The following is a 56184-nucleotide window of genomic DNA, read 5'->3' as shown; positions in this document are numbered from 1 at the left end:
GCAGCACCGCCCGCACCGCCCCCACCGCCCCGGAGGAGACCCGATGACCGCCCTGCCCGACGCCGCCCGCCTGGCCGGCGAGACCACCGAGCTGCTGCGGGCGCTGATCCGGAACGCCTGCGTCAACGAGGGCACCGTCGAGTCGGGGCAGGAGATCCGCAACGCCCGGACGATCGCCGACTACCTGGACGGCGCCGGCCTGGACCTCGAGGTCGTCGAGCCGCAGCCCGGTCGCGCGTCGCTCGTGACCCGGATCGAGGGCGGCGTCGCCGGGGCCCCGTCGCTGGGCCTCGTCGGGCACACCGACGTCGTCCCCGTCGAACCGGACGGCTGGACCCGCGACCCGTTCGGCGGCGAGCTGGTCGACGGCTGGGTGTGGGGGCGGGGCGCGATCGACATGCTCGGGCTGACCGCCGCGTACGCCGTGGTGACCCGGGCGGTCGCGGCGTCGGGCGTGCGGCTGTCGGGGGACCTGCTGCTCGCCGCGGTCGCGGACGAGGAGCACGGCAGCGTGTGGGGCGTCGACTGGCTGACCACGCACCGCTGGGACCTGGTGCGGGCCGACCACGTGCTCACCGAGTCGGGCGGCGTCCCCGTCGGCGCGCACCGCACGCTCGCCGTGGGGGAGAAGGGCGGCGCCGGCCGGCGGCTGCGGGTCGTCGGCACGCCGGGCCACGGCTCGGGCCCGTGGGGGAGCCGGAACGCGATCGTCCTCGCCGCGGAGGCGGTGCGCCGGATCGCGGCGCTGCGCGGCCCGGTCGTGATCGGCGACCTGTGGCGGCGGTACGTCGACGCGCTCGACCTGCCGGCGGACGTCCGGGCGGCCGCCCTGGACCCGGACCGCCTCGACGAGGTGCTGCCGCTGCTCGGCGCGATCGCCCCCGTGGCGCACGCGACCACGCACACCACCGTCGCCCCGACGGTGCTGCACGCCGGTGGCAAGCCGAACGTCATCCCCGGGCACGCCGAGATCACGCTCGACATCCGGGTGCTCCCCGGGGCGCGGCCGGCGGACGTGGACGCGCTGCTCGCCGAGGCCGTCGGGGACCTCGCGCCGCACGTGGTCGTGGAGGGCGACCGGTGGGGCGAGCCGTCGCTGTCGCCCACCGACACCGAGCTGTACCGCGTGATCGAGAAGGCGGTCGGCGACCGCGCGGGCGGGGCCCCGGTGCTGCCGACGCTGGGCACCGGCGGCACGGACGGCCGGTTCTACCGCCGGCGCGGGGTGCCGGCGTACGGCTTCGGCCTCCTGTCGCCGCACTGGGACGCGGGGACGTGGCGCGGCCTGTTCCACGGGAACGACGAGCGGGTGGACGTCGCGAGCCTGGAGCTCACCACTGCGGCGCTGCACGACGTGGTCACGGGCTTCCTGAGCTGATCGGCCCGCGGGTGCATCCGCGCGGGGTGCGGCGGCGGTAGAGGGGGTGTCAGCACGACCCCGGACCGAGGAGCACCCCATGCGTCACCGTCCGTCCGTCACCCTCGCCGCCGCCGGCATCGGCTCGGCCCTGCTGGTGGCCGCCGCGCTGCCCGCCTCCGCCGCCACCGGCGGGACGGCGTCGCTCGCCGTCCTGCACGGCGTCCCCGACCTCACCGTCGACGTGTGGGTCGACGGCACCCGCACCCTCGACGACTTCACGCCCGGCACGCTCGCGGGACCGCTGGACGTGCCCGCGGGCGCGCACACCCTGGCGATCACCGCCGCCGACGCCGCCGACGACAGCCAGCCGGCGATCGGCCCGGTCGACGTGACCCTGGAGGCGGGCGGCAGCTACACCGCGGTCGCGCACCTCACCGCCACCGGCGACCCGACCGCGACGCTGTTCACCAACGACACCTCCGCGGTGCCGGCGGGGCAGGGCCGCCTCGTCGTCCGGCACGTGGCGGCCGCGCCGGCGGTCGACGTCCTCGCGGGCGGCAGCCCGGTCGTGACCAACCTGTCCAACCCGGACGAGCAGTCGCTCACCGTGCCGGCCGGGACCGTCTCCGCGGCGGTCGCCGCCACCGGGACCACCACGCCCGTGCTCGGCCCGACCGACCTCACGGTCGCCGAGGGCGCCGACACCATCGTGTACGCCTGGGGCTCGCTCGACGCGGGCAACCTGGCGCTCGCGGTGCAGACGATCAGCGGCCTGCACTCGGCCCCGGGCGGCGTGCCGTCCGGCGAACTCGGCACCGCCGCCGAGGGCGGCTCCGGGCCCGCGGCGCCGTGGGTCGCGGCCGCGACGCTGCTGGCGCTGGTCGCGGTCGTCGGTGCGGTGCGGCCAGTGCGCCGGGCCCGCGCGACCGCCCGCGACCGCCGCTGAGACGACCGGGGCGCGGGTGCGTCGTCCCCGCCGCCCACGCCCCGGTCCAGCCCGCGCGTCCCGACCCGGAGGCACCGTGCCACCCACCGACCCCGACCCCCGGCCGCGCCGCAGCCCCCGCGGCGTGGCCGGGATCCTCCTCGCCGTCGTCGTCCTGGGGCTGGCGGCGGCGGGGGTGGCGGGGGCGTTCGCGGGCTCGGAGCGGCAGCGTGCGGTGCAGGTGGTGACGTCCCCGCCGACGCCGTCGGCGACCGCCGCGCCGTCGTCGACCACTCCGCCCGCGACCGCCCCCGCCGTGCCCGTCGCCCCCGCCACGCCGCCGCCGGCCGCGGTCCCGTCCCCGACCGCGCCGGTGCGGGTCGTGATCCCCGGCCGCGACGTCGACGTCCCCGTCGACCCGGTCGGCGTCGCGGCCGACGGGCAGATGGAGATCCCGCCGCTGGCCGAGCGCGGCGGCTGGTACCGGTTCGGTGCCGACCCCGGCGACCCGGCCGGGACCACGGTGGTCGCCGCGCACGTCGACTCGATCGCGTCCGGCGGGACCGGGCCGTTCGTGCACCTGGTCGACGTCCGGCCCGGCGACGCCGTCGAGGTCGCGCTCGCGGACGGCAGCACCCGCACGTACGCCGTCGACGCCGTGACCCGGTTCCCGAAGGACGAGGCGCGGTGGCCGGACGTGTTCACCCGGGACGGCCCGCCGCGGCTCGCCCTGGTCACGTGCGGCGGCGCCTTCGACCGGGACACGCGGCACTACGTCGACAACGTGCTGGTCACCGCCACCCCGGTCGGCGCATGATGGCCTCCGCGACCCCCGCAGCCCGCGGCGGGACCCGGCCCGCGAGGAGGCGCGCCCTGTCCAGCCCCGTCGCGCACCTGCGCCCGCCGCCCGAGTGGGACGACGACGCCCTGGCCCGCGCGTTCGAGGCGGGGGACGAGCAGGCGCTCGCCGAGGCGTACCGGCGGTGGTCGGCCTTCGTGCACACGGTGGCCCTGCGGGCGCTCGGGTCCGGGGCGGACGCCGAGGACGTCACCCAGCAGGTGTTCGTCGCCGCCTGGCGCGGGCGGTCCGGCTACCGCGCGGACCGGGGACCGCTGCGCGCCTGGCTCACCGGCATCACCCGGAACGCCGTCGCCGACGCGCTCGCCCGCCGCAGCCGGGACGCCCGGGACCTGCGGGCGGTCGCCGCCCGCGCCGGCCGGGAGCCGGAGCCGGAGGCGGCCCGGGTGGCCGACCACGTCGTCGTCGTCGACGAGCTGCACCGGCTCGGCGAGCCGCAGCGCACGATCCTGGCCCTCGCGTTCTACGACGACCTCACGCACGACCAGATCGCCCGGCGGCTCGACCTGCCCCTCGGCACGGTGAAGAGCCACATCCGTCGTAGCCTGCAACGGCTGCGCGACCGGTTGGAGGTGGACGGTGCCGCACCTCGACCCTGACGACGTCGCCCTGGCCGCGCTGGGCGAGCCGCTCGACGCGGCGCCCCGCGCGCACCTCGCGTCGTGCGCCGACTGCGCCCGGGAGGTGGCGTCGCTCGCCGCCGCGGCGGCCGTGGCGCGCGCCGGCGACGCGGGCGAGCTGGTCCCGCCGCCCGCCGCGGTGTGGGGGCGGGTGCGGGACGAGCTGGGGCTCGCGGAGGACGTGGTGCCGGAGGGCATGGACCTCGCTCGCGGCGACGGGTCCGTGGTCGACCGCCCGGCGGACGACGGCTCGGGGGACCCTGCTCCTGAGTCCCCGCGCCGCCACCGGCGTGGCCCCTGGCTCGCCGCCGCGGCCGCCGGGCTCGTCGTCGGCGGCGTCGCGGGCGGCCTCGCCGTCTCCGCCGCGCTGCGCCCGGACTCCGAGACGGTCGTCGCCGAGGTCCGGCTCGAGGCCCTGCCCGGCTGGTCCGCCTCGGGCGACGCCCAGGTCGAGGAGGACGCCCAGGGCCGGCGCACCCTGGTGGTCCGCGTGACCGACGCCGACGCCGACGGCTTCCGCGAGGTGTGGCTGCTCGACGCCGGGGCGACCCGACTCGTGTCGCTCGGCCTGCTCGACGGCGACGAGGGCCGGTTCGCGCTCCCGCCCGGCCTCGACCTCGCCGAGTTCCCCGTCGTCGACGTGTCCGCCGAGCCGTTCGACGGCGATCCGGCCCACTCGGGTGACAGCATCGTGCGGGGCGAGCTCGCCCTCCCCGCCTGACCGGCGGGGCCCACCGAGGACGCGGAGCGCACATGGCCCCCTGGGCACCCGAGCGGTACTGGTCGGCCATCCGGGAGGAGCGGGCGCGGTTCGCCGCGGAGCTGGCCGCCCTGCCCCCCGAGGCGTGGTCGGCGCCGACACTGTGCGGCGACTGGTCCGTCGAGGACGTCGTCGCGCACCTGACCGCCGGGGCGAGCACGGGGCGGTGGGCGTGGCTGCGCAGCATCGCCGCCGCGCGGTTCGACGCCGACCGGCACAACGCGCGCAGGCTCGCCGAGCACCGCGGCCCGGCGCCCGCGGACACGCTGGCCGGCTTCCGGGCCGTCGTCGACTCCCGGGTCGCGCCCACGGGCGACCTGTGGGCGTGGCTCGGCGAGGTCGTCGTGCACGGCACCGACGTCCGCGAGCCGCTCGGGCTGCCCGGCGCCCCGGACCCGGAGGCCGTCGAGGCGGTCGCGGCGGGCTACGCCCGGCGGGACTTCGCCGTGGCGTCCCGCACGGTCGCGAAGGGCGTGCGGCTGGTCGCGGACGACGGCGGGTTCCGCGCCGGCGACGGCCCGGAGGTCACCGGCACGACGCTCGACCTGGTCATGGCGATGGCGGGCCGGCCGTCGGCGGTGGCGAGGCTCGCCGGCGAGGGCGCGCCGGTGCTGGCGGCCGCGGTGGCCCGCCGGCAGCGGGGCTGAGCGCCCGGTCGCGGGTCGGCCCGGGTCGCGGGTCGGCCCGGGTCACGCGTCGGCGCGGGTCATCCGCGTCGGATGAGGCCGTGGCGCGCCGCGCGCCGTCACGGTGGGCGCGGGCCGGGCCGCGCACCGCGGGCGGCAGCCGGACGGAGGCGCGATGGTCGGCAGCGGGGGAGCGTCCTCCACCGTGCTCGTCGTCGGCGCGGGTCCCGTGGGCCTGACCGCCGCCTGCGAGCTCGCGCGCCAGGGCGCCAGGGTCCGGCTCGTCGACGCGCTGCCGGAGCCCACGGAGCAGTCGCGCGCGGTCATCGTGCACGCCCGCACCCAGGAGCACCTCGCCGCGATGGGCGTCCTGGACGAGCTCGCCGGGCGGGCGGTCGAGATCACGGCCGTCGAGGTCCGGTCCGGCGCCGCGGGCACGCTGCGCCTGCGCGCGTCCACCCGCGGCATCGACTCCCGGTACCCGCGCGCGCTCGACACCCCGCAGCCGGTGACCGAGGCGGTGCTCGCGGGCCTCGCCGCGCGGCTGGGCGTCGTCGTCGAGCGCGGGGTGCGGCTCACCGACCTGACCCAGGACGACGGCGGCGTCGACGTGACGCTGGAGTCCGTGGCCGGGCCCGAGCGGGCGCGCGTCGGCTGGGTGGTCGGCGCCGACGGCGGGCACAGCCGGGTCCGCGCCGCGGTGGGCGAGCGGATCGAGGGCGTGTTCCACGGCGAGCACTTCCTGTTCGCCGACGTCGCCGCGGCGACCACGCTCCCGCCGGACACCATCCGGCTGTTCGCCGGGGCGGACGGCGTGTCCGGGGCGTTCCCGATGCCGGACGGGCGGACGCGGTTCCTGATCCAGGTCCCCGCCCCGGGCCCCTCCGGCGACCCCACGCTCGCCGAGGTGCAGCGGCTCGTCGACGAGCGCATGGGCGAGCACTGGCGGCTGGGCGATGCCCGGTGGCTCGTCGGGTTCGAGGTGCACCACGGCCAGGTCGAGCGGTACCGCCACGGCCGGGTGCTGCTCGCCGGCGACGCCGCGCACGTGCACAGCCCCGCCGGCGGCCAGGGCATGAACACGGGGATGCAGGACGCGGTGAACCTGGCGTGGAAGCTCGCGCTGGTCAGCACCGGTCGGGCGGGGGACGCGCTGCTCGACAGCTACCACGCGGAGCGCCACCCCGTCGGCGCCGCGGTCGTCCGGCAGACCACCCGGCTCACGCACGCCGTCGCCACGCAGGGGCCGCGGGGGCACCTCCGCGACGTCGGGCTGCTGCTGCTCGGCCACCTGCCGGCGGTCGGGGAGGCGGTCGCGGCGAGCCTCGCGGAGGTGCGGCTGCGGTACCGGGGGAGCCCGGCCGTCGGCGGCGGGGACGGGGTCCGCGGGGCGTGCCCGGGCGACCACGCGCCGGATCCGGCGGGGCTCTCCGACGCGGACGGCGGCCCCGCCCGCATCGGCGACCTGCTGCGACGGCCCGGGCACCTGCTGCTGACCACGTGCCTGTCGCCGACGTCGCACGACCGGCTGCGGGCGGTGCTCGGCGGGCTCGGGACCGTGGTGCCGGTGGTCCCGGCGCCGCCTGCGTCGACGCGACCGTCGACGCAGTCGGCACCGGACGGGTCGAGCGGCGGCCCCGTGCTCGTCGACCCGGGCGGCGTCGTCGCCGACCGGTACGGGATCGGTCACGACGGCGCCGCGCTGATCCGGCCCGACGGCTACCTCGGCTACCTGTCGGCGCGGACCGACCCCGCGGCGGTCGCCCGGCACCTCGCGGAGCGCGAGCACCTGGTCGGCGTCGGCGGGGCGTGACGCGAGGTCGTCACCAGCAGAGGCAGAACGGGTGCCCCGACGGGTCCGCGTACACCTGGAAGCCTTCGGGAGCGGTCGGGTCGTCCGCGGGCTTCAGGAGCTCGGCGCCCAGCCCGATGACGCGCGCGTGCGCCTCCGCCAGGTCCTCGACGTAGAGGTCGAGGTGGATCTGCTGCTGCTGCTCGCCGTCCGGCCAGTCGGGCCGCACGTGGTCCGGGGCCAGCTGGAACCCCATCCGCGGCTCGCCGTCGACGTAGAGCATGTGCCAGTCGTCGTCGGGCTCAACGGTCCCGCCGAGGACGCCTGCCCAGAACGTGCTCTCCGTCGCGAGGTCGGCCGTGTCGAACACCGTCACCTGATGCCTGATCCGCATACCCCGATGCTGGCACCGGCCACTGACGGGCGCGACGTGGCGAGGACGGGGCCGCGGGGCGCGAGCCGTCGCGGACCGCGGGTCCGGCACGGGGTGGTCGAGACGCATGTCGGCGACGGGCGTGCCCTCGCCTCAGAACGGCGGTGGTGCGTCGTACGGGTCGGTGGTGGCGTCGTGGGTCTGCCCGGTGCCGGGTCGGGTGAGGTACCGGTGCCCGGTGGGGGTGATCCACTCGAACAGCCCGGGGCTGATCTGGCGCAGCCGGAAGCCGCCGTCGGTCTTGAGGCGGTGGTGTCGGTGGCAGACCGGTCCGAGGTTGTCGGCGTCGGTGCGGCCCAGGGGCGTGTCGGGATCACCGCCCGGTTGTGGGTGGAACTCCTGGGTGTGGTCGAGTTCGCAGGCGCAGGCCGGGACCCTGCACCCGGGTGCGGCGCACGTCCTGTCTCGGGTGCGGATCAGGTCCGCCAGCGCGGCGGGTGGTCGGTAGCGTTCGCGGCCGACGTCCAGGACCCGGTCGGTGAGCGGGTCGGTGACGACCCGCTGCCAGACCCCGCCGATCGCGAGGGCGCGGGCCTGGACGGCGTCGATGGGGCCGTGGCCGTCGAGGTGGGCGGGCTGGTCGTCCAGCCCGAGGAGCGTGGAGGCGGGGATGGTGATGCGGACCTCGGCGCCGGGGCGGCCCGAGCAGCGGGTGCAGCCGCGACGCTCGGGTGCGGTCGCGACGGCACTCGGCGCACGTACGGGTGCGGTGCCTGCGACGGCGGGTCCAGCGATCCCGGTCGGTGCGTGGGTCGGCGTGGCCTTGGACGGTGCGCCGGGCGGCGCGGCTTCGGGTGGTGCGCTCGGTGCCGTCGTTTCGGACGGTGCGTCGGACGGCGACGCAGGGCTGTCCTGGTCAGTCGCGGGATGCGTGGCGGTGTCGTCGAGCGGGGTGAGGGTGGCGATCGGGATCGGCTCGACCGGGCGGGTGAGCATCACACCGTCGCGGTCGGTGAAGGTCGCCCCGTTCCACGAGCGCTTCGGCTCCGGCGGCACCGGCAGGCCCGGTGACAGCTGGACCTCGAACGCCGGCCCGTCCGACTCCGGCACGTCCCCGACGACCAGGTCGCGCAGGCCGTCGGCGCGCAGCTGGTCCAGGGTGCGGTCGTCGCCGAGGGCCTTGGCGGTCTTCGCGGCGTGCGTGAGCACTCCGTCGACCCGCAGCGCGTCCGCCGCGTCGAGGACCAACCACATCGAGGCCATCCCGTCCGGCTGCGGGCGGGGGTGGGAGACCTTCCGGGTGCAGCGGGCCCGTTCGCGGCGGGCGGCGGCGCCCTCGGGGTCGACCAACCGGATCTCCCGCGCCACCCGCTGGCGCAGCTCGGCAACCGAGCACTGGTGCGCGTCCGGCAGCACCGCGTCCTCCACCGCGTGCGCGACCTGGAACGGCAGGTCGGCCAGCAGGTCGGTGAGGACCTCGGCCTTGGCCGCGTCGAGATGCCCGACCTCCAGGGCCTCCCGGGTGGCCCCGAGCATCCCGTCGAGCACCAGGGCGCGGTGCACGGTCTTCGTCGCGGTCACCCGGGGCCAGCCCAGCCGCATGGCGAGCTCGTCGCCGGCCACGCAGGTCTGCGTCGGCGGGGCACCGGCCAGCGGGGACCAGTCCGGGCTCATCTCCTCGCGCGAGGCGAGCACGGCGATCGCGTCGAACTTCGCGGCGTGCTGGTAGGACTCCATGCGCGTGCGGGCGGCGATCACCTCGACCAGGACCTTCGAGGACAGCACGTCCAGGTCCAGGCCCCGCAGCCACGCGTCCAGCACCGGCCCCGGCTCGCAGGAACGGATCGCCTCGATCTGCCGCTGTTCACCGGTCCGCGGCGCCCCACCGGCCGCCACGGCCGGGTCCGGACCGAAGTCCGTCAGGCAGGTCCCGTCGGGCCCGTAGACCGGCAGCACCGGGACCGCGACCGGGTCGCCGTCGGGGTGTTCCTGCAGGTCAGATGCCATGGAACGACACTACCGACCACCACCGACACGACCCCGGCGCCCGATCCCCGCCCTGGGGACGGAGCACGCGATGCGCACCTGTGGAGGACTCAGGCGAGCAGCCTGGCCTTGGCGAGGGCGAACGGGTCGTCGTCCAGGACGCGCGCGGCGTGCCGCCGGGCGAGGCGCTGGAGCTGCTCGACCAGCCCCGCGTCGTCGGTCGGGCACGACCGACGACGGACGACGCGGACGCGGAGATCACTATCGACGCGGCGGCGGTGCGTGCGCTGGGCCCCCGCCTCGCGGCCGCCGGCGAGTGGTCGCGCAGGCGGGGCAGGTGCGCGACGAACCCCTGGTGCGGGAGCCGCTCGGGCACATCGACCCGGTGCCCGCGATGCCACCGCGCCGGGTGGTGCGGTGCCGAGCACGGTCCGTCGCTAGGCGGGATCGGGGTCCTGCGCGGCGACGGCGTCCTCCAGCTCCGCCCCGTCAGGCCCGAGCGCGCCGACCAGCTCGACCTCCTCCGTCGCCGGGTCCAGCCAGATCTGCCGTCCCGGCCCGGTCGCGGCGGTCTCGAACCGGACCGCGACCCGGCCGTCGTCGCGCGCCTTCACCACCCAGCCCCGGCCGTGCACCGGGTGCCGCACGTCGAGACCGGGGGCGGCGTCGTCGACCCGGAGCCGACCGCGTCGGCGACGGACGACGGGGCGGAGCGCGTCCGGGTCCTCGTCGCCCGCCGCGGCGCCGCCCTCGGCACCGGCCGGCGCTCCCGGAACCGCCGGGTCGGCCGTGGCGGCCGGGTCGACCGGTCCCGCCAGGTCCAGCATCAGCTGCGCGTGCTCCGACAGCCCGCTGAACGCGACCCCCAGCAGCCGTACCGGCTCGGCCAGCTCCACCAGGTCCAGCGCCCGCGCCGCCGCCTCGTGCAGGGCCGCCCGGTCCGCCGTCGGCGACGGGAGCGACACCGCGCGGGTCACCGTGCTGAACCCGGCGAACCGCACCTTCGCCGTCACCGTCCGGGCCGCGCCGCCGTGCCGCTCCAGGCGGGTGTACGCCTGGTCGACCACGGCGGGCAGCTGCGCCGCGACCTCGGCCCGGCCGTGCAGGTCGCGCTCGAACGTGTGCTCGGCGCCGGCGGACTTCCGCTCCCGGGTCTCGGCCACGGGCCGGTCGTCCCAGCCGCGCGCGACCCGGAACAGGTTCGACCCGGCCGCCTCGCCCAGCACCATCGTCAGGGTGTCGAGCGGCTGCCCGCGCAGGTCCTCGACGGTGCGCACGCCGATCTTCTCGAGCCGCTCCGCGGACACCGGCCCGACGCCCCACAGCGACCGCACCGGCATCGGCAGCAGGAACGCGTCCTCGTCCTCGGGCGCGACCACCACGACCCCCGCGGGCTTGGCCGCAGCGGAGGCGAGCTTCGCGACGAGCTTGGACCGGCCCATCCCGACGGACACCGGCACGCCGGCGAGCTCGACCGCGCGCTCCCGCAGGTCCCGGGCGACCCCGGGCCAGCCGTCCGCCCCCGGGTGCACGGCACCGAGGTCGGCGAACGCCTCGTCGATGCTCAGCGGCTCGACCGCGTCGGTCCGCTCGCGCAGCGCCGCCATGATCCGCGCCGAGTACGCGGTGTACGCGTCGAACCGGGGGACCACGACCGTCGCCTGCGGGCACGCGCGCCGGGCGCTCGCCATCGACATCGCCGAGCGCACGCCCATCGCGCGGGCCTCGTAGGACGCGGCGGCGACTACCCCGCGCGGACCCGTCCCGCCGACCAGCACCGGGCGCCCGCGCAGCGACGGGCGCTGCGCCTGCTCGACCGACGCGAAGAAGGCGTCCGCGTCCAGGTGCGCGATGCTCGGCTCGGTGCGCAGGCGCGGGGCCGTCACCTCGCTGCTCACCGGGCCATGCTGCCGCACGGCACCGACACGCGCCGCCGCGGCCGTCCGCCCGGCTCAGCCGCCCGCCGCCCCCAGCACATCCACCCGCACCCGCCCCGCCTCCCGTGTGACCGCGGCGTCGACCCCGAACACCTCCCGCACCACCGTCGGCGTCAGCACGTCCGCGGTGGCGCCGGCCGCGTGCACCTGCCCGTCCCGGAGCACGACCAGCCGGTCGCAGTACCGAGCGGCCAGCGCCAGGTCGTGCAGCACGACGACCACCGTCAGACCGTCCCCGGCGAGCCGCCCGAGCAGGCCCAGCAGCTCGTGCTGGTGCCGGACATCGAGGTGGTTGGTGGGCTCGTCGAGCAGGAGGGCGGCGGGCTCCTGGGCGAGGACCCGCGCGGCGTGCACCCGCTGGCGCTCGCCGCCCGACAGCGTGCGCCACCGGCGCCGCCCGGTGCCGGCCATGCCGACGAGGTCCAGCGCCCGGGCGCACGCCGCGGCGTCGTCCGGCCCGGCGGGGGCGAGGCGGCTCCGGTGCGGCAGCCGGCCGAGCGCGACCACGTCGTCGACGGTGAGGTCGGTGTCGGCGTCGCTGCTCTGCTCCATGACCGCGAGGACCCGGGCGCGCTCCCGTCGCGGCACGTCCCCGAGCGGCCGGCCGCCGAGCCGCACCTCGCCCGCCTGCGGGACGGTCGCCCCGGCCAACGTGTGCAGCAGCGTGGACTTGCCGGAGCCGTTCGGCCCCAGCAGCCCGGTGACGCGGCCGGGCGGGGCGGCGATCGCCACCCCGTCGAGGATCGGCGCGGCGCGGCCGCTGACGCGGACGGTCAGCCCTGCGCCGGTCAGGGGAACGGCGCGCGGCGGGGCGCCGAGGTCCGGCGGGGCGCTCACGCGCGCTCCCGGCGGTGCAGGATCACGAGGAACACCGGGACGCCCAGCAGCGCGGTGACGACGCCCGCGGGCAGCTGCCGGGGGGCGAGCGCGGTCCGCGCGACGGCGTCCGCCAGCATCAGGACGAGCGCGCCGCCCACCGCGCTGACCGGGAGCAGCCGCCGGTGCAGGGGACCCACGACCGCCCGGACCGCGTGCGGCACGATCAGGCCGACGAACCCGATGGCGCCCACGCTGGAGACGACGACCGCGGTGACCGCCGCGGTCGCGACGAGTGAGACCGTGCGCACCGCCGCCACCGGGACCCCGAGCGAGGCGGCGGTCCGGGTGCCGAACGCGAACGCGTCGAGGTCGGACGCGACGAGCCGCAGCACCACGAGGGCGATCGCGGTCACGGCCGCGCACAGGACGACGGCGGGCCAGCGCGCGGCGGCGAGCGAGCCCGTGAGCCAGTACGTGAGCCCGCGGGCCGCGTCGGCGTCGCCCCACCCGAGCAGCACGAGCGAGGTCACGGCGGCGAACAGCTGGCCGACGACCACCCCGGTCAGCACGAGCCGGCCGGAGCCCGTCGTCCCGCGGCCGAGCAGGAGCAGCACCAGCCCGAACGCCGCGAGCCCGCCGACCAGCGCGCCGCCAGCGAGCGAGACCGTCCCCGCGCCGAGGCCGGTGACCAGCACCAGCACGGCGCCGGTCGACGCGCCCGACGAGATGCCAAGCAGGTACGGCTCGGCGAGGGCGTTCCGGGTCACGGCCTGCAGCACCGCGCCGCACACGGCGAGCCCGGCCCCGGCCACCGCCGCGAGCAGCACCCGCGGCGCGCGCAGCTCCCACACCACCGAGTCGGTCAGCCTGGGGAGCGGCGCGACCGGGAGGCCGAGGTGCCCGGCCAGCGACCGCGCGGTCTCGCCCCAGGTGATCTCCCCGCCGCCGACCCCGACGGCGGCGAACGCGACGGCCGCGAGCAGCAGTGCCGCCCCGGCCGTCGCGGCCGCCGGACCCGCGGACCCCGCGCGCGCCGCCAGGTCAGCGCTGCGCGAGGACGACGTAGTCATCGAGGTGCTGCCACACGGGTCCCGCCTCGCGGAACTGCGCCGCGCGCAGGGCGGCCACGTGGAAGTCGAGCCCGAGGTCCGGGTTCGGCGGCCGCTCCGCGTAGCGTCGCTCGCGCTCGGGGGCGAGCAGCGCGAAGTGCGGGTGCGCGACGAGCTCCGCGAACCAGGCGTCCCAGGTCAGCGCGCCCGCGGCGTGGTCGCGCGCCTGCGTCGCGGCGTCGTCGCGCCTCCCGAGCTCCTCGAACAGCGGCCGCCCGGACGGCTGCCGCAGGTGGTCGGCGTTGAGCAGCACGCCGCCGGGCTGGAGGACGGCCGCCGCGTCGCGGTAGACGCGGGCCAGCACGTCGGCGGGCAGCCAGTGCAGGGCGGTCGACGACAGCACGGCGTGCGGGCGCCGTCCGCCGAGGACGCGCGTCCAGGCCGGGTCCCACAGGTCGGCCTCGTGGAACTCGACGCGGTCGCCGTGGCCGGCCAGCGCCTGCCGCCCGAGCTCGACCAGCAGCGGGTCGAGGTCGACCGCCACGCAGGTCATGCCCGGGAACCGGTCGAGCACCCGCGCGGAGACCGAGCCGGGGCCGCACGCCAGGTCGACCACGAGGGCGCCGGCGGGCGCGGTCTCGGCGAGCACGTCGAGCATCACCCCGAACCGGTCCTCGCGCCGGTTGATGTACGCCGCCTGCTGGCGGTCCCAGGCCGCGAGGTGCGCGCGCGACCAGTCGGCGACGGCGGTCACCGGTCCACCCCCGCGAACCCGACGAGCGCGCCGGACAGCGTCGCGAGCGCGTCGATGCTGCGGACGGACGGGTCCATCTCCGTCGCCGGGATCGCCACGAGCCGGTCGTCCCGCACCGCGGAGAGCTGCGCGGTCACCGCGTCGGCGCGCAGCTGGGCGGTCTTGTCGGCGGCGCTGTCGCCGGCCAGGCCGCGGGACAGGTCCGCGAGCACGAGGACGTCCGGGTCGCGCTGGGCGATCGCGTCCCAGCTCGTCTCGGTCCACTGCGCGTCGAGGTCGGCGAACGCGTTGCTCGCGCCGGCGAGCTGGGTGAGCGTCTGCGGCAGGCCCGCGCTCCCGGCGACGATCGGCGCGCCGTTGATCGTGGAGTAGATCCACGCCACGTCCAGGCCGCCGGCGTCGGGCGCGGCCGCGCCGACCTCGTCGAGCACGGCGCGCTGGTCCGCGACCAGCTCCGCGCCCCGGTCCTCGACGCCGAACAGCGTCGCGAGGTCGGTGACCTCGGCGAAGATCTGCTCGAACCCGACCTCGTCCGCGACGAGCGCGGGGTCCTCGCAGTCGTTCGCCGACAGGTAGGCCGGGACGCCGAGGTCCGTCAGCTCCGCCCGTGCGCCGACCCCGTCCGCCGCGAACGCGGACGCGCGCATCGAGTAGACGAAGTCCGGCGCGGTCTCCCGCAGCTGCTCCGCGGTCGGGTACTGGTCGGCCAGCACGGGAACCGCGGCGTACGCCTCGGCGTACGCGGGGGCGACCGCGTCGGTGAGGTACGCGGTGCCGGCCATCCGGTCGCCGAGGCCCAGCGCGAGCAGCAGCTCGGTGGCGCCCTGCTCGAGCGTGACCGCTCGCTCCGGGGGAGCGGTCACCGTGACGTCGAGGCCGCAGCTGGTCAGGGTCACGCCGTCGGGGGCGTCGGACGGCGCGGCCCCGGCCGGGTCGGCGGGGGCCGCGCACCCGGTGATCGCGACCGTCATCGCGAGACCCGCCGCGATGGGAATGAGAATCGTTCGCATGAGCGCGATCCTACGCGCTCGCGACGGGTGCCCCGACCACCGTCCCGGGTGCAGGATGGGCCCGACCGACGGCACGCGAACCCGGGAGGACCCGTGCAGCTCCTGCTCACGTCCGGCGGCGTCACCAACCTCAGCATCCGCGCCGCGCTCGACCGGCTGCTGCCCCGGCCGGTCGCCGAGTGCCGCGCCCTGGTCGTCCCGACCGCCCAGTGGGGCCACCCGCTCTGCGGTCCGGGGTCGGTGCGGGGCCTCGTCGCGGCCGAGCCGGGGTTCGAGCACCTGACAGGCCTCGGCTGGGCGTCGCTCGGGGTCCTCGAGCTCACCGCGCTGCCGACGATCGGCGCCGAGCGCTGGGCGCCGTGGGTGCGGGACGCCGACGTGCTGCTCGTGGACGGCGGTGACGCGACCTACCTCGCGCACTGGGTGCGCGAGTCCGGGCTGGCGGACCTGCTCCCGGGCCTGCCCGACCTGGTGTGGGTCGGCGTCAGCGCCGGGAGCATGGTCATGGCGCCGCGGATCGGCGAGATGTTCGTCGAGTGGGCCGACGCCCCGGACGACAGCGCCCTCGGGGTCGTGCCGTTCGCGATCTTCCCACACCTGGACGCGTTCCCGACGAACACGAGGGCGGCCGCGGAGCGGTGGGCTGCCGGCCTCGGCGGGGTGCCGGCCTACGCGATCGACGAGCAGACGGCGATCGTCGTCGCCGACGGGACGGTCGAGGTGGTGTCCGAGGGGGAGTGGGCGCGGCTCGGCGGCGCGGGGGAGGAACGGCGATGACGCGCTTCGCGATCGACGCCCCGACGGCCGTGCGCCTGGTCGAGGAGGGGTTCGTCGTGCCGGACGGGCACCAGCTGGTCGCCCCGAACCTGCTCCGCTCGGAGGCGATGGGCCTGCTCTACCGCGCCGTCCGCGCCGGGACCCTCGACGCCGCGCGGGCCGAACGGCTGCTCGACGGGCTGACGACGATGCGCGTGCGGCTGCTCGGCGACCGGGTCTCGCGGGCCGTGGCCTGGCGGATCGCCACCGAGCGCGGTTGGGACGACGTCGCGCCCGCGGAGTACGTCGCGGTCGCCCGGCTGCAGGCGGACGTGCTCGTCGCGTCGGACGCGGACCTGGCGCGGCGGGCGCGGGGCCTCGTCGAGCTCGCCCCGGTCGAGGACCTGCTCGCGGTGCGGGCCCCGTAGTTCCGCGACGCCGCGGCCGACGTCCCGCCGGTCACCGCAGCAGCACCATCTCCCGCCCGCCGGAGCCGTAGCCGTACAGCGCCCCGTCCCACGACCACAGGGAGTCGACCCCGTCCGGGACGGGGGTGGTCCAGGCACGGCGCCCGGACCCGAGGTCGTAGGCCGACAGCACCAGGTCGGCGGTGCCGTCCTCGCGCTCGGCGCGCAGCAGGTGCCGGCCGTCGGTCATCAGCCCCGTGCCGTCGACGGGCGGCGCGGTGGTGCTCCAGCGCTCCGCCCCGGTGAGCGCGTCGACGGCCCAGACGACGGTCAGGTCGGTCCCGTACAGCACGCCGTCGAGCAGGAGGTAGCCGCTGCGGGGACCCGTCTCCCCGGGACGCTCCCACAGCGTGCGCCCGGTCGCGGCCTCGACGCCGCGCACGACGCTCCCCGACCCGTCGGGCGCGGACACGGGCTGGACGCCGGGCGCGGAGCCGTCGTCGGGCGACAGGTACAGCGGGTAGCCGTCGAGCGTCGCGGTCGCGCTGCCGTCCGGCCCGAGCAGGCGCAGCGCGCCCGTCGTCGGCACGGCCACCAGCGCGTCGCCGCGCGCCGCGTACAGCGCGTCGGCGTCCGCCTCGATCCGGCCGTCCGCGGGGTCGACCGCCCAGGTGGCGGCGGTGCCCTGGACGAACAGGTGCCCACCGGCGGAGACGAGCCAGCCGCTCCAGAAGGACGGGTCGACCGGGTCGTCGATCTCGGTGCGCCACCGCTCCGTGCCGCGGACGTCGCTGCCTGTGAGGACGACCCCGTCGTCGCGGCGGACGCCGACGACGAGCACCTCCCCGACGACCGTCGCCTCGGCACCGGGCTCCAGCTCCCGGGCGCCGGCCACCGCCCGGGCGGCGAGGTCGACCTCGACCAGCCGGGTCGTGACCGGGCCCCCGTCGCCCGAGGGGCCGTCGGTGACGGCGCACCACAGCGTCGCCGCGGGGCCGTCGGAGCCCGAGGTGCACGCCACGCTGCGCGTGTACCCGTCCTCGGTCACCAGCACCCCGATCTCGGCGCGCCACCGCTCCTCGCCGGTGCCCGGGTCCAGCGCCACCACGGCGGCGGGCTCGCCGCTGCCCGGCGTCAGCACGCCTGCGATCAGCCCGTCCGCGGTCCGGGTCCCGGACGCCAGCAGCCCCATGGCGTCGGCCGTGCCCCACGGCGCCGCCTCCAGGGGAGCGGTGACGGTCTCGGCGAGGACGCCCGGCGTCGCGCGCAGGCGCTCCGCCGCGGCCTCGTCCCGGCGGTCGGCGACCATCTGGGCCGCGACCAGCGCCAGGACCACCGCGACCGGCACCGGCCACCAGCGGCGCAGCAGCGCGCGGGCGCGCGCGGCGGTGCGCGACGGCGCGACCGGGTCCTGCTGCGGCTCCATGACGTCGTCGAGCTGCACCTCGGCCATGCGGTCCGCCCCCATGACCGGCGACTCTACGGTCGCGCGGGTGGCCGTGGGGCGGGTTCGCGGGCCGGGAACGGCACAGCCCCCTCCCGCGCGGTGCGGGAGGGGGCTGCGCCGTGCACGCGAGCGCTCAGGCCATCGTCGCGACGTCGATGACGAACCGGTACCGCACGTCCGAGCGCAGCACGCGCTCGTACGCCTCGTTGACCTCGTCGGCCGCGATCAGCTCGGTCTCGGGTGCGATGCCGTGCTCGGCGCAGAAGTCGAGCATCTCCTGCGTCTCGGCGATGCTGCCGATGCTCGACCCGGCGAACGAGCGGCGGTTGCCGAACAGCGTGAACACCTGGACGGGCAGCGGCTCGCCGGGGGCGCCGACGTTCACCAGGGTGCCGTCGAGCCGGAGCAGGGACAGGTACGCGCCCAGGTCGACGACCGCGGACACCGTGTTGACGATGAGGTCGAAGGTGTTCGCGAGCTCGGCGAACGTCGCCGGGTCCTCGGTGGCGAAGTAGTGGTCCGCGCCGAGCTCGAGGCCGTCGGCCTTCTTGCTCAGCGTGCGGGACAGCACGGTGACCTCGGCGCCCATGGCGTGCGCGAGCTTGACGGCCATGTGGCCGAGGCCGCCCATGCCGACGACCGCCACCTTCTTGCCCGGGCCGGCGCCCCAGTGCGCGAGGGGGGAGTACGTGGTCACGCCGGCGCACAGCAGCGGCGCGGCCTTGTCGAACGGGATGGCCTCCGGCACGCGGAGCACGAAGTCCTCGTCGACGACAACGTGGGTCGAGTAGCCGCCCTGCGTGATCGTGCCGTCGCGGTCGACGGACGCGTAGGTCTGGGTGTTGCCCTCGAGGCAGTACTGCTCCAGGCCCGCGCGGCAGTTCTCGCACTCGCGGCAGGAGTTGACCATGCAGCCGACCCCGACGCGGTCGCCGACGGCGTGCCGGGTGACCTCGGCGCCGACCTCGGCGACCACGCCGACGATCTCGTGCCCGACGACCTGCGGGTAGGTGATGGGGCCCCAGTCGCCCCGGACGGTGTGGATGTCGGAGTGGCAGACGCCGGCGTAGCGGATCTCGATCAGCACGTCCTTCGGGCCCACGTCGCGACGCTCGATCGTCACGGGGACGAGCGGCTCGGTCGCGGAGGGGGCGGCGTAGGCGTTGACGGTGAGCACAGGACTCCCAGGGGTGAAGAGAGGGGGTGGGGCCGGCGCGGAGGACTCCGGCCGCCGGCTGGGGTCCATTCTCGACCGTCCGGCCCAGGGACGCCACGAGGGGCGCCTCCCTGACGGGAGACGCCCCTCGCATGCGCACTGACCGGGAGCAGCCGATCAGACGTCGTAGTAGAGCTCGAACTCGTGCGGGTGCGGGCGCAGCCGAATCGGGTCGACCTCCGCGGACCGCTTGTAGTCGATCCAGGTCTGGATCAGGTCCGGGGTGAACACGTTGCCGGCGGTCAGCCAGTCGTGGTCGGCCTCGAGGTTGTCCAGCACCTCGGCGAGCGTGCCGGGCACCTGGGCGATCTGCGCGTGCTCCTCGGGGGGCAGCTCGTACAGGTCCTTGTCGACCGGCTCCGGCGGCTCGATGCGGTTCTGGATGCCGTCGAGGCCCGCCATCAGCATGGCGGCGAACGCCAGGTACGGGTTGGACGACGGGTCCGGCACGCGGAACTCGATGCGCTTGGCCTTCGGGTTCGACCCGGTCACGGGGACGCGGATGCACGCCGAGCGGTTGCGGGCCGAGTAGACCAGGTTGACCGGCGCCTCGAAGCCCGGGACCAGGCGGTGGTAGGAGTTCACCGTCGGGTTGGTGAAGGCCAGCAGCGACGGGGCGTGCTTGAGCAGGCCGCCGATGTACCAGCGGGCGAGGTCGGACAGGCCGCCGTAGCCCTTCTCGTCGAAGAACAGCGGCTTGCCGTCCTTCCACAGGGACTGGTGGACGTGCATGCCCGAGCCGTTGTCGCCGAACAGCGGCTTCGGCATGAAGGTCGCGGTGCGACCGTCCTGGTGCGCCACGTTCTTCACGACGTACTTGAACAGCTGCACCTTGTCGGCCGACTTGGCGAGCGTGTCGAAGCGGTAGTTGATCTCCGCCTGGCCGGCGGTGCCGACCTCGTGGTGCGCCCGCTCGACCTCGAGGCCGAGGGCGTCCAGCTGGAGCGAGATCTTGTCGCGCAGGTCGGCGAAGTGGTCGACCGGCGGGACGGGGAAGTAGCCGCCCTTGTAGGGGGTCTTGTGGCCGAGGTTGCCACCCTCCTCGACGCGGCCCGTGTTCCAGGCGGCCTCGATGGAGTCGATCGAGTAGAAGGACGAGTTCTGCTTCGTCTCGAAGCGCACGTCGTCGAAGATGTAGAACTCGGCCTCGGGGGCGAAGAACGCCGTGTCCGCGATGCCGGTCGAGCGCAGGTACGCCTCGGCCTTGGCGGCGACCTGGCGCGGGTCGCGGCTGTAGGGCTCGTCGGTGTACGGGTCGACGATGTGGAAGTTCAGCACGAGCGTCTTCTCCGTGCGGAACGGGTCGACGAAGGCCGTCGTCACGTCCGGGAGGAGCTTCATGTCGGACTCGTTGATCGCCTGGAAGCCGCGGATCGACGACCCGTCGAACATCTGGCCCTCGACGAAGAAGTTCTCGTCCACGGACGCGGCCGGCACGTTGAAGTGCTGCATCACGCCGGGCAGGTCGCAGAACCGGACGTCGACGAACTTGACGTCCTCGTTCTTGATGAAGGCCAGGACTTCCTCTGGCGTGCTGAACATCCGCTGCTCCTCGGGTTGACGTGCCCTCACCGGGCTCCGTCGAGGCTAGGGGCGCCCGATTTCCCTCCGGTGTACCGATTGTTTCGTCCGTGTTACGTGACCCCGGATCGGTGTTGCGGGGAGGTGACGCGGGCCGGTCGGGGCGCGCGCGACGGGCGGTTACCGTTGACGCATGGTCGATCGCGAGGACGTCGGTTCGTGGCTCGAGGGGCCGCCCGTGGGGGGCGGCGGCGCGCCGAGCGGCAGCCGGCTGGGCCTGCCCGCCACGGGGAGCGGGTCGCTCGCGCCGCTCGGCCGTCGGCTGATCGCGCTGCTGATCGACTGGTTCGCCTGCCTCGCGATCGCGAACGTGTTCCTGCCCGCCGACGCGCAGCAGCTCGGCACGCTGGCGGTGTTCGCCGTCGAGAACGTGCTGCTCGTCGGCACCGTCGGCGGCACGCTGGGGCACCGGCTGCTCGGGATCCGCGTGCGCCGGGTCCGCCCGCCGGCTCTGGTGGCCCGGCCGGACGCGCCGCCCGCCGACCCGGGCCCTGACGCGCCGCCGAACCTGCTGCTGGCGCTCGTGCGCACCGTGCTGCTCTGCCTGGTGATCCCCGCGGTCGTGTGGGACGCCGACGGCCGCGGCCTGCACGACCGCTCCGCGGGCACCGCGATCGTCCGCCGCTGACGCTGACGCGCGGGCGCTCGCGCCGGCGCGCCCGCACCTCTCTGCACCTGCGCTCCGCACCGTCCGCGCCCGGCCTCTCTCGCGAGGGGGTAGTCGACGCGTCGAGCGAGTAGTCGCTGGGTACTCGCTCGACGTGTCGGTTGCTCGTTCGACGGTTCGGCGGCGGGCCAGCCGGGCGGGGCGGCCGGGCCGGGCAGCCGGGCGGGGTGCCGAGCGGGCGGGGAGCGCGGCCGGACGCAGGACGCGCCCGCACCCCCCAGGGGTGCGGGCGCGTCGCGCGTGCGGGGGCGGGTCCGCTCAGCGGCCGCGCATGCCCTTGCGGTCCGGGCGGACGCGCATCGGGTCGACGCCCTTCGGGACCGGCATCTTGACGGCGCCGAGCGCCTGCAGGCGCTTGACGACCTCGCCGACCTCGGCCTTGGTGAGCTGCGGCTTCAGGCGCTGCACCTTGCGGGCGAGCTGCGGCAGCGGGACCTGGCCCTCCTCGCGGCCGACCTCGATCAGCGTGATCGGCACGCCCTGCAGGACGCGGGCGGTGCGCTTGCGCTCGGACTCGAGCAGCTTGCCGATGCGGTTGGCGGGGCCCTCGCCGATCAGGACGATGCCCGGGCGGCCGACGCCGCGGTAGACGAGGTCCTGGGTGCGCGGCGCGACGGCGACCGGCTCCTGCGCGAACGTCCAGCCGCGGCGGATGGTGCCGAGCGCGGACAGCGCGGCACCGGGCTGGCCCTCGATGCGGGCGTACGCGGCGCGCTCGGCGCGACGGGTCAGGGTGAACATGGCGCCGAGCAGCGCGAACGGGATGCTGACGAGCAGCCACCACCACCAGCTGAGGAAGAACAGGCCCAGCACCTGACCCAGCACGACGATGCCGAAGAACACCCCGAGGATCAGCCAGGTCACCGCCGGGTCCTGCTGGCGGGTCATCTGGTACGCCTGCCAGACCTGGTGGTACCACCGGGTCTTCTTCACCTTCGCGGGCTTCGCGGCCGCGCCGGCGGTCGGGTTCTTCTCACGGGCCATGACCCGGGAGTCTACCGGCGCGCGGGCCGTCGCCGTCGCCCGGCCGCGGCGCCGTCCGCGAGCCCGTGCGGGACGCCGGGACCGAGGTCCCTGGCGGTCGACGTCGCGGGCGGGTGACGCTGGGACGACGGGCGCGGCGCCGGTGCCGGCCCCGGGACGCGGGGGAGGCGACCATGCGGGTCCTGGTGACGGTGGCGTCGCGGCACGGCAGCACGCGCGAGATCGGCGTCGAGGTGGCGGAGGTGCTGCGGGCGGCGGGCCACGACGTCGTGGAGGCCGACCCGGACGAGGTCGAGGCGGTCGACGGGTACGACGCCGTCGTGCTCGGCTCGGCGGTCTACGTGGGGCGGCTCGCGGCGGCGCTGCGGGAGCTCGTCGACCGGCAGGGCGCGCAGCTCGCCGCCCGGCCGACGTGGTTGTTCTGGTCCGGCCGGGTGGGGGAGCCGCCGCTGCCCGCGGCGGAGCCCGACGACGTGCGGGTCGTGGCCCGGCGGGTGGCGGCGCGGGGCGTCGCGGCGTTCGGCGGCCGGCTGCAGCGCGACGAGCTCGGGCTCGCGGAGCGCGCGCTCGTCGCGATGATCGAGGCCGAGGCGGGCGACTTCCGCGACTTCGACGAGGTGGACGCCTGGGCGGCGCGGGTCGCGGACGAGCTGCGGCGGATCGAGCGCGGGGGCCGGGTGGCGCAGGGCTGACCCGCGGCCGCACGCCGGCCGGGCCGCCGCCGCGCGACGACGTCCCGTCAGCGGCGCGCGACCAGGAGCAGCAGCCCGCGCAGCTGCTCCACCTGGTCCGGCGTCAGCCCCTCGGTGACCATCGCCTCGGCGGCGACCGGGTCCGAGGCCGCGAGCACCGCCGCGCGCCCGGCGTCGGTCGCGGAGATCTGGTGCTTGCGCCGGTCCGTGGCGTGGGCCGTCCGGGTGACGTAGCCCGACCGCTCGAGCCGGGCGAGCACCCGGCTCATCGTCTGCTCGGTGACGTCGCACAGCGCCGCGAGCTCCGCCTGGGTGCGCGGTCCGCGCAGCAGGATGACCAGCACGGGCTGGCTCGCGTGGTTGAGGTCCCAGGACGCGAGGTGCGCGTTCCAGTCCCGCTCGACCCGGCGCGCGGCGGCGGACAGCAGCCGGCCCACCGGCCAGCCGCTCGGCTCCGGCGCGGCCATCGCCTGCCACCGCGGGTGCTCCTGCGGCCCTCCGGCGTCGCGCTCCACTCGTCCCTCTCCTCCTGCTGGGCAGTTGCCCCGGCCTCATGTTGCCGGAACGCGGAGCATCCCGCATAGTGCTCAGCATGCTGAGGAACGGGGCACGGGGGATCGGGCGGGGACTGGCCGTGCTGGCGGTCGCCGCGGGGTGGCTGGCGGTGGGCTCGCTCGGGGGCATGGCCCAGGGCCAGCTCTCGCAGGTGCAGACGAACGACGCGGCGGCGTTCCTGCCGTCGTCGGCCGAGTCGACGCGGGCCGCGGAGGCGTCGGCGGCGTTCACGGAGTCCGAGGCTCTGCCGGTGCTGGTGGTGTTCGAGGCCGAGGGCGGCGGCGCGCTGGACCCGGCCGCGATCGAGGCGGTGCAGCCCGTCGTCGCGGGGCTGCCGGACGTGCCGATGCCCGGCGCCGACCCGGGCGCGGGCGACCCGGCGACCCTCGGTGACGTGCTCACGGCCGACCCGGTCGTCGTGCCCTCGGAGGACGGCGAGGCGCTGCTGGTCCCGCTGTCCCTCGACGCCGCGCAGGCGGACGCCTCGCTCGCCGACGACGAGAGCGTGGTCGGCGCGACGGTCCAGGCGGTCCGCGACACGCTCGCCGACGAGCTGGGCGCGACCGCCGACTCGTCCGGGGAGGCCGGGCTGCGCGCCTGGGTGACCGGGCCGGGCGGGTTCGTCGCGGACCTCACGAACGCGTTCGGCGGGATCGACGGCGTGCTGCTGCTCGTCGCCCTCGGTGCGGTCCTCGTGATCCTCGTGCTGGTCTACCGGTCGCCGTTCCTGCCGCTCGCGGTGATCCTCACCGCGGTGTTCGCGCTGTGCGCCGCCGCGCTCGCCGTGTACCACCTGGCCGACGCCGGGGTGCTGACGCTGAACGGCCAGGCCCAGGGCATCCTGTCGATCCTCGTCGTCGGCGCGTCCGTCGACTACGCGCTGCTGATCGTCGCCCGGTACCGCGAGGAGCTGCGCACCGTCGACTCGCCGTCGGCCGCGATGCGCCGCGCGTTGCGCCGCAGCCTGGAGCCGATCACCGCCAGCGCGGGCACCGTCGTCGCCGGCCTGCTCTGCCTGCTGCTGTCCGACCTCGCGTCGAACCGGTCGCTCGGCCCGGTCGGCGCCCTCGGGATCGCCGCCGCGTACCTGGCGGCGTTCACCCTGCTCCCGCTGCTGCTGCTGATCGCAGGGCGCCGGTCCCGCGTGCTGTTCTGGCCGCGGGTGCCCCGGGTCGCCGAGCCGGGCGCGCACGCGGTGGGCCCGGCGCACGACGAGCCGGCGACCGTCGGGGCGGGCGCGCCCGTCGTCGCGGAGCACGACCACCACGGCGCGCACGCGCCTGCCGGCCACCCCGCGCCCGCCCAGGGCCTGTGGGGCCGGCTGGCCCGCGGCGTCGGCCGCCGCGACCGGCTGGTGTGGGTGCTGACCACCGTCATCCTGCTCGGGTGCGCGGCGTTCCTGCCGACCTTCCAGGCCTCGGGCACCAGCCAGGCCGACGTGTTCCTGACCGACGTCGACGCGGTGGCCGGCGAGGAGGTGCTCGCCGAGCACTTCCCGGCCGGCACCGTCCAGCCCGCCACCGTGATCGTGGCGCAGGACGAGGCCGACGCCGTGGTCGAGGCGGCGCTGGCCGTCGACGGCGTGGTGTCCGCGGCCCCGTACACCGGGGCGACGACGGGCGCGCCGACGGGGAGCGGTGGCCCCGGTGCGGACGAGCCCGCGGAGCCGGTCGTCGTCGACGGGGACGTGCGGGTCGACGTCGCCACCGAGGCCGCCGCGGACACCACGGAGGGCGTCGCGACGGTCGAGCGGCTGCGCGAGGCGGTGCACGAGGTCGCCCCCGACGCGCTGGTGGGCGGGGCCGCCGCCGAGACGCTCGACGCGCAGGACGCCGGCACCCGGGACCTGCGGGTGATCGTGCCGGTCGTGCTGGTCGTGATCCTGCTCATCCTCATGGTGCTGCTGCGGTCCGTCGTGGCCGCGGTGCTGCTGATGCTCGCCAACGTGCTGTCGTTCGCGGCCGCCCTGGGCGTCGCGGCGCTGGTGTTCGAGCACGTGCTCGACTTCCCGGGCGCGGACCCGGCCGTCCCGCTCTACGCCTTCACGTTCCTGGTGGCGCTCGGGGTCGACTACTCGATCTTCCTCATGACCCGCGTCCGCGAGGAGAGCGCGCGCCTCGGCACCCGGGACGGCGTGCTTCGCGGGCTCGCGGTCACCGGCGGGGTGATCACCTCGGCGGGCGTGGTGCTCGCGGTGACGTTCGCGGCGCTGGGCGTGATCCCGCTGCTGTTCCTCGCGCAGCTGGCGTTCATCGTGGCGTTCGGCGTGCTGCTCGACACGCTCGTGGTCCGCAGCCTGCTCGTCCCGGCGCTGGTGCACGACGTCGGCCGGCGCACCTGGTGGCCGAGCCGGCTCGCCCGCCAGGAGGAGGGCGTGCACCGGGCCTAGGGTGGCGGCCATGACGGACGCGCTGCGGGTGGGACTGGTCGGCTACGGCTCGGCGGGGCGGGGCATCCACGCCCGGCTGCTCCGCGAGGTCGGGGCCGAGGTGGCCCGGGTCGTCACCCGGAACCCGGCGCGCGCCACCGCGGCCGGCCGGGACTGGGCGGGCGTCGCGGTCGACGCCGACGTCCCCTCGCTCCTCGCGCACGCGGCCGACCTCGACGTGGTCGTCGTCGCCAGCCCGACCGGCGACCACGTCGAGCACGTCACGCAGGCGCTGGCCGCGGGGGCGTGGGTCGTCGTCGACAAGCCGCTGGCGACCACCGCCGACGAGGCCGCCGCCCTGGCCCGGCTCGGGGCGGAGGCCGGCGGGCGGCTGACGGTGTTCCAGAACCGCCGGTGGGACCCGGAGCAGCTGACGCTCCGCGGGCTGCTCGAGGCCGGGGAGCTGGGCACCGTGCACCGGTTCGAGCGTCGCTGGGAGCGGTGGCGCCCGGTCCCGCAGGACCGGTGGAAGGAGAACGACACCCGTGCCGGCGGCCTGCTGCTCGACCTCGGGGCGCACCTGGTCGACTCCGCGGTCCAGCTGTTCGGGCCGGTCGCGCGGGTGCACGCCGAGCTCCGCAGCCTCACCACCCCCGCCGAGGACGACGTGTTCCTCGCGCTGACCCACGCCCCGCGGCCGGACGGGTCCGCGGTCATCAGCCACCTGCAGGCCGGCGGGCTGGTCGGCGCGCCCGGCCCGCGCACCCGCGTCCTCGGCGACCGGGGTGCGTACCTGGTGACGAGCTTCGAGGGCGAGGCGACGCCGTTCTCCGTCCTCGACGAGGGCGACGACGCGCACGAGGGCTGGCTGGTGCACGGCGACGAGCGGGTGCCGGTGCGGCGCGCGCCCGGCGGGCACCCGGACTTCTACCGGGCGGTCGAGGCGTGGGTGCGGGGCACGGGGCCGGTCCCGGTCGACCCGGCCGACGCGGTCGTCACCGCGCGCGTCCTGGACGCGGCGCGGGTCTCGGCGCGCGAGCACCGCGCGGTCGCGCTGGACGCGTAGCGCCGCCCGGCCGGGTCAGGGGAGGACGTACGCCGCCGCGGACTCCGGGGTGGGGTGGGCGTGCTCGAAGCCGGAGGCCGTGAGCGCCGCCGGGACGACCCGCAGGCTGCCGAGGATCTCCTCCGAGAACTGGCCCAGGGCGATCCGCAGCGCGAAGCCCGGCACCGGCAGGACCGCGGGGCGGTGCGCACGGTGGGCCAGGGCCCGGACGATCGCGAGCTCCGTCGCCGGCTCGGCCGTGAGGTTCACCGGCCCGCTGACCGGCGCGTCGAGCAGGTGCAGGATCGCGCGCACCTCGTCCTCGAGGCTGATCCACGACCAGTACTGCCGGCCCGACCCGAGCGGCCCGCCCAGCCCGAGCCGGATCAGCGGCAGCAACCGCCCGAGCGCCCCGCCCGACGGCGCCAGCACGATCCCGGTGCGGAGGAACGCGACCCGGACCCGCGGGTCCGCGACCGCGGGCGCCGCGGCGGCCTCCCACACGCGGACGACCTCGGCGAGGTAGGACGTGCCGTACGGCTCCTCCTCGGTCACCCGGGTGTCCCCGCGATAGCCGTACGCGCCGGTCGCGGAGCCCTGCAGCAGCACGCGCGGCGGCTCGGCCATCCCGGCGACCGTCCGGGCCAGCAGCCCCGTGGTGCTCGTGCGCGACTCGAGCACCACCCGCTTGCGGGCCGGGGTGAGCCGCTTGTCGCCGACGCCCGCGCCCGCGAGGTTCACCACGGCGTCGGCACCGGCGAGGGCCGCCGGGTCGAGCACCCCGGCCTGCGGGTCCCAGGTGCGCTCGTCGGGCGTCCGCGGGGCGCGGCGGACCAGCCGGCGCACCTCGTGGCCCTCCGCGCGCAGCCGCGCGACCAGCGCCGTCCCGATGAGCCCGCTCGACCCCGCCACCACCACGATCATGCGGCCGACCCTACGTGCGCCGCCGCGGCCCGGCGCGCCGGGGGTCGTCCGCGGACCCCTACGCTGGGGCGCCATGGACGCCGAGCACCCGGGCGCCGGGGCGCCGCCGCCCCTCGCCGTCGTCGCCGCCGAGGCGGGCGTCTCCGTGCCGACCGTGTCGAAGGTGCTCAACTCCCGGCCCGACGTCGCCGGGGCCACCCGGGAGCGGGTCGCGGCGGTGCTGGCCCGGCACGGCTACGAGGTCAGGCCGTCGGGCAGCCGGCGCACGGGGTTCGTCGACCTGCGGGTGGTCGACCTGGACAGCACGTGGGCGGAGGCCGTGGTGCGCGGGGCGGCCCGGGCGGCGGCGCGGCTGGGCGCCGACCTGGTGGTGACGGTCGACTCCGACCCGGGCTCGGGGTCGGGCGGCGCATGGGTCCGGCACGCGCTGCGCCGCGGGACGGACGGGCTGGTGAGCGTCGTCGGCGTCCCGGACGAGGCGGCGCGCGCCGACCTCGCGCGGGCCGGGGTGCCGCTCGTGGTCGTCGACCCGCGCACCCGTCCCGACCCCGAGCTGCTGGCCGTCGCGGCGACGAACTTCCGCGGCGGCCTGGACGCCACGGCGCACCTGGTCGGGCTCGGCCACCGGCGGATCGCCACGATCACCGGGCCGCAGGACCAGGACAACGCCGTCGCCCGGCTCGCGGGGTACCGGACGGCGCTGATCCAGGGCGGCCTCGTGGTCGACGAGGAGCTGGTCCGCGGCGGGGCGTACGGCGTGGACGCCGGCTTCCGCGCGGCCGAGGTGCTGCTCCGCGCCGAGGACCCGCCGACCGCGGTGTTCGCCGCCTCGGACGACACCGCGATCGGCGTGCTGCGCGCGGCCCGCGAGCACGGGGTCCGGGTGCCGGAGGACCTCTCGGTGGTCGGGTTCGACGACCAGCCCGTCGCCGCCTGGCTGGACCCGGCGCTCACGACCGTGCGGCAGCCGCTCGACGAGATGGGCGACGCCGCCGTCGCGCTCGCGCACCGGGCGCGGCAGGGCGGCGGGCGCGGGCACGCGCACCTGGAGCTGGCGACGCGCCTCGTCGTGCGGGCGTCGACGGCCGCTCCGCGGCGAGGCTGACGGCTGCGGCGCACGCCGACGCGGCGCCGGCGCGCTCGCGTGCCCCGCGCACGCCCCACCTCGCGCGCGCCCCGCGCACCCCGCACACCGACGCCGAGTCTCCGAACTCGGACTGCGTCCCGCGGGGGTGCGGGAGTCCAGATTCGGAGACTCGGCGTCGGTGGGCGCGCGTGCGCGGCGTGGCGGGGGCGCGCGGCGGCTGCTCGCGCGCGCGGAACCGCGAGCGTCCCCGCCCCCGCGCGGGTCAGGCGTTCAGGCGCCTCCGGAGGAGCAGACCCGCGCCGGCCGCCAGGGCGCCGAGGGTCGCGAGGACGCCCAGCGCCGCGTGCGCGCCCGTCACGGCGAGCGCGGGCTCCGCGGCGCCGCCCGCCGCGGGCTCGTCGCCCGCCGGCGCCGTTCCGGTGCCCGTGGCCTCGCCCCCGGGTGCGACCACACCGGCGTCGCCCGGCCCGGGTCCCGCGCCGGCCGCGACGGTCAGCGTGACCGCCGCGCCGGGCACGGTGATCCCGGCGTCGTTCGTGGTCGACAGCGCGAGCGCGTGCTCGCCCGCGCCGGGCGGGGTCGCGACGTCGCACGCCCACACCCCGTCCGCGTCGACGTCGGCGGTACACCACGCGGAGGCGTCCGGACCGGTCACCGTGAGGTGGGCGCCGGGCTCGCCGGTGCCCGCCAGCCGGGTCACGGCGTCGACCGTCGACCCCGGCGCGGGGTCGGTCAGCACGGGCGGCACCGGCTCGGCGGCAGACGAGAACACCTCGGCCGCGAGCACCGGCTTCAGGTTCTGCTCCATGTCGGGCCCGACGACGTAGTCGCGCAGCAGCCCGTCGCGCAGGTAGTTGCCGATCGCGGCGACGATCATCGACTGGTCGAGCGACAGGTACCGCTCGGCGACGGTCCCGGACCGCACGGCCACGGCGTCGTAGAACCCGCCCGGCCCGTAGGCGTCGAAGTCGGCGGCGATGTTCCGCAGGTTGTCGACCACTCCCCGCGGGTCGTACTCCAGGCCCAGGAACGCGGCGTGCGGGGTGACGACGCCGTCGCCGAACTCGGGCTCCGGGTTGGTCGCCTCGCGGCAGCCCGCGAAGCCGAGGTCGACGTCGGTGGTGCCGTCCGACAGGTAGCCGTCCGACCGCATCCCCAGGACGTCGACGCCGTACTCCGCGTAGCCGCCGTGCGGGTCGCTGGCGGGGGAGAAGCCCCAGTAGCCGTAGCCGGCCTCGTCCAGGCCGTGCCGCTTCTGCGCCTCGACGACCAGCGGGTGGTTCACGCCCCAGGACCGCGGGGCCCACTCGGACTCGGGCACCAGCATGTCCGGCATCAGCGCCTCGAACATCGAGCCGCCCCAGCCGGGCACGAGCGCCATCTCGTCGTAGTGGTAGACGCCCTCGTAGACGGGGACCCCGTCGTAGGTGCGGGTCACGCCGCTCGGGCGCTGCTCCTGCCAGGACCAGTCGCAGGTCGACGGGAAGGTGCGGTAGGTGCCCCAGTACGCCTCGGGCGGGATCTCGCCGTCGGCGATGCCGAGGTACAGCGCGATCCGGGTCTCGGAGACCGTCGTGTCGTAGTGGTGGCAGGTGTAGTAGACGGTCTCGCCGCCGGTGTAGTTCCCGGGCACCGAGCAGCCGGACGGCTCGGAGTCCCAGAACCCGCCGCGGATCAGCCCGACGCCCAGGTCCGCGCGGCCCTCGGGGTTGTAGTAGACGCCGAAGTGCATCGAGTCGTAGAGCGCGGTGGCCTCGTCCGCGAGGCGGGGCTCGGCGGACGCGACCACGCGCAGCGCGGCGGCGAGCCAGCCGTTGTCGACCGACGACAGGAAGTGCTCGACCGGGTCGCCGCTGTCCGGCCAGGTGTCCACGCGGTCGCCGGTGGCCGGGTCGTACCAGTTGTAGAACATGCCGGACTCGTCGTGCCGGTCCAGGCGCTCCAGGGTCTCGAGCGTCGTCGCCATCCGGTCGCGGGCGTCGCGGTGGCTGAGCAGGCCGAGGTCCCGGGCGACGACGGTCGACCACAGGGAGCCGCCGATGTTCGTCGGCGAGGTGTAGGCGCTGGCGGTGCCGGGCTCGAGCGCGCCGGGCATGTTGTCCGCGACGAGCCCGGTCCCGGGGTCGGTCATCGCGTCGAGGGAGCGGTAGGTGTCGGCGAGCCACGTGCGGAGCTGGCGGACGTCCCGCCCGCCGCCGTGGCCGCCGCCGTGCTCGCCGCCCCGGGCCTGGTCGCCCTGGGCCGGGTCGTCCTCGGACTGGTCGCCGCCGGCCGGGACCGGGGCGGCCGCGGCGGTCGGCGCCAGCGCTGCGGCCGCGCCCGCCAGCAGGGCCGCGAGCCCCGCGGCGAGGGCCCGCCGTCGTCGGGGTCGGCGCCCGGGCGGGGGCTCGGGGGAGTCGGGCCGGCGCCGTCCGGTGGCGCGGGGTGCTGCTCGCATCGGGTCACGTCCTCGTGGTCCGGGGCGCCGAAATTTCGACACCCGTTGTCGAAAGAGCGCCAGCACCGTAGTCGGCCCCCGCGGACCGGTCAACGGCTCGCGCCCCGACCCGGACGCGACGACGCCCCGGCGACCGCGTGGGTCGCCGGGGCGTCGGGTGCTGCGTCAGGCGGTGCTCAGAGGCCGACCTCGGCTTCGAACGCGCCCTCCTCGATCCGCTGCTTCACGGTCATCAGGTACCGCGAGGCGTCCGCGCCGTCCACCAGGCGGTGGTCGTACGACAGGGCCAGGTAGCACATGGACCGGATCGCGATGACCTCGGCGCCGTCGGCGTCCTTGATCACGACCGGGCGCTTGACGATCGCGCCGGTGCCCAGGATGGCGGAGGTGCCGCCCGGGACGATCGGGGTGTCGAACAGCGCGCCGCCCGAGCCGGTGTTGGTCACCGTGAAGGTCGCGCCGGACAGCTCGTCCGGGGTGACCTTGTTGGCGCGGGTGCGGCCGGCGAGGTCGGCGATCTTCCGGCCGATGCCGGCCAGGTTGAGGTCGCCGGCGTCCCGGATCACCGGCACGACGAGGCCGCGCTCGGTGTCGACCGCGATGCCGATGTTCTCCGTGCCGTGGTAGGTGATCTCCTTGCCCTCGAGCACGCCGTTGATCTTCGGGTGCACCTTGAGCGCCTCGACCGCGGCCTGCACGAAGAACGGCAGGAACGTGAGGTTGACGCCCTCGCGGGCCTTGAAGGAGTCCTTCGCCTGGGCGCGGAGGCGGGCGACGCGGGTGACGTCGACCTCGACCACGGAGGTCAGCTGCGCCTGGCTGTGCAGGGCGTCGACCATGCGCTCGGCGATGACCTGGCGCAGGCGGCTGGCCTTCTCGGTCGTGCCGCGCAGCGGGGACGGCTGCACCGACTTCGCCGCGGCAGGGGCCGACGGCGCCGACGGGGAGGCGGCCGGGGCCTGCTGGGCGGCGGCGGCCTTGGCGGCCTCCTCCGCCTTCGCGGCGGCCTCGAGCACGTCCTCCTTGCGGATGCGGCCACCGACGCCGGTGCCGGTCAGGGTCGACGTGTCGACGCCCTTCTCGGCGGCCAGCTTGCGGACCAGCGGCGTGAGGTAGGAGCCCTGCGCCTGGGCCGGGGCGGCCTGCTGCTGCGGCGCCGGAGCGGCGGCCGGGGCAGCGGGGGCGGCCGGGGCCGACTGCGTCGGGGCGGGCACCGGCGCCGGCGTCGGCGCGGGGGCCTCCTCCGGCGCGGCGGCCTGCGGGGCGGCCTCGGTCGCGGCGGGGGCGGCGGCCTGGGCCGCGCCGTCCTGCGACTGACCCGACGCGGCGGGCGCCGAGCCGGAGCCGATCACGGCGAGCGGGGCGCCGACCTCGGCGGTCTCGTCCTCGCCGACCAGGATCTGCTGCAGCGTGCCGGCGAACGGCGACGGGACCTCGGTGTCGACCTTGTCGGTCGAGATCTCGAGCAGGGGCTCGTCGACCTCGACCGAGTCGCCGACCTGCTTCAGCCAGCGGGTGACGGTGCCCTCGGTGACGGACTCGCCGAGCGCCGGCAGGGTGACCTGCTGGCCGTCGCCGGAGCCCTGGGCCTCGGCGGCGGGCGCCGGGGCGGGCTGCTCGGTCGCGGGGGAGGCGGACTCGACCTCGGGGGCCGGGTCGCCGTAGCCCTCGCCCTGCGTGGTGGCGCCGGTCTGCTGGGCCGGGGCCTCCACCTGCGCGGGGGCGGACTCGGCCGGGGCGGCGTCGCCACCGGCGCCCGAGCCGTCGCCGATCACGGCCAGGACGGCGCCGACCTCGGCGGTCTCGTCCTCCTGCACCAGGATCTGCTCGAGCACGCCCGCGAACGGCGAGGGGACCTCGGTGTCGACCTTGTCGGTCGAGATCTCGAGCAGGGGCTCGTCGACCTCGACGCGGTCGCCCACGTTCTTGAGCCAGCGGGTGACGGTGCCCTCGGTGACGGACTCGCCGAGAGCGGGAAGCTGCACGTTGTCGGACATGACCGCTCGTGCCTCCTTCGAAGTTCGTGTGGTCAGTTGTGGGCGTGCAGCGGCTTGCCGGCCAGCGCCAGGTGCGCCTCGCCGAGAGCCTCGTTCTGCGTCGGGTGGGCGTGCACGAGCGCCGCGACGTCCTCGGGGTAGGCCTCCCAGTTCACGATGAGCTGGCCCTCGCCGATGAGCTCGCCGACGCGCGCGCCGATCATGTGGACGCCGACGACCGGGCCGTCCTTCTGGCGGACCAGCTTGATGAAGCCGGTGGTCGCCAGGATCTGGCTCTTGCCGTTGCCGCCGAGGTTGTACTCCAGGGTCTCGATCGCGTCGGCCCCGTGCACCTCCTTGGCCTTCGCCTCGGTCAGGCCGACGGACGCGACCTCAGGGTCGGAGTACGTCACGCGGGGGATGCCCGACTCGACGATCGGCTGCGGGTTCAGGCCCGCGATCTCCTCGGCGACGAAGATGCCCTGGGCGAAGCCGCGGTGCGCGAGCTGCAGGCCCGGGACGATGTCGCCGACGGCGTAGATGTTGCCGACGCCGGTGTGCAGGCGGTCGTTCGTGATGACGAAGCCGCGGTCCAGGGTCAGGCCCTGCTCCTCGTAGCCGAGGCCGTTCGTCGACGGCCCGCGGCCGACGGCGACCAGCAGCAGGTCGGCGTCGAACGTCTTGCCGTCCTCCAGCGAGACGTGCACGCCGCTGTCGTCCTGGGTCACGCCGGAGAACCGGACGCCCAGGTTGAAGTTGATGCCGCGCTTGCGGAACGCGCGCTCGAACGCCTTGGACAGCGCCTCGTCCTCGTTCGGGACCAGGTGGGGGAGCGCCTCGATGATCGTGACGTCCGCGCCGAACGACTTCCACACCGACGCGAACTCCGAGCCGATGACGCCGCCGCCGAGGATGATCGCGGACTTCGGCACCCAGTCGAGCTTGAGGGCCTGGTCGGACGTGATCACACGGCCGCCGATCTCGAGACCGGGGAGCGAGCGGGCGTAGGAGCCGGTGCCCAGGACGACGTGGCGGCCGGTGATGCGCTGGCCGTCGACCTCGACGGTGTCCTGCGCGACGAGCTTGCCGTAGCCCTCGATCACGGTGATCTTGCGGGACTTGATGAGACCCTGCAGGCCCTTGTAGAGCCGGCCGATCACCGAGTCCTTGTACGCGTTGACACCGTTCATGTCGATGCCCGTGAGCTCGGTGTGCACGCCGAAGTGCGCGCCGTCGCGGGCGTTGTCCGCCAGCTCCGCGGCGTGCAGCAGCGCCTTGGTCGGGATGCAGCCCTTGTGCAGGCAGGTGCCGCCGACCTTGTCGGCCTCGATGAGGGCGACGCTCAGGCCGAGCTGGGCACCGCGGAGCGCAGCCGCGTAGCCGCCACTCCCTCCGCCCAGGACCACGATGTCGAAAGCGGATCCGGTCGTGTCGGACACGTGAAGACTCCTCCGGCGCAGACATAGGGGAACGCGGTTGTTCCCGGGCCATCTTGTCATCTCCGCATAGGCCCGACGACCCAGATGACCGGGGGCCGCGTGTGATTCTGGGAACAGTCATCCCATGTCTTGCCGTTCGGCGGGCGCGCGTGGGCGGCCGGAGGCACGGCGCGCGCCCGCGCGGCACCCGGGTGATTCCCAGCCGGGGTCCAGCATGCGCCGTTACGCTCCCGGCATGGGTCTGTTCTCCCGCCGCCGCCGTCCGGCCCCCGCCGCGCCGGACGCGCCGCCGACCGGACGCGCCGCCCGCGAGGAGACCGTGGGGCACCTCCGCGAGTTCGTGCGCACCCGCGTGGGCGTCGAGGCGTACCTCGAGCCGCAGACGAACGTCACGCAGACGACGCTCATGCTCATCGCGACCGACGGCGAGTGGACGCGCCGCCGGGTGCCCGACGGCCGCGCCGGGTGGGACATCGCGAAGGAGCTCGGGGTGCCGTTCTACGACGTGCAGCGCACCGGCTACCCGCAGCGGATGCGGGACTGGAACTCGCGGCAGCGGATCGAGCGGGAGCGGGCCGCTCGGGAGCGCGCGGCCCGCCGCGCGGCCGACCCGCGCTGACCCGTGCGGGTGGCGGGGCGACCGCCCTTCGTCGGCCGGCGTCGTCGCCCGGTTCGGTGCGTCCCGCCGAGTTCGGTGGCTGCAGGCACTGAACTCGGCGCGGAGCACCGAACTCGCCGAGGTAGCACCGCCGCGCCGGGACAGGTCCGGCGAGGGCCCTGTCCCGCCGCGGGGGCGCCGAGCGCCGGACGCGCGAGCGCCCGGCGCCGCCGGTGGCGGGGCGCCGGGCGCTCGGGGTCGTGCGGGGCAGGCGGCGCGACGGCGCCGCGCCGGGTCAGCGGATCGCGCGGGCCTCGATCAGCGCGAGCAGCGTGCGGACGCCCACGCCGGTGCCGCCGGCGGGGGTGTACCCGAACGGCGCCTTCTCGTTGAACGCCGGCCCGGCGATGTCGAGGTGCGCCCACGGCGTGGACCCGACGAACTCCTGCAGGAACAGGCCGGCCGTGAGCATGCCGCCGAACCGGTCGCCGATGTTCGCGATGTCGGCGACCTTCGACTTGAGCCCGGCGCGCAGGTCGGCGGGCAGCGGCATCGGCCAGAACGCCTCGCCCGCGGCGCCGGCCGCGTCGACGACCTCGGTGCGGGTGGAGTCGTCGCCCATGACGGCGGAGACGCGCGGGCCGAGCGCGACGAGCTGCGCGCCGGTCAGCGTGGCGATGTCGAGGACGACGTCGGGCTTCTCCTCGACCGCGGCGACGAGGCCGTCGGCCATGACGAGCCGGCCCTCGGCGTCGGTGTTGAGCACCTCGACGGTCTTGCCGCCGCGGATGGTCAGCACGTCGGAGGGGCGCTGCGCGGTGCCGGACGGCATGTTCTCGGCGAGGCAGAGCCAGCCGGTGACGGCGACGGGCAGCTCGAGGCGCGCGGCGGCGAGCACGGTGTGCAGCACCGCGGCGGCGCCGGCCATGTCGGACTTCATCGCGTCCATGCCCGCGGCCGGCTTGATCGAGATGCCGCCGGAGTCGAACGTGATGCCCTTGCCGACCAGCGCGACCTTGGCGGCCGGGCGGGACGGGGAGTAGGAGACCTTGACCAGGCGCGGCGGGCGGGCCGAGCCCTGGCCGACGCCGAGGATGCCGCCGTAGCCGCCGGCGGCGAGCGCCTTCTCGTCCAGCACGGTGACCTTGACGCCCTTGGCACCGGTGTCCTTGACCGCGGCCTTGGCGGCGTCGGCGAACGCGGCGGGGTACAGGTCGTTGGGGGCGGCGTTCACGAGGTCGCGGACGCCGTGCACGGCGGCGGCCATCACCTCGGCGCGGGCGAGCGCCTTCGTGGCCGACTTGTCGCGGGCGCGCGGGGTCAGCACGGTGATCTCGGCGGCCGGGGCCGGGGCGTCCTCGCCCGAGCGGTACCGGGTGTACGCGTAGGCGCCGAGCAGGGCGCCCTCCGCGACCGCGGCGACCTGCTCCGCGTCCTCGGCGGGCAGCGCGACGGCGACCGACGGGGCGCCGGTGAGCTCGCGCAGGGCCGCGCCGGCCGCGCGGCGCAGCGTCTCGGCGTCCGGGACGACCTCGTCCAGCGGGCCGACGCCGGTGAGCACGACGGTCCTCGCCGCCAGCTTGCCCGCGGCGGGGAGCCGCCGGACCTCGTCGACGGCGCCGGTGATGCCGAGCACGCCGGCGAGGCCGGTCACCTGCTCGACGGTCTCGGCGGGCAGCCAGTCGGCGCCCACGACCCGGGGGCCGGCGGGGCTGCTGGCGACCGCGACGACGAGGGCGTCGGCGGTCTGGCGGGCGGGGTTCGCGGAGGTCAGCGTCACTCGGGGCACCCGCCGATGCTATCGCCGCGTCCGGGTACCGTGGGGCCCCGTGACCCCGCCCCTGCTCTACGCCGTCGCCGCGGCGGCCCTCGCGCTGGCCGTCTGGGCCCTGGTGTTCGCGGTCCGGGACCGTGCCGTGGTGCTCCGGCAGCTGTGGGGCGCGGCCGTCGTCGAGGGGCTGCTGGTGGTCCAGGCGGTCGTCGCCGCCGTCCGCCAGGCCACCGGCACCGTGCCGGACGAGCCCGTCGTGTTCTGGGGCTACGTCGTGACCCAGCTGATCCTGCTGCCCGCGGCCGCCCTGTGGGCGTTCGCCGAGCGCACCCGGTGGTCGTCGGTCGTGCTGCTGATCGCGGCGGTGGCGGTGGCGTTCCTGCAGCTGCGGCTCGACCAGACCTGGGCCGGCGCGTGACCGCGAGCCCGGCGAGCCCCGCGCCCCCGGCGCCTCACGGCAGCACCGCGTCCGGCCCGGGCCGCGTCCTCGTCGCGATCTACGGCGTGTTCGCCCTGGCCGCCACGGCGCGGGCGGGCTACCAGCTCGTCGCGAAGTTCGACGAGGCCCCGCTGGCCTACCTACTGTCCGCGCTCGCCGCGCTCGTCTACGTCGTCGCCACGATCGCGCTCGCCACCGACCGGCGCGGCCTCGCCTGGGCCGCCGTCGGCGTCGAGCTGGTCGGCGTCCTCGCCGTCGGCACGCTGTCGGTCCTCGACGCCGGCGACCTCCCGGACCAGACGGTGTGGTCGGTGTACGGCCAGGGTTACGGCTACGTCCCGCTGGTGCTGCCGTTCCTCGGCGTCGCGTGGCTCTGGCACACCCGCCCGGGGGCCGCCGCGGCCGCGGGGTCCCGGCCGGCCGCCCCCGCGGACCAGTAGGTTGGGGGCCGTGTACGGCCTCCTCTTCCGCCAGGTCTTCTCCCGCCTCGACCCCGAGCAGGCGCACCACCTCGCGTTCCGCGCCATCCGCGTCGCCTCCCGCGTCCCGGTGCTGAACGGCGTGCTGCGCGCCGCGCTCACCCCGCCGCCGTCCGGCGCGGTCCGCGTGCTGGGGCGCACGTTCCCGTCGCCGTTCGGGCTCGCCGCGGGCTTCGACAAGAACGCCGTGGGCGTGCCGGGGCTGACGATGCTCGGCTTCGGGTTCGTGGAGATCGGCACGGTCACCGCGCACGCGCAGCCCGGCAACGAGGCCCCGCGCCTGTGGCGCGTGCTCGACCGGCGCGGCCTGCGCAACCGGATGGGCTTCAACAACGAGGGGGCCGCCGCGGTGGCCGAGCGGCTGCGCCGGCTGCGCTCGTCCGCGTCGGGCCGGGCGCTCGTCGTCGGCGTGAACATCGGCAAGACCAAGGTCACCGCGCCCGAGGACGCCGCCGACGACTACGCGACGAGCGCGGGCCTGCTCGCGCCGTACGCCGACTACCTCGTGGTGAACGTGTCGTCGCCGAACACGCCGGGGCTGCGCGACCTGCAGTCCGTCGACGCGCTGCGCCCGATCCTGCAGGCGGCCCGGGCCGCCGCGGACGAGTCGGCCGGCGCCGCGGGTCGGCCGCGCGTCCCGCTCCTGGTCAAGATCGCCCCGGACCTCGCGGACGCCGACGTCGACGCGGTGGCGGACCTGGTCACCGAGCTCGGCCTCGACGGCGTGGTGGCGGTCAACACGACCATCGCGCACGACCTCGGGCCGGGCGGCCTGTCCGGCCCGCCGCTGCTCGACCGCGGCCTGGTGGTCGTCGCCCGGCTGCGGCACCGGCTCGGCGCGGACCGGGTCGTGATCGGCGTCGGCGGCATCACCACGCCGGCGGACGCGCGCGCCTACCTGGCCGCGGGCGCCGACCTGGTGCAGGGCTACACCGGCTTCATCTACGAGGGTCCGTTCTGGGCGTCGCGCATCGGCCGGGCGCTCGCCCGCGACGCCGCGACCCGCGCGGCCGCCCCGGCGGGTGCCGCGTGACCGCGCTGCACCCGCAGTGGGCGTGGGAGCTCACCGGCGCGTCCGGCGAGGTGCTCGACCGCCCGCTGTCGCCCGTCTTCGGCACCCGGTACGACGCCGAGGAGTGGCTCGGCGCGCACTGGCGCACGCTGCGGGACCAGGGCGCGCGCACCGTGGTCCTGCGGAACGACGGCGCGCTCGTGCCTCCGGCGTACGACCTGGCGGCCGTGCCCGAGCAGATGACGGTCCGCCCGCGGGACTGACCGCCGCGGTGCGCGAGGCCCGCACGAGCGGCGCCTGCCGCTAGACGAGCGCGGCCGTCGTCCCCGCGAGCGGCGGCGTCCCCGCGTCCGCCCGACCCGGGGCCCCGAGCGCCGCCCACGCGAGCGCCAGCCCGTCGACCGCCCGGCGCAGCTCGTCCGGCTCGGAGGTGAACGGCAGCCGCAGCCGGTCCTCCAGGCCGCCGTCGACCCCGAACGCCGGGCCGGGCGCCACCCGCACCCCGTGGGCGAGCGCGAGCGCGCTGAGCGCCGAGGACACGGGCGCGCCGAGGTCGACCCACAGCGCCTGCCCGCCCGGGGGCACCGCGAACCGCCACCCCGGCAGCCGCTCCGCGAGGAGCCGCACCAGCAGGTCCCGCCCCGCGCGGAGCCGGTCCCGGCGCTCGACCAGGGGCGCCTCGCCGAGCCGCAGCAGCTCGACGGCGACCAGCTGGTCCAGCACCGCCGTGCCGAGGTCGGCGCTGCGCCGGGCGAGCGCGAGCCGGGCCACCAGGTCCGCCGGCCCGCGCAGCCAGCCGACCCGCAGGCCGCCCCAGTGGCTCTTGGACATCGACCCGATCGCGACCACCCGCGGCGCGTGGCCGTCGCCGGCGAACGGCTCGGGCGCCGGGCCGTCGAGCGTGAGGTCGGTGAGCACCTCGTCGCCGGCCACGACCGTCCCGGTGCGCCGCGCCAGTGCCCGCACCCGCTCGCGCGCCGCGCCGTCCAGCGTGGCCCCCGTGGGGTTGTGGTGGTCCGGGATCAGGTAGACGAGCCGCGGGGCGACCTGGCGCACCGTCGACTCCAGGAGGTCCAGGTCCGTGCCGGCGCGCCCGGTCGGCACCGGCACCGGCCGCGCGCCGACGGACCGCGCCGCGTCGATCGCGTGCGGGTAGGTGGGCTGCTCGACGACCACCCGGTCGCCCGGTCCGGCGTGCGTCCGCATGAGCAGCGCGATGGCGTGCTGGGCGCCCGTCGTGACGAGCACCTGGTCGGGCGTCGTCGGGGTGCCGCGGGCGGTGTACCGGTCCGCGATCGCGGCGCGGAGCACGTCCAGGCCGAGCGGCGCGTAGCCGTGGCCGGCGTGCCGGGGCAGGGCGTCGACGGCACGCCGGGCGGCCTCGTGCAGCTCGCGCGGCGCCGGGCATGCGGCGATCGTCAGGTCCACGACGCCGTCCGTCGCGAGCGGCCGGTGCAGGGGCAGCGCGGCCCCGCCGCGGGCGCGGTCCTCGGGGAGGGCGGTCACGGTGCCGGACCCCTGGCGGCTCACCAGGTACCCCTCGTCGCGCAGCAGCCCGTACGCTCCCGAGGTCGTCGTGCGGGACACCCCGAGCACGTCGGCCAGCTCCCGCTCCCCGGGCACCCGGGTGGCGAGCGGCAGGTCGCCGGCGAGGACCGCGCGGCGGACGGCGTCGGCGAGCGCGGCGTACGCCGGGCCGGGGCGGCGCCAGCTGCCGAGCACGGTGGCCAGCCCGGTGCCGCCGATCCGGCGGTCGGAGACGAGGAGCGTGGACATGGGGCCACTCTTGCGCAAGTGGCTATCGAAGGGAAGGCCGGTCGGCGCCGATGATGAGTCCGTGACCGCTCAGCCCGATGCCACCGCCGCCGCGGTGGCCACCCCCGCTCCCGCCGCCAGGCGCTCCGCCCACGCCGGCCGCCGCGCCGCCCAGCTCGTCGGCGGCCTCGTCCTGTACGCCGCCTCGATCGCCGTGCTCGTGCACACCGGCCTCGGCAACATGCCCTGGGACGTGCTGAGCCAGGGCGTGTCCCGGCAGGTCGGCTGGTCGCTCGGCACGGTGACGATCGTGCTCAGCGTCCTCATCCTCGGGGCCTGGTGGCCGCTGCGGCAGAGGCCCGGGATCGGCACGGTGGCGAACGTCGTCCTGATCGGCGTCCTCATCGACCCGTTCCTCGCCCTGCTCGACCTGCTGCCCGAGGCGCTCCCGCTGGCCGCGCGGGTCGGCATGGTGCTGGCGGGCATCGTGCTCAACGGGCTCGCGTCCGCGCTGTACATCGGCGCGCGGCTCGGGCCGGGGCCGCGGGACGGCCTGATGACCGGCCTGGTCGCCCGCACCGGCTGGCCCGTGGGCCCCGTGCGGATCGCGATCGAGGTGACCGTGGTCGCCGTCGGCTGGCTGCTCGGCGGCACGCTCGGGTTCGCGACGCTGGCGTACGCACTCGGCATCGGGCCGCTGATCCACTGGCTGCTGCCGCGGCTGACGGTGCCCGTGCCGCCCGCCGTGGCGGCGGCCGAGCCGGCCGAGCCGGGGGAGGGCCGCTAGCGCCGGGCGCGCGGAGACGACAGCAGGGCCGGCACCCCCGAGGGGATGCCGGCCCTGCGACGTCCGCGGCGTCAGCGGGAGGCGGGCGAGTTCTTCGCCGTCTCCGCCGGGTCCGCGATGACCGCGTCGCCGAGGATCTCGTCGATCCGCGTCATCAGCTCGGCCGGGATCTCGACCCCGGACGCCTTGACGTTCTCGGTGACCTGCTCGGGGCGGGACGCCCCGATGATCGCCGCGGCCACGTTCTGGTTCTGCAGCACCCAGGCGACCGCGAGCTGCGCGAGCGACAGCCCGAGCTCGTTCGCGACGGGGGTGAGGTCCTGCACGCGCTGGAGCACGTTCGGCTGGTCCAGGAAGCGCTTGATGGTGTTCGCGCCGCCCTTCTCATCCGTGGCGCGCGAGCCCTCGGGCAGCGGCTGGCCCGGCTTGTACTTGCCGGTGAGCACGCCCTGGGCCACGGGGGACCAGACGATCTGGGACACGCCCAGCTCCTCGGACGCCGGGACGACCTCGGGCTCGATGACCCGCCACAGCGCGGAGTACTGCGGCTGGTTCGAGATCAGCTGGAAGCCGAGCTCCTTCGACAGCGCGTGGCCGGCGCGGATCTGGTCCGCGGTCCACTCGGAGACGCCGATGTACAGCGCCTTGCCGGAGCGCACGACGTCGGCGAACGCCTGCATCGTCTCCTCGAGCGGCGTCGCGTGGTCGTAGCGGTGCGCCTGGTACAGGTCGACGTAGTCGGTCTGGAGGCGCTGCAGGGAGCCGTCGATCGACTCCATGATGTGCTTGCGGGACAGGCCGGTGTCGTTCGGGCCCTTGGGGCCGGTCGGCCAGTAGACCTTCGTGAAGATCTCCAGCGACTGCCGGCGCTCGCCCTTGAGGGCCTCGCCGAGCACCTCCTCGGCGACCGTGTTCGCGTAGACGTCCGCGGTGTCGAAGGAGCTGATGCCGGCGTCGAGCGCGGCGCGGACGCAGGCGGTGGCGGCGTCGTTCTCGACCTGCGAGCCGTGCGTCAGCCAGTTGCCGTAGGTGATCTCGGAGATCTTGAGGCCGGAGCGGCCCAGGTGGCGGTAGTTGACCATGCCACCACCCTAGGACGGTCTAGGAGCGCCGGCTCACTCGGGGTAGTCGCCGTGCTTGACCTGCGGCTTCGGCAGGCGGGCGCGGCGGATCTGGAACACCCGGGTGACGGCGTACATCATCAGCCCGCGCTGCTGGCCCGCGTCGCCGAACTTCGCGGCGAGCCGCTTGCGGAGCTTGCGCCACATGATGATGACGTCGACGACCATGCCGATGATGAACAGGTAGAGGACGACCAGGCCCAGGAACGCGAGCTCCGGGCTGACCGAGGTCAGCAGCATGTTGAGCAGCAGCATGACGATGGCGACCGGCAGGAACAGCTCGCCGAGGCTCCACCGGGCGTCGACGTACTGCCGGATGTACCGGCGCACGGGGCCCTTGTCCTTGGCGGGCATGTACCGCTCGTCGCCCGTCTGCATCGCGGCGTACTGCTTGTCGCGCTCGGCCCGCTGCGCGGCGCGCGCGTCCTTGGCCGCGGCCTTGCGGTCCTGGGGCACGAGCGGCCGGCGGTTGGCGGCCTCGGCCGTCTTCCGCTTGGGGGTGGGGCGGCCCTTCCCGGCCTCGATCAGGCCCGGGGTCTCCTCGACGAGACCCGGGGTGGCCTGCTCCGCGGGGGAGGTGCTGTTCTTGCTGCGTCCGAACACCCCTCCAGGGTAGTCGAGTAGCGTGGCGATCCGTGACAGAGCCCACCGCCACCCACGCGTCCCCCACGCCCGCCGACCCCGAGGCCGTCGCCGACCTGCGGGCCCGCGTCGCCGCCGCCTTCCCGGGCGTCCGCGCCGACCTCGAGGCCCTCGTCCGCGTGCCGAGCGTCTCGAACGCGGACTTCGACCAGGCGCACGTCGCCGCCAGCGCGGAGCACGTCGCCCGCCTGCTCGGCGAGGCCGGCCTGCCGGAGGTGCAGATCCTCTCGGTCGAGCGGCCCGACGGCACGCCCGGCGCCCCCGCGGTCGTCGCCCGGCGCCCCGCCCCGGCCGGCGCGCCCACCGTCCTGCTGTACGCCCACCACGACGTGCAGCCCCCGGGTGCCCGCGAAGACTGGGACACCGAGCCGTTCGAGCCGACCGAGCGCGACGGCCGGCTGTTCGGCCGCGGCGCGGCGGACGACAAGGCCGGCGTCGTGGCGCACCTCGGCGCGCTGCGCGTGCTCGGCGACGAGCTGGGCGTCGGCGTCACGGTGTTCGTCGAGGGCGAGGAGGAGGTCGGCTCGCCGTCCTTCACCCGGTTCCTGCACACGTACTCCGACCTGCTGCGCGCGGACGTCATCGTCGTCGCCGACTCGTCGAACTGGAAGATCGGCGTCCCCGGCCTCACCACGTCGCTGCGCGGGCTGGTCGACCTCGAGGTCGAGGTCGCCGTGCTCGACCACGCGGTGCACTCCGGCATGTTCGGCGGCCCGGTGCTCGACGCCGTGACCCTGCTGTCCCGGCTCATCGCCACGCTGCACGACGACGCCGGCGACGTCGCGGTCGAGGGCCTGGTGTCGGCCGCCGACCCGACCGTCGACTACGACGAGGCCGCGTTCCGCGCCGACGCGAGCGTGCTCGACGGCGTGAGGCTCGCCGGCACCGGCCCGCTCACCGCGCGGCTGTGGACTCGCCCCACGATCGCCGTGATCGGCCTCGACGCCCCGCGCGTCGCCACGGCGTCGAACACGATCGCCCCGAGGGCCACCGCCAAGCTGTCGATGCGGATCGCGCCCGGCCAGGACCCGGCCGCCGCGCTGGCCGCCCTGCGCGCCCACCTCGAGGGCCACGCCCCGTTCGGCGCCCGCGTGACCGTCCGGGACGGCGAGCTCGGCAAGCCGTTCCAGGCGCCCGCCGACTCGGCCGCGATGCAGGCCGCGCGCGCCGCGTTCGCCGACGCGTGGGGCACCGACCCGGTCGACATCGGCATCGGCGGGTCGATCCCGTTCATCGCCGACCTGCTCGAGGTGTACCCGGACGCGGCGATCCTGGTGACCGGCGTGGAGGACCCGGACTCGCGCGCCCACGGCGCCAACGAGTCGGTGCACCTCGGCGAGCTGGAGCGCGTGGTGCTGGCCGAGGCCCTGCTGCTGACGCGCCTGGCGGTCTGACCCGCGGGGCCCGACCCCTCGAGTGGAGCGTTCTGCCCGACACGCCGGTGCGTGTCGGGCAGAACGCTCCACCCGTTTCCACTCCCGGGTCGCGCGGCGCCGGGACCCCGGCTCAGACCGGCGGGGCCGGGTCGTACTGGATGCCCCGGCGCACCGCCCGCGCGGCCTCCGGCGACTCCAGCCGCGCCACCAGGTGCAGCGCCATGTCGATCCCGGCCGACACGCCCGCGCTCGTCACGACGTCGCCGTCGTCGACGAACCGCGCCTCGGTGTCGACCAGCACGCTCGGGTCGAGCTCCGCCAGCTCGTCGACCGCTGCCCAGTGCGTGGTCGCCGGCCGCCCGGCCAGCAGGCCCGCCGCGGCGTAGACCAGCGCGCCGGTGCACACGGACGTCATCAGGGCGGTCTCCCGGCGCAGGTCGCGGACCCACGCCAGGTGCTCCGGGTCGCGGGCCAGCGCGCGGGTGCCGCGGCCGCCGGGGTGCACCAGGACGTGCAGCGGGCCGACGTCGTCGCGCGCGGCGTCCGGCACCAGCCGCAGCCCCTTGGCGCACCGCACGCCGGAGCCGTCCGCCGAGAACGTGACGACCTCGGGGCGCAGCGCGGAGTGCGCCGCCCACGAGGCCAGGACGTCGAACGGCCCGACCACGTCCAGCTCCTCGGCGTCGTCGAACACGACGATGCCGATCCGCAACGGGTTCCCGGTGCTCACGAGCGTCCCCTCCCGACGGCGGTGGCGTACCGCCCCAGGGTCTCAGTACCCCGGCAGGGCCAGCATCTGGTCGAGCGCGACCCGCGCCCAGTGCGCGTCGTCCGCGTCCACGACGATCCGGTTCGGCACCCGGCCGGCGACCAGCGACTCCATCGCCCACACCAGGTGCGGGAGGTCGATGCGGTTCATGGTCGAGCAGAAGCACACCGTCGAGTCGAGGTACGAGATCTGCTTGTCGGGGTGCGCCTTCGCGAGCCGGCGGACCAGGTTGAGCTCGGTGCCGATCGCCCAGGCGGACCCGGCGGGGGCGGCGTCGAGGGCCTTGATGATGTACTCCGTCGACCCGACGAGGTCGGCGCCCGTGACGACCTCGTGCTTGCACTCCGGGTGCACCAGCACGGTCACGTCGGGGACGGCCGCGCGGACGTCGACGAGGTTCTGCGCGCTGAACCGGCCGTGCACCGAGCAGTGCCCGCGCCACAGGATCATCCGCGCGTCGCGGAGCTCCTGGGTGGTGAGGCCGCCGTGCGGTTTGCGCGGGTCGAACACCACGCACTGCTCCAGCGGGATGCCGAGCTCCAGCACCGCGGTGTTCCGGCCCAGGTGCTGGTCCGGCATGAACAGCACCTTGCCGGTGCCGTCGACGCCGCCGACCTGGTCGAACGCCCAGCGCAGCGCGACGTGCGCGTTCGAGGACGTGCAGACGGTGCCGCCGTGCCGGCCGGTGAACGCCTTGATGGCTGCGGTCGAGTTCATGTAGGTCACGGGGACGGTGTCCTGCGCGACGCCGGCCTCGACCAGCACGTCCCAGGCGTCCTCGACCTGGTCGATCGCGGCCATGTCGGCCATCGAGCAGCCGGCCGCCATGTCGGGCAGCACGACCTGCTGGGCGTCGGACGTGAGGATGTCGGCCGACTCCGCCATGAAGTGCACGCCGCAGAACAGGATGAACTCGGCGTCGGGCCGCGCGGCCGCCTCGCGGGCGAGCTTGAACGAGTCGCCGGTGACGTCGGCGAAGTCGATGACCTCGTCGCGCTGGTAGTGGTGGCCGAGCACGAACGCCCGGTCGCCGAGCGCGGCGCGAGCGGCGCGGGCGCGCTCCACCAGGTCGGGGTCGGAGGCGGCGGGCAGGCCGCCGACGCACTCGACGCCGCGCTCCGACGCGAGGTCGCGGCCCTGGCCGAGCAGCAGCAGCGCGGAGGACGCGGGCTCGGCGAACGTGGTCCCGGGGGCGAGGAGAGTCACGCGCGGCATCATCCCACAGCGGTCCGGGGCGCTGACCAGGACCGGCGCCGGTGGGGGAGGGCGCCGGCGTGCGAGGATCGCGCCGTGCACGTGCTCGTCGCCCCCGGCCGGTTCGACGCGCGCCCGGGCGACGGCCCCGGGCCCGCCGCCTCCGCGGTGCGCGGCGTCGCGGGCCCGTCCGTCGCGGCGGGCGCGGACCCGTGGCCCGCCCTGACGGCCGACGAGGCGGTGGCCGCGCTGACCGCCGGCTGGCTCGAGGCCGCGCCCGGCGACACCCTGATCCCGCTCCCGCTGTCCGACGGCGGCGCGGGCCTGGTCGACGCGGTCCGGGCGGCGCGCGGCGGCGAGCTGCTGCCGGTCACGACGACGGACGCGCACGGCGCGGTCGTGCCGGGCGCGGTGCTCGTCGTCGCGGAGCCGGGCGGCGGGCGGACCGCGTACGTCGACGGCGCGCTGGCGCTGGGCGCCGGTGACCCGGGAGCGGTCCCGCCGGGGGCGACGACCTCGGCCGGGCTGGGCACGCTGCTGGCGGCGGCGCTCGACACCGGCGCCGGGCGGGTCGTCGTCGGCCTGGGCGGGCGGCGGACCGTCGCGCACGACGCGGGCGCGGGCCTGCTGGCGACGCTCGGGGCCGCACCGGCGGCGGCCGCGCGCGGGCTGGACGGGGCGGCCGGGCTGGCCGCCGCGGACCTGAGCGAGGTCGGTGCGCTCCGCGAGGCGCTGCGGGGCCGCGACATGGTGGCGCTGCACGCGCACGACCTCCCGCTGCTCGGGCTCGGCGGGGTATCGGCGGACCTGGCCGAGGCGGGGCGGGTGGACGCGGACGCGGCGCAGGACGTCGAGCGGGCGGTCGCCGGGTTCGTGCGGGCGGCCGGGGAGGCCGCGGCGCTGGCCGGCGACGGCGGGCGGCGCGACCTGCTGGGCGGGGGCGTCGGGGGCGCCCCGGCGGGGTCCGGTGCGCGGGCACCGGGGTCGCGCGCCGCGCTCGTCCCGGGGTCGGGCGCGGGCGGGGGTGCGGCGTTCGCGCTCGGGCTGCTCGGTGCGCGGCTCGTGGACGGCGCGTCCTGGGTCGCCGACGCCGTCGACCTCCCGGGCCGGGCCGCCGAGGTGGACCTGGTGCTGACCGGCACGTCCGTCCTCGACGCCACCGCGCTGGAGCACGGCGTCGTCGGGGTCGCCGCGCACGCCGCGCTGCCGCTCGGGGTGCCCGCGATCGCGGTCGCGGCGCACCTGCGCACCGGCCGCCGCGACTGGGGCGCCGCCGGCCTGGCGGCGGGGTTCGGCGTCGTCGAGGCCCCGGGGGACGAGGACGCGTGGCGCCGGGACCCGTCGGCTGCGCTGCGGGCGCGGGTCCCGCGGATCGCGCGCACCTGGTCGCGCTGACCCGCGCCACCGGCCGCGCGGCGTGCAGGTCCTGTGCGCGTCCCGCGGCGCGGCGGGTGCGCGGGCGTACATTGGGGAACAGATCACGCGGGAGTGCGGTTGTGCTCGACGTGACCGTCCCGCGGCACGCGCCCCGCGCGCGCCCGCGACCGATCCGAGACACCGTCAGGAGACAGCAATGAGCGAGACCACCGAGACCGCGACGCACGGCGTCGACCTCACCGACGTCGCGGCCGAGAAGGTCCGCAGCCTGCTCGAGCAGGAGGGGCGCGACGACCTGCGCCTGCGCATCGCGGTCCAGCCGGGCGGCTGCTCGGGCCTGATCTACCAGCTCTACTTCGACGAGCGCGTGCTCGACGGCGACGCGCTGCGCGACTTCGACGGCGTCGAGGTCGTCGTGGACCGGATGAGCGTGCCGTACCTCGAGGGCGCGACCATCGACTTCGCGGACACGATCGAGAAGCAGGGCTTCACGATCGACAACCCGAACGCGGGCTCGTCCTGCGCGTGCGGCGGCTCCTTCAGCTGAGCCGCACCGCCTGACGCCCCGAGGGCCCCGGACCGCACGGTCCGGGGCCCTCGTGCGTCCCGGGGCCGCTGGGGCGACGCGGTCAGAGGTCGGTCAGCCCCGCGTCGCGGCGGATCGCCGCCACGACGCCCGGCAGCGCCGCGCAGAACCGGTCCACGTCCGCCTCGGTGGTGCCGACGGGCAGCGACAGCCGCACGTTCCCCTGGGTCAGCGCGCCCATCGCCGCGAGGACATGGCTGGGCGCCTCCGTGGCGGACGTGCACGCCGATCCCGAGGCGACCGCGAACCCGGCCCGGTCGAGCGCCGTGACCACTGCCTCGCCGTCGACGTAGAGGCAGGAGAAGGTCAGGACGTGCGGCAGCCGGCCCTCGGCGGGCCCGGCGACGTCGACCTCCGGCACCTCCGCGGCCACCCGGGCACGGAGCCGCTCGACCAGGGCGTGCCGCGGGTCGGGCCCGGCGGCGACCCGGGCCGCGGCCGCCTGCAGCGCGACGGCGGCCGCCAGCGCGGCGGGCACGGACACGCCGCCCGGGAACCAGCGGTCCTCGTCGCCGGACCCGGCGGGCGGCACGGGGGAGCGGCGCACCCCGGCGCGGGTCGCGAGCACCGCCACGCCGGGCAGGGCGCCGACGTCGCCGGGGTCGAGGGTCAGGAGGTCCCACTCCGGGCCCACGGGGACGTGCCCGAACGAGGAGCCGGCGTCGACGAGCAGCGGTACCCCGGCGGCGCGCGCGGCGTCGTGGGCCCCGGCGACCGGCTGGAGCGTGCCCACCTCGCCGTTCGCGTGCTGCACCGCCGCCAGCGCCACGCCCGGGCGCGCGACGGCGTCGGCGAACGCGGCGAGGTCGAGGCGCCCGTGCCGGTCGACCCGGGCCTCGACGAGGGACCCCGCCGCCTCGGCCGCGTCCAGCACGGCCCGGCGCTCGACCGCCGAGGCGACCACCGACGTCCCGGTCCGCCGCCGTCCCCGCGCCACCGTCAGCACCGCGCCGTGCAGCGCGGCGGTGTGCGACGGCGCGAGGTCGACCTCCTCGGTGCGGGCGCCCACGAGCGCAGCCACCGCCTCCCGCGCCCCGTCGAGGAGGGCGCGGGCGCGCCGCCCCTCGGTGTGCAGCCGGCGCGGGTCCGACCAGCCCTCGTCGAGCGCGGCGAGGAACGCCTCGCGCGCGGCGGGCAGCACGGGCGCACGGCCGCCGGCGTCCAGGACGACGCGACGGGCGGCGGCGGGGGAGTCGGTCACCCGGGCACGCTACCGGCCGGTGCGGCACGCCCGGCCGGGGCGACGGATGCGCAGGCGACGCACAGGCCGGTCAGGGACGTGATCCAGATGACACTGCGTCACAAAGTGGCGCCCGCGGGCGGTTCTGAGGCAACGACAGGCCGACCAGCGCGCTACGCTGCACGGGATCGAGGACATAGGTCCTAGGTGACTTCCCTGTCGGGCGACGCACGGTGCGGTGTCGTGCGCGACGGGGACCGACGTGGAAGGCCCCCGGTGCGCTCGCAGACCCCCCGCCGCCCCTGGCGGACCCGACTGGCCGTCGCGGGCGCCGCGACGACCGTCGCCCTGGCGCTCGCCGGATGCTCGCCCGAGGCCCAGCGAGGCTGGCTGCCCGGCGACTCCGACAACGAGATCACGAACCAGACCGGACGGATCACGAACCTCTGGGTCGGCTCCTGGGTGGCCGCCCTGCTGGTCGGCATCCTGGTCTGGGGCCTGATCCTCTGGTGCGTCACGGTGTACCGGAAGCGCAAGGACGACGACCAGCTCCCCGTGCAGCTGCGGTACCACGTGCCGCTCGAGATCATGTACGTGATCCTGCCGATCATCATGGTCGGCGTGCTGTTCTACTACACGGCGCGCGACATGACCGAGATCCAGGACACCTCCGCCGAGCCGGACGTCACCGTCCAGGTGATCGGCAAGCAGTGGAGCTGGGACTTCAACTACGTCGACGACGACGTGTACGACACCGGCCAGCACGCGCAGGAGGTCGGCGCGACCGGCGTCCTCGCGGACCAGCCGACGCTGTACCTGCCGGTCGGCGAGCGGGTCGAGTTCGTGCTCGACTCCCGCGACGTCATCCACTCGTTCTGGGTGCCCGCCTTCCTCTACAAGCAGGACATGATCCCGGGACGCACCAACACGTTCCAGGTCGTCCCGCAGGTCGAGGGCGAGTACGTCGGCAAGTGCGCCGAGCTCTGCGGCGAGGAGCACTCGTCGATGCTGTTCAACGTGAAGGTCGTGTCGCGCGAGGAGTACGACGCGCACATCGACGAGCTGCGGGACGCCGGCCAGGACGGCCAGCTCGGGCTCGACTACAGCCGCCTGCAGGACGTCCGCTCCGACTCCTCCGACACTCCCGAGGAGAACTGATGGCCGCCACCGTCGAGGCCGTGCCGGGGCTCGCCCCCCGCCGCCAGACCCTGGGCCGCACGATCGTCAAGTGGGTCACGTCGACCGACCACAAGACGATCGGCTACATGTACCTGATCACCGCGTTCGTGTGGTTCGCGATCGGCGGCATCATGGCGCTGCTGATCCGCGCCGAGCTGTTCGAGCCCGGCATCCAGATCGTGCAGAGCAAGGAGCAGTACAACCAGCTCTTCACGATGCACGGCACGATCATGCTGCTGCTGTTCGCGACGCCGCTGTTCGCGGCCTTCGCGAACATCATCATGCCGCTGCAGATCGGCGCCCCCGACGTCGCGTTCCCGCGGCTCAACGCGTTCTCGTACTGGCTGTACCTGTTCGGCGGCCTGATCGCGGCGGGCGGGTTCCTGACCCCGCAGGGCGCGGCGTCGTTCGGCTGGTTCGCGTACGCGCCGCTGTCGAACTCGGTCTACTCGCCGGGCGCCGGCGGCGACCTGTGGGTGTTCGGCCTCGCGCTGACCGGCTTCGGCACGATCCTCGGTGCGGTCAACTTCATCACCACGATCGTCACGATGCGCGCGCCGGGCATGACCATGTTCCGGATGCCGATCTTCACCTGGAACACGCTCGTCACGAGCCTGCTGGTGCTGATGGCGTTCCCGCCGCTGGCCGCCGCGCTGTTCGCGCTGGGTGCCGACCGCCGCCTCGGCGCGCAGGTCTTCAACCCCGAGAACGGCGGCGCCATCCTCTGGCAGCACCTGTTCTGGTTCTTCGGGCACCCCGAGGTCTACATCATCGCCCTGCCGTTCTTCGGCATCGCGACCGAGATCCTCCCGGTGTTCAGCCGCAAGCCGGTGTTCGGCTACAAGGGCCTCGTCTACGCGACGATCGCGATCGCGGCCCTGTCCGTCACCGTGTGGGCGCACCACATGTACGTGACCGGCGCGGTCCTGCTGCCGTTCTTCGCGCTGATGACGATGCTCATCGCGGTGCCGACAGGCGTGAAGTTCTTCAACTGGATCGGCACGATGTGGCGCGGCAAGCTCACGTTCGAGACGCCGATGCTCTGGACGATCGGCTTCCTGACGACCTTCCTGTTCGGCGGTCTGACGGGCATCATCCTGTCCAGCCCGGCGCTCGACTTCCAGGTCTCGGACACGTACTTCGTCGTCGCGCACTTCCACTACGTGGTGTTCGGCACCGTCGTGTTCATGATGTTCGGCGGCATGTACTACTGGTGGCCGAAGTTCACCGGCCGCATGCTGAACGAGCGCCTGGGCAAGGTGCACTTCTGGCTGCTGTTCATCGGCTTCCACATGACGTTCCTCATCCAGCACTGGCTGGGCGTGGTCGGCATGCCGCGCCGGTACGCGGACTACTCGCCCGAGGACGGGTTCACCTGGATGAACCAGCTCTCGACCATCGGCTCGATGATCCTCGCGATCTCGACGCTGCCGTTCCTGTGGAACGTCTACATCACCTGGCGCCGGGCGCCGAAGGTCACCGTGGACGACCCGTGGGGCTACGGCCAGTCGCTCGAGTGGGCCACGTCCTGCCCGCCGCCGCGGCACAACTTCACGTCGCTGCCGCGCATCCGGTCCGAGCGCCCCGCGTTCGACCTGCACCACCCCGAGGTGGCGGCCATGGACCACGTCGAGCCCGAGCCCGGGTTCTTCGACTGGGAGGCCGAGCGCACGGGCGAGCAGAGCGTCGCCCGCGACCGCGCCGACCACGGCGGCGGCCAGGAGGAGCAGTCCAGCGCGACCATCGTGGACGACCGTCCGCGCAGCACCGACGACGAGGAGGGCCGGGACAAGTGAGCAGGCTCGACGAGTTCGGCGGCGCGAAGCCGTCCGTGTCCGGCGGCGAGCGGCCGCGGCACGCCATGAAGGTGGAGCCCTACCTCTTCCTGGGCGGGATCCTGTTCTTCATCCCGATCGGCCTGATCTACGCCTGGTGGAGCGGCGGCGAGCCCGTCGGCACCGTCGGCATCCCGCTGGTCGGCGGCCTGGTGGGCATGATCGGCGGCTACCTGCTGCTGCTCTCCCGCCGGATCGACGCCCGCCCGGAGGACGACCCGGAGGCGCTCATCGCGGAGGGCGCCGGCGACCAGGGCGTGTTCAGCCCGTGGAGCTGGTGGCCCATCACGATCGCGTTCGCCGGCGCGCTCGTCTTCCTCGGCATGGCGATCGGCTGGTGGCTGCTGTACATCGGCGGCGCGCTGGGCATCATCGGCCTCGTCGGGTGGATCTTCGAGTTCTCCCGCGGCCAGCACGCGCACTGACGCATCGCACCGCACGGCACGACGGGCCGGGCACCCCACGGGGTGCCCGGCCCGTCGCCGTTGCCGGCCGGATCGCGCGGGTCCCGCGCTGCCCCGGCGCTGCCCCTGGCTCGCGCGTTGCCCCCGCGCCGCCCCCGGCTCGCGCTCGTCGCCCGCAGACTCCGGCTTGCGCGCACCCCCCTCGCGGCCCCGGGAGCCCCGTTCCCGGCCCCCCGGCGCGCCCCCCATCCCCGCGAGTGCCTATCCGACACGTCGAGTGCCTACCCACGGGATAGCCACTCGACGTGTCGGATAGGCACTCGACGTCTGGGTGGGGCGGCGCGCGGGCGAGAAGGGCGCCGACGGCGACCCCGCTCGTGCCTGCCGGCTGCCCGCTGCGGGCACGAGAGAGGCCGGCCCGCCCCGGAAGGGCGGACCGGCCTCGCGCAGCCGTCAGAGGGCGCTCAGAGCGACGGGACGATCAGGCCCGACGTCTGCGTGCGCGCGCGGGCGAACCGCTCGCCGGCGTCCGCCCAGTTCACGATGTTCCACCACGCCTTGACGTAGTCCGCCTTGACGTTGACGTAGTCGAGGTAGAACGCGTGCTCCCACATGTCGAGCACGACGATCGGCACGATGCCCAGCGGGATGTTGCCCTGCTGGTCGTACAGCTGCACGATGACGAGCTTCTGGCCGATGGAGTCCCAGGCCAGGATCGACCAGCCCGAGCCCATGATGGTCGTCGCGTTCGCGGTGAAGTGCGCCTGGAACTTGTCGAACGAGCCGAAGAACTCGTCGATCGCCGCGGCCAGCTCGCCGACCGGCTTGTCGCCGCCGTCGGGGGAGAGGTTCTCCCAGAACACCGAGTGGTTCACGTGGCCGCCGAGGTTGAAGGCCAGGGTCTTCTCCAGGCCGGCCACGGCGGCGAAGTCGCCCGACTCCCGGGCCCCCGCCAGCTTCTCCAGCGTCGTGTTGGCGCCGGCCACGTACGTCGCGTGGTGCTTGTCGTGGTGCAGCTCCATGATGCGGCCGGAGATGTGCGGCTCGAGCGCCGCGTAGTCGTAGGGCAGGTCCGGAAGGGTGTAGTCAGCCATCAGTGCCTCTCCTGCTCGGGCCGCGGCGTCGGTTCGCCGCGGCGGAGTCGTCGCAGTCGGTGCGCCCCGCCGTCGGGCGCGCGCACCTCCTCTGTCGTACCACGACCGGGTGGTCCCCGGCCTCCCGAGCCGGAGGTCCGGCTCGGTGTACGTCGGGTCCGGCGACCCCGGGGACGACGACGCCCGGGTCGCTCCGGCGGTGAGCCGGTGCGACCCGGGCGGGGTCGTCCTGTCGATCGCCTCGCCCACCCGGTGCAACGACCGGGCGCGCGGGATGATTCCCCAGGTCAGCGCCTGTTTCAGTGGCGCTGCGTGCCCTCGGTGTCCTCGGGCTCGGGGGCGAGGTGCCGGCTGCCGGACGCGCCGGCGGTCAGCTCCTCGCGCTGCTCGTCGTGCGCGAGCGGCAGGGCGTCGTGGCCGCCGTGCGACTGGGCCGCGGCGAGCTCCGCCGGGGTGACGGGCTCGACCCGGTCCTCGTAGAAGAGCTTCGACAGCCGGCGCCGTGCGGCGTCGACCCGGTAGCCCTTGCGTCGCACGCCGCGCGAGTCCTCGGCCGGCTCGATCTCGAGCGGGCGACGGGGCTCGTGCTGCACGCGGAGCCAGCGCTCGTGGGCGTCGAGGGGCTTGTGCACCTCGATGTACTCGCCGGACGCGAACCGGACGATGCGGCCGGTCTCGTGGCCGTGCAGGACCAGCTCGCGGTCCTTGCGCTGCAGCGCCAGGCAGATGCGCTTCGTGATCCAGAACGCCAGCGGCGGGGCCACGAAGAACAGCACCCGGAACGTCCACGTGATGTCGTTGATCGACAGGTGGAAGTGCGTCGCGATGAGGTCGTTCGACCCGGCGAGCACCAGGATCATGAAGGCCGTCAGGAAGGCGACGCCGAACGCGGTGCGGAACGGGGCGTTGCGCGGGCGGTCGAGCACGTGGTGCTCGCGCTTGTCGCCGGTGGCGAACGCCTCGAGGAACGGCCACAGCGCCAGGACCGTGAACAGCAGGCCGGGGATGACCACGCCGGGGACGAGGATGTTCATCGAGACCGTGTACTGGCCGATGACGAACTCCCAGCCCGGCATGAGGCGCAGGCCGCCCTCCAGGAACAGCATGTACCAGTCGGGCTGCGCGCCCGCGGACACGACGCCCGGGTCGAACGGGCCGTAGTTCCACACCGGGTTGATCGTCAGGGTCGCCGCCATGAGGGCGATGACCGCGAACACCACGAAGAAGAAGCCGCCGGCCTTGGCCACGTACACGGGGAACAGCGGGTAGCCGACGACGTTCTTGTCGGTGCGGCCCGAGCCCGGGTACTGGGTGTGCTTGTGCAGCACGACCATGAGCAGGTGCAGACCGATCAGCGCGAGGATCAGCGCCGGGATCAGCAGGATGTGCACCGTGAACAGGCGGGGGATCAGCTCCGTGCCCGGGAACTCGCCGCCGAACAGCGCGAACGAGATGTACGAGCCGAGGATCGGGATCGCGCGGGCCACGCCGTCCGCGATGCGCAGGCCGTTGCCGGACAGCACGTCGTCGGGGAGCGAGTAGCCGGAGAAGCCGGCCAGCAGGCCGAGGATCATCAGCGTGAAGCCGACGAGCCAGTTGAGCTCGCGCGGCTTGCGGAAGGCGCCGGTGAAGAACACGCGCATCATGTGCGTCACGATCGACGCCATGAAGATCAGCGCGGCCCAGTGGTGGATCTGCCGCATGAGCAGGCCGCCGCGGACCTCGAACGACAGGCGCAGCGTCGAGGCGAACGCCTCGGACATCTGCACGCCGTCCATCGCGGCCCAGGGGCCGTGGTAGTGCACCTCGGTCATGGAGGGCACGAAGAACATCGTGAGGAAGGTGCCCGAGATGAGCAGCACCACGAAGGAGTAGAGCGCGATCTCACCCAGGAGGAACGACCAGTGGTCGGGGAAGATCTTGCGCGCGAACTCCTTGACGGCGTTGCCGACGCCGGTGCGCTGGTCCAGGTAGTCCGCGGTCGCCGCGGCGGCGCGCGTGGTGCGCGTCGGCGGTGCCGGGGGAGAGTCGACGGTGCTCACGTGAGGCGCTCCCAGAAGGACGGGCCGATGGGGGAGTCGAAACCGCTCTGCGCGACGAGGTAGCCCTCGTCGTCCACGGTGATCGGCAGCTGG

53 protein-coding genes (2 of these 53 running past the window's edge) are annotated in these 56184 nt (G+C 75.8%); 27 read left to right on the top strand and 26 right to left on the bottom strand.

Annotated elements, in window-relative coordinates; genetic code table 11:
* From KVT14_RS01105 to KVT14_RS01070, 8 genes are all read left to right on the top strand, one after another.
* Positions 1-47, top strand: the end of a protein-coding gene (locus KVT14_RS01105; RefSeq protein WP_308160802.1) for an ABC transporter ATP-binding protein. 1714 nt of this gene lie to the left of the window's left edge; the window shows 47 of its 1761 coding nt (coding positions 1715-1761); its start codon lies off the left edge, out of view; its stop codon occupies positions 45-47.
* On the top strand, positions 44-1378 hold the full coding sequence (locus KVT14_RS01100; protein WP_217613943.1) for a M20/M25/M40 family metallo-hydrolase: 1335 nt from the start codon (positions 44-46) through the stop codon (positions 1376-1378). Before KVT14_RS01105 ends, KVT14_RS01100 begins: the two co-directional genes overlap by 4 nt.
* Before the next feature lie 79 nt (positions 1379-1457).
* Positions 1458-2306, top strand: coding sequence for a DUF4397 domain-containing protein (locus KVT14_RS01095; RefSeq protein ID WP_217613942.1), 849 nt, complete (start codon positions 1458-1460; stop codon positions 2304-2306).
* 124 nt (positions 2307-2430) lie between these two features.
* The gene (locus KVT14_RS22905; RefSeq protein WP_217613941.1) at positions 2431-3102 is read left to right on the top strand and encodes a class F sortase; all 672 of its coding nucleotides are present in this window, start codon (positions 2431-2433) and stop codon (positions 3100-3102) included.
* Positions 3099-3743, top strand: a complete 645-nt coding sequence (locus tag KVT14_RS01085) for an RNA polymerase sigma factor (protein ID WP_254630132.1) — start codon at positions 3099-3101, stop codon at positions 3741-3743. The genes KVT14_RS22905 and KVT14_RS01085 overlap by 4 nt, the downstream gene beginning before the upstream one ends.
* Entirely contained in the window at positions 3724-4485 is a 762-nt protein-coding gene (locus KVT14_RS01080) for an anti-sigma factor (RefSeq protein ID WP_217613940.1), read from the top strand. Before KVT14_RS01085 ends, KVT14_RS01080 begins: the two co-directional genes overlap by 20 nt.
* 32 nt (positions 4486-4517) lie before the next feature.
* Positions 4518-5171, top strand: coding sequence for a maleylpyruvate isomerase family mycothiol-dependent enzyme (locus tag KVT14_RS01075; RefSeq protein WP_217613939.1), 654 nt, complete (start codon positions 4518-4520; stop codon positions 5169-5171).
* A gap of 154 nt (positions 5172-5325) precedes the next feature.
* A complete protein-coding gene (locus KVT14_RS01070; RefSeq protein ID WP_217613938.1) occupies positions 5326-6963 on the top strand; it encodes an FAD-dependent monooxygenase in 1638 nt (545 codons plus the stop codon).
* A gap of 10 nt (positions 6964-6973) precedes the next feature.
* Here the strand turns inward: KVT14_RS01070 and KVT14_RS01065 are convergent, their stop codons facing one another.
* The 7 genes from KVT14_RS01065 to KVT14_RS01035 all read right to left on the bottom strand — a co-directional run bounded on the left by KVT14_RS01065 (position 6974) and on the right by KVT14_RS01035 (position 14870).
* Positions 6974-7336, bottom strand: a complete 363-nt coding sequence (locus tag KVT14_RS01065; protein ID WP_217613937.1) for a VOC family protein — start codon at positions 7334-7336, stop codon at positions 6974-6976.
* 132 nt (positions 7337-7468) lie between these two features.
* Positions 7469-9322 carry an HNH endonuclease signature motif containing protein gene (locus KVT14_RS01060; protein ID WP_217613936.1) on the bottom strand — a complete coding sequence of 618 codons (1854 nt, stop codon included), beginning with the start codon at positions 9320-9322 and terminating at the stop codon, positions 7469-7471.
* A 416-nt stretch (positions 9323-9738) separates the two neighbouring features.
* A complete protein-coding gene (locus tag KVT14_RS01055) occupies positions 9739-11199 on the bottom strand; it encodes a DNA polymerase IV (protein ID WP_217613935.1) in 1461 nt (486 codons plus the stop codon).
* 54 nt (positions 11200-11253) lie between these two features.
* Complete coding sequence (locus KVT14_RS01050) at positions 11254-12075, bottom strand: ABC transporter ATP-binding protein (RefSeq protein WP_217613934.1); 822 nt, start codon at positions 12073-12075, stop codon at positions 11254-11256.
* Positions 12072-13127 carry an iron ABC transporter permease gene (locus KVT14_RS01045; protein WP_217613933.1) on the bottom strand — a complete coding sequence of 352 codons (1056 nt, stop codon included), beginning with the start codon at positions 13125-13127 and terminating at the stop codon, positions 12072-12074. Before KVT14_RS01045 ends, KVT14_RS01050 begins: the two co-directional genes overlap by 4 nt.
* The gene (locus tag KVT14_RS01040; protein ID WP_217613932.1) at positions 13099-13860 is read right to left on the bottom strand and encodes a trans-aconitate 2-methyltransferase; all 762 of its coding nucleotides are present in this window, start codon (positions 13858-13860) and stop codon (positions 13099-13101) included. The genes KVT14_RS01045 and KVT14_RS01040 overlap by 29 nt, the downstream gene beginning before the upstream one ends.
* Positions 13857-14870 (bottom strand): ABC transporter substrate-binding protein, encoded by a 1014-nt coding sequence (locus KVT14_RS01035; protein WP_217613931.1) that lies wholly within the window; start codon positions 14868-14870, stop codon positions 13857-13859. Before KVT14_RS01035 ends, KVT14_RS01040 begins: the two co-directional genes overlap by 4 nt.
* A gap of 93 nt (positions 14871-14963) precedes the next feature.
* Between KVT14_RS01035 and KVT14_RS01030 the strand changes: the two genes are divergently transcribed.
* A complete protein-coding gene (locus tag KVT14_RS01030) occupies positions 14964-15647 on the top strand; it encodes a Type 1 glutamine amidotransferase-like domain-containing protein (protein WP_217613930.1) in 684 nt (227 codons plus the stop codon).
* Entirely contained in the window at positions 15644-16054 is a 411-nt protein-coding gene (locus KVT14_RS01025; protein WP_217613929.1) for a hypothetical protein, read from the top strand. The genes KVT14_RS01030 and KVT14_RS01025 overlap by 4 nt, the downstream gene beginning before the upstream one ends.
* A 31-nt stretch (positions 16055-16085) precedes the next feature.
* Here KVT14_RS01025 and KVT14_RS01020 read toward each other — a convergent pair whose 3' ends face one another.
* From KVT14_RS01020 to glnA, 3 genes are all read right to left on the bottom strand, one after another.
* Positions 16086-17501 carry a PQQ-binding-like beta-propeller repeat protein gene (locus tag KVT14_RS01020; protein ID WP_217613928.1) on the bottom strand — a complete coding sequence of 472 codons (1416 nt, stop codon included), beginning with the start codon at positions 17499-17501 and terminating at the stop codon, positions 16086-16088.
* Positions 17502-17613: 112 nt separating this feature from the next.
* Positions 17614-18657 (bottom strand): NAD(P)-dependent alcohol dehydrogenase, encoded by a 1044-nt coding sequence (locus KVT14_RS01015; protein WP_308160800.1) that lies wholly within the window; start codon positions 18655-18657, stop codon positions 17614-17616.
* Between the two features lie 156 nt (positions 18658-18813).
* The gene (gene glnA / locus KVT14_RS01010; RefSeq protein ID WP_217613926.1) at positions 18814-20238 is read right to left on the bottom strand and encodes a type I glutamate--ammonia ligase; all 1425 of its coding nucleotides are present in this window, start codon (positions 20236-20238) and stop codon (positions 18814-18816) included.
* A gap of 172 nt (positions 20239-20410) precedes the next feature.
* Between glnA and KVT14_RS01005 the strand changes: the two genes are divergently transcribed.
* Positions 20411-20905: an RDD family protein gene (locus KVT14_RS01005; RefSeq protein WP_217613925.1), complete on the top strand. Its 495-nt coding sequence runs from the start codon at positions 20411-20413 to the stop codon at positions 20903-20905.
* A gap of 297 nt (positions 20906-21202) precedes the next feature.
* On the opposite strand, the gene KVT14_RS01000 is transcribed toward KVT14_RS01005, so the two are convergent.
* On the bottom strand, positions 21203-21928 hold the full coding sequence (locus KVT14_RS01000; RefSeq protein WP_147796423.1) for a DUF4191 domain-containing protein: 726 nt from the start codon (positions 21926-21928) through the stop codon (positions 21203-21205).
* Positions 21929-22101: 173 nt separating this feature from the next.
* Between KVT14_RS01000 and KVT14_RS00995 the strand changes: the two genes are divergently transcribed.
* On the top strand, positions 22102-22620 hold the full coding sequence (locus tag KVT14_RS00995; protein WP_217613924.1) for a flavodoxin domain-containing protein: 519 nt from the start codon (positions 22102-22104) through the stop codon (positions 22618-22620).
* A gap of 47 nt (positions 22621-22667) precedes the next feature.
* Here the strand turns inward: KVT14_RS00995 and KVT14_RS00990 are convergent, their stop codons facing one another.
* Entirely contained in the window at positions 22668-23135 is a 468-nt protein-coding gene (locus KVT14_RS00990) for a MarR family winged helix-turn-helix transcriptional regulator (RefSeq protein WP_308160799.1), read from the bottom strand.
* A 77-nt stretch (positions 23136-23212) separates the two neighbouring features.
* Between KVT14_RS00990 and KVT14_RS00985 the strand changes: the two genes are divergently transcribed.
* Both KVT14_RS00985 and KVT14_RS00980 read left to right on the top strand, forming a co-directional pair.
* Complete coding sequence (locus KVT14_RS00985) at positions 23213-25564, top strand: MMPL family transporter (protein ID WP_217613923.1); 2352 nt, start codon at positions 23213-23215, stop codon at positions 25562-25564.
* 10 nt (positions 25565-25574) lie between these two features.
* A complete protein-coding gene (locus KVT14_RS00980) occupies positions 25575-26609 on the top strand; it encodes a Gfo/Idh/MocA family oxidoreductase (protein ID WP_217613922.1) in 1035 nt (344 codons plus the stop codon).
* Between the two features lie 15 nt (positions 26610-26624).
* Here the strand turns inward: KVT14_RS00980 and KVT14_RS00975 are convergent, their stop codons facing one another.
* Complete coding sequence (locus tag KVT14_RS00975; protein ID WP_217613921.1) at positions 26625-27512, bottom strand: TIGR01777 family oxidoreductase; 888 nt, start codon at positions 27510-27512, stop codon at positions 26625-26627.
* 73 nt (positions 27513-27585) lie between these two features.
* Here KVT14_RS00975 and KVT14_RS00970 point away from each other — a divergent pair, with 73 nt between their 5' ends.
* Positions 27586-28617, top strand: a complete 1032-nt coding sequence (locus KVT14_RS00970; RefSeq protein ID WP_217613920.1) for a LacI family DNA-binding transcriptional regulator — start codon at positions 27586-27588, stop codon at positions 28615-28617.
* Positions 28618-28861: 244 nt separating this feature from the next.
* Here KVT14_RS00970 and KVT14_RS00965 read toward each other — a convergent pair whose 3' ends face one another.
* The 3 genes from KVT14_RS00965 to lpdA all read right to left on the bottom strand — a co-directional run bounded on the left by KVT14_RS00965 (position 28862) and on the right by lpdA (position 34451).
* On the bottom strand, positions 28862-31036 hold the full coding sequence (locus KVT14_RS00965) for a glucoamylase family protein (protein WP_217613919.1): 2175 nt from the start codon (positions 31034-31036) through the stop codon (positions 28862-28864).
* A 176-nt stretch (positions 31037-31212) separates the two neighbouring features.
* Positions 31213-33033 carry a 2-oxoglutarate dehydrogenase, E2 component, dihydrolipoamide succinyltransferase gene (gene sucB / locus KVT14_RS00960; RefSeq protein WP_217613918.1) on the bottom strand — a complete coding sequence of 607 codons (1821 nt, stop codon included), beginning with the start codon at positions 33031-33033 and terminating at the stop codon, positions 31213-31215.
* A gap of 32 nt (positions 33034-33065) precedes the next feature.
* A complete protein-coding gene (lpdA, locus tag KVT14_RS00955; protein WP_308160798.1) occupies positions 33066-34451 on the bottom strand; it encodes a dihydrolipoyl dehydrogenase in 1386 nt (461 codons plus the stop codon).
* 235 nt (positions 34452-34686) lie between these two features.
* Here lpdA and KVT14_RS00950 point away from each other — a divergent pair, with 235 nt between their 5' ends.
* Entirely contained in the window at positions 34687-35070 is a 384-nt protein-coding gene (locus tag KVT14_RS00950) for an oxidoreductase (protein WP_217613916.1), read from the top strand.
* Between the two features lie 274 nt (positions 35071-35344).
* On the opposite strand, the gene KVT14_RS00945 is transcribed toward KVT14_RS00950, so the two are convergent.
* Positions 35345-36838 carry a leucyl aminopeptidase gene (locus tag KVT14_RS00945; protein WP_217613915.1) on the bottom strand — a complete coding sequence of 498 codons (1494 nt, stop codon included), beginning with the start codon at positions 36836-36838 and terminating at the stop codon, positions 35345-35347.
* Between the two features lie 40 nt (positions 36839-36878).
* Here KVT14_RS00945 and KVT14_RS00940 point away from each other — a divergent pair, with 40 nt between their 5' ends.
* Genes KVT14_RS00940 through KVT14_RS00925 form a run of 4 tightly spaced genes read left to right on the top strand, consistent with a single transcriptional unit; the run spans position 36879 to position 39013 of the window.
* On the top strand, positions 36879-37238 hold the full coding sequence (locus tag KVT14_RS00940) for a hypothetical protein (protein ID WP_217613914.1): 360 nt from the start codon (positions 36879-36881) through the stop codon (positions 37236-37238).
* A complete protein-coding gene (locus KVT14_RS00935; RefSeq protein ID WP_217613913.1) occupies positions 37235-37699 on the top strand; it encodes a hypothetical protein in 465 nt (154 codons plus the stop codon). Before KVT14_RS00940 ends, KVT14_RS00935 begins: the two co-directional genes overlap by 4 nt.
* Before the next feature lie 10 nt (positions 37700-37709).
* Complete coding sequence (locus KVT14_RS00930) at positions 37710-38771, top strand: quinone-dependent dihydroorotate dehydrogenase (protein WP_217613912.1); 1062 nt, start codon at positions 37710-37712, stop codon at positions 38769-38771.
* Positions 38768-39013 carry a hypothetical protein gene (locus KVT14_RS00925; RefSeq protein WP_217613911.1) on the top strand — a complete coding sequence of 82 codons (246 nt, stop codon included), beginning with the start codon at positions 38768-38770 and terminating at the stop codon, positions 39011-39013. Before KVT14_RS00930 ends, KVT14_RS00925 begins: the two co-directional genes overlap by 4 nt.
* Before the next feature lie 40 nt (positions 39014-39053).
* Here KVT14_RS00925 and KVT14_RS00920 read toward each other — a convergent pair whose 3' ends face one another.
* Complete coding sequence (locus tag KVT14_RS00920; RefSeq protein WP_217613910.1) at positions 39054-40526, bottom strand: PLP-dependent aminotransferase family protein; 1473 nt, start codon at positions 40524-40526, stop codon at positions 39054-39056.
* A 61-nt stretch (positions 40527-40587) separates the two neighbouring features.
* Between KVT14_RS00920 and KVT14_RS00915 the strand changes: the two genes are divergently transcribed.
* Positions 40588-41292 (top strand): hypothetical protein, encoded by a 705-nt coding sequence (locus KVT14_RS00915; RefSeq protein WP_308160797.1) that lies wholly within the window; start codon positions 40588-40590, stop codon positions 41290-41292.
* Positions 41293-41363: 71 nt separating this feature from the next.
* Here the strand turns inward: KVT14_RS00915 and KVT14_RS00910 are convergent, their stop codons facing one another.
* Complete coding sequence (locus tag KVT14_RS00910; protein ID WP_217613909.1) at positions 41364-42374, bottom strand: aldo/keto reductase family protein; 1011 nt, start codon at positions 42372-42374, stop codon at positions 41364-41366.
* Positions 42375-42407: 33 nt separating this feature from the next.
* Positions 42408-43016, bottom strand: a complete 609-nt coding sequence (locus KVT14_RS00905) for a DUF3043 domain-containing protein (RefSeq protein ID WP_308160796.1) — start codon at positions 43014-43016, stop codon at positions 42408-42410.
* Positions 43017-43048: 32 nt separating this feature from the next.
* On the opposite strand from KVT14_RS00905, the gene KVT14_RS00900 reads away from it, so the two are divergent.
* Positions 43049-44449, top strand: a complete 1401-nt coding sequence (locus KVT14_RS00900) for a dipeptidase (RefSeq protein ID WP_217613908.1) — start codon at positions 43049-43051, stop codon at positions 44447-44449.
* A 112-nt stretch (positions 44450-44561) separates the two neighbouring features.
* Here the strand turns inward: KVT14_RS00900 and KVT14_RS00895 are convergent, their stop codons facing one another.
* Together KVT14_RS00895 and nadA are read right to left on the bottom strand one after the other, a co-directional pair.
* Positions 44562-45161: a DJ-1/PfpI family protein gene (locus KVT14_RS00895; protein WP_217613907.1), complete on the bottom strand. Its 600-nt coding sequence runs from the start codon at positions 45159-45161 to the stop codon at positions 44562-44564.
* A gap of 42 nt (positions 45162-45203) precedes the next feature.
* On the bottom strand, positions 45204-46415 hold the full coding sequence (gene nadA / locus KVT14_RS00890; RefSeq protein ID WP_254630130.1) for a quinolinate synthase NadA: 1212 nt from the start codon (positions 46413-46415) through the stop codon (positions 45204-45206).
* Between the two features lie 75 nt (positions 46416-46490).
* On the opposite strand from nadA, the gene KVT14_RS00885 reads away from it, so the two are divergent.
* Together KVT14_RS00885 and erpA are read left to right on the top strand one after the other, a co-directional pair.
* Positions 46491-47789, top strand: coding sequence for a glycerate kinase (locus tag KVT14_RS00885; protein WP_217613905.1), 1299 nt, complete (start codon positions 46491-46493; stop codon positions 47787-47789).
* Positions 47790-47967: 178 nt separating this feature from the next.
* Entirely contained in the window at positions 47968-48318 is a 351-nt protein-coding gene (gene erpA, locus KVT14_RS00880; protein WP_147796443.1) for an iron-sulfur cluster insertion protein ErpA, read from the top strand.
* An 82-nt stretch (positions 48319-48400) separates the two neighbouring features.
* Here erpA and KVT14_RS00875 read toward each other — a convergent pair whose 3' ends face one another.
* Positions 48401-49558: an aminotransferase class V-fold PLP-dependent enzyme gene (locus KVT14_RS00875; protein WP_217613904.1), complete on the bottom strand. Its 1158-nt coding sequence runs from the start codon at positions 49556-49558 to the stop codon at positions 48401-48403.
* A gap of 255 nt (positions 49559-49813) precedes the next feature.
* Between KVT14_RS00875 and coxB the strand changes: the two genes are divergently transcribed.
* The 3 genes from coxB to KVT14_RS00860 all read left to right on the top strand — a co-directional run bounded on the left by coxB (position 49814) and on the right by KVT14_RS00860 (position 52976).
* Complete coding sequence (coxB, locus tag KVT14_RS00870) at positions 49814-50695, top strand: cytochrome c oxidase subunit II (protein ID WP_217613903.1); 882 nt, start codon at positions 49814-49816, stop codon at positions 50693-50695.
* Positions 50695-52512, top strand: a complete 1818-nt coding sequence (gene ctaD / locus KVT14_RS00865) for a cytochrome c oxidase subunit I (RefSeq protein ID WP_147796446.1) — start codon at positions 50695-50697, stop codon at positions 52510-52512. The genes coxB and ctaD overlap by 1 nt, the downstream gene beginning before the upstream one ends.
* 65 nt (positions 52513-52577) lie before the next feature.
* Entirely contained in the window at positions 52578-52976 is a 399-nt protein-coding gene (locus KVT14_RS00860; RefSeq protein WP_217613991.1) for a cytochrome c oxidase subunit 4, read from the top strand.
* Positions 52977-53419: 443 nt separating this feature from the next.
* On the opposite strand, the gene KVT14_RS00855 is transcribed toward KVT14_RS00860, so the two are convergent.
* The 3 genes from KVT14_RS00855 to KVT14_RS00845 form a co-directional block, all read right to left on the bottom strand.
* Positions 53420-54049 carry a superoxide dismutase gene (locus KVT14_RS00855; protein WP_147796447.1) on the bottom strand — a complete coding sequence of 210 codons (630 nt, stop codon included), beginning with the start codon at positions 54047-54049 and terminating at the stop codon, positions 53420-53422.
* A 299-nt stretch (positions 54050-54348) separates the two neighbouring features.
* Entirely contained in the window at positions 54349-56091 is a 1743-nt protein-coding gene (locus KVT14_RS00850; RefSeq protein WP_217613902.1) for a cytochrome bc complex cytochrome b subunit, read from the bottom strand.
* Positions 56088-56184, bottom strand: the 3' end of a protein-coding gene (locus KVT14_RS00845; RefSeq protein ID WP_217613901.1) for a ubiquinol-cytochrome c reductase iron-sulfur subunit. Its footprint extends 929 nt past the window's final position; 97 of the gene's 1026 nt are visible here — the last part of the coding sequence; the start codon falls outside the window, past its right edge; it ends in the stop codon at positions 56088-56090. Before KVT14_RS00845 ends, KVT14_RS00850 begins: the two co-directional genes overlap by 4 nt.

The organism is Cellulomonas sp. GbtcB1, assembly GCF_019091725.1.
Taxonomy (GTDB): domain Bacteria; phylum Actinomycetota; class Actinomycetes; order Actinomycetales; family Cellulomonadaceae; genus Cellulomonas.
Note: the sequence above shows the minus strand (reverse complement) of the source record. Positions and strands in the feature narration are given on the sequence as shown.

What these genes read in the sequence shown, in the direction of transcription:
- KVT14_RS01025 (WP_217613929.1), top strand. Translation starts at nt 15,644, where the DNA reads ATGACGCGCTTCGCGATCGACGCCCCGACGGCCGTGCGCCTGGTCGAG.
- KVT14_RS00910 (WP_217613909.1), bottom strand. Translation starts at nt 42,374, where the DNA reads ATGGTCAACTACCGCCACCTGGGCCGCTCCGGCCTCAAGATCTCCGAG.
- sucB (WP_217613918.1), bottom strand. Translation starts at nt 33,033, where the DNA reads ATGTCCGACAACGTGCAGCTTCCCGCTCTCGGCGAGTCCGTCACCGAG.
- KVT14_RS00970 (WP_217613920.1), top strand. Translation starts at nt 27,586, where the DNA reads ATGGACGCCGAGCACCCGGGCGCCGGGGCGCCGCCGCCCCTCGCCGTC.
- KVT14_RS00965 (WP_217613919.1), bottom strand. Translation starts at nt 31,036, where the DNA reads ATGCGAGCAGCACCCCGCGCCACCGGACGGCGCCGGCCCGACTCCCCC.
- KVT14_RS00985 (WP_217613923.1), top strand. Translation starts at nt 23,213, where the DNA reads ATGCTGAGGAACGGGGCACGGGGGATCGGGCGGGGACTGGCCGTGCTG.
- KVT14_RS01045 (WP_217613933.1), bottom strand. Translation starts at nt 13,127, where the DNA reads ATGACTACGTCGTCCTCGCGCAGCGCTGACCTGGCGGCGCGCGCGGGG.
- KVT14_RS00920 (WP_217613910.1), bottom strand. Translation starts at nt 40,526, where the DNA reads ATGTCCACGCTCCTCGTCTCCGACCGCCGGATCGGCGGCACCGGGCTG.
- nadA (WP_254630130.1), bottom strand. Translation starts at nt 46,415, where the DNA reads ATGCCGCGCGTGACTCTCCTCGCCCCCGGGACCACGTTCGCCGAGCCC.
- glnA (WP_217613926.1), bottom strand. Translation starts at nt 20,238, where the DNA reads ATGTTCAGCACGCCAGAGGAAGTCCTGGCCTTCATCAAGAACGAGGAC.
- KVT14_RS01060 (WP_217613936.1), bottom strand. Translation starts at nt 9,322, where the DNA reads ATGGCATCTGACCTGCAGGAACACCCCGACGGCGACCCGGTCGCGGTC.
- KVT14_RS01065 (WP_217613937.1), bottom strand. Translation starts at nt 7,336, where the DNA reads ATGCGGATCAGGCATCAGGTGACGGTGTTCGACACGGCCGACCTCGCG.
- KVT14_RS00950 (WP_217613916.1), top strand. Translation starts at nt 34,687, where the DNA reads ATGGGTCTGTTCTCCCGCCGCCGCCGTCCGGCCCCCGCCGCGCCGGAC.
- KVT14_RS00980 (WP_217613922.1), top strand. Translation starts at nt 25,575, where the DNA reads ATGACGGACGCGCTGCGGGTGGGACTGGTCGGCTACGGCTCGGCGGGG.
- KVT14_RS01005 (WP_217613925.1), top strand. Translation starts at nt 20,411, where the DNA reads ATGGTCGATCGCGAGGACGTCGGTTCGTGGCTCGAGGGGCCGCCCGTG.
- KVT14_RS01095 (WP_217613942.1), top strand. Translation starts at nt 1,458, where the DNA reads ATGCGTCACCGTCCGTCCGTCACCCTCGCCGCCGCCGGCATCGGCTCG.
- KVT14_RS01085 (WP_254630132.1), top strand. Translation starts at nt 3,099, where the DNA reads ATGATGGCCTCCGCGACCCCCGCAGCCCGCGGCGGGACCCGGCCCGCG.
- KVT14_RS01000 (WP_147796423.1), bottom strand. Translation starts at nt 21,928, where the DNA reads ATGGCCCGTGAGAAGAACCCGACCGCCGGCGCGGCCGCGAAGCCCGCG.
- KVT14_RS01100 (WP_217613943.1), top strand. Translation starts at nt 44, where the DNA reads ATGACCGCCCTGCCCGACGCCGCCCGCCTGGCCGGCGAGACCACCGAG.
- KVT14_RS00995 (WP_217613924.1), top strand. Translation starts at nt 22,102, where the DNA reads ATGCGGGTCCTGGTGACGGTGGCGTCGCGGCACGGCAGCACGCGCGAG.
- KVT14_RS00860 (WP_217613991.1), top strand. Translation starts at nt 52,578, where the DNA reads ATGAAGGTGGAGCCCTACCTCTTCCTGGGCGGGATCCTGTTCTTCATC.
- KVT14_RS01035 (WP_217613931.1), bottom strand. Translation starts at nt 14,870, where the DNA reads ATGCGAACGATTCTCATTCCCATCGCGGCGGGTCTCGCGATGACGGTC.
- KVT14_RS01075 (WP_217613939.1), top strand. Translation starts at nt 4,518, where the DNA reads ATGGCCCCCTGGGCACCCGAGCGGTACTGGTCGGCCATCCGGGAGGAG.
- erpA (WP_147796443.1), top strand. Translation starts at nt 47,968, where the DNA reads ATGAGCGAGACCACCGAGACCGCGACGCACGGCGTCGACCTCACCGAC.
- ctaD (WP_147796446.1), top strand. Translation starts at nt 50,695, where the DNA reads ATGGCCGCCACCGTCGAGGCCGTGCCGGGGCTCGCCCCCCGCCGCCAG.
- KVT14_RS00855 (WP_147796447.1), bottom strand. Translation starts at nt 54,049, where the DNA reads ATGGCTGACTACACCCTTCCGGACCTGCCCTACGACTACGCGGCGCTC.
- KVT14_RS00975 (WP_217613921.1), bottom strand. Translation starts at nt 27,512, where the DNA reads ATGATCGTGGTGGTGGCGGGGTCGAGCGGGCTCATCGGGACGGCGCTG.
- KVT14_RS01020 (WP_217613928.1), bottom strand. Translation starts at nt 17,501, where the DNA reads ATGGGGGCGGACCGCATGGCCGAGGTGCAGCTCGACGACGTCATGGAG.
- KVT14_RS01070 (WP_217613938.1), top strand. Translation starts at nt 5,326, where the DNA reads ATGGTCGGCAGCGGGGGAGCGTCCTCCACCGTGCTCGTCGTCGGCGCG.